This is a genomic window from Agrobacterium sp. CFBP 3001, from assembly GCF_027871605.1.
GTDB lineage: Bacteria > Pseudomonadota > Alphaproteobacteria > Rhizobiales > Rhizobiaceae > Agrobacterium > Agrobacterium leguminum.
Genome location: NZ_JAQAHD010000010.1, coordinates 1 through 57,671, shown reverse-complemented (window position 1 = coordinate 57,671; position 57,671 = coordinate 1). Strand labels below are relative to the sequence as shown.

Sequence of the window (57,671 nt, the reverse complement as noted above, 5' to 3'; positions counted from 1 at the left end):
CTCCGGGCGAATGCGCTCGCCGCTATTGCCGATGCCTTCGATATAATCGGCATTATGCAGCGTCGCATTGGTGACGACGACACCGCCGACGGTGATCGGGGTGAGACGCGCCACCGGCGTCAAGGCACCGGTGCGCCCCACCTGAATTTCGATATTCTCAACCGTGGTAAAGGCCTGCTCGGCCGGAAATTTATGGGCGGTGGCCCAGCGCGGGCTGCGCGAGCGGAAGCCCAGCCGTTCCTGCAGATCGAGCCGGTCGACCTTATAGACCACGCCATCGATATCATAATCGAGATCGGGCCGTGCGACGCCTATTTCATTATAATGCTCAAGCAATTGCGCGGCAGAGGTGAATCGCTTCATCAGCGGATTGACCGGAAATCCCCAGTCCCGGAATTTCTCCACGATGCCATATTGCGTATCGGCGATCCGCGCCGGCTGGCCGCCATTCGAAACCTCGCCCAGCGCATAGGCGAAGAACCGCAGCTTGCGTTTCGCCGTCACATTGGCGTCGAGCTGGCGCAGGGAACCGGATGCCGTGTTGCGCGGGTTCACATAGGTCTGCTTGCCTTCGGCCTCCATCTGGGCATTGAGCGCCAGAAAGTCGCTCTTGGCCATATAGACCTCACCGCGTACTTCCACCACATCGGGCGCATCGGCGGGCAGCTCGTTCGGAATCTCCTTGATGGTCCTGATATTGGCGGTGACATTCTCGCCCGTCGTGCCATCTCCGCGCGTCGCCGCCGTCTTCAGCCTGCGGTTCTCATAGCGGATCGACATGGAAAGCCCATCGATCTTCGGCTCGGCGGTGAAGGCGATGGAATCGTCCGGCAGATGCCCGAGGAAGCGATAGACGGAACTCACGAAATCCCGCAAATCCTCTTCCGAAAACGTATTGTCGAGCGAAAGCATCGGCCGCGCATGCACGATAGGTGCGAAGGTCGGAAGCGGCGCGAAGCCGACTTTTTTCGACGGGCTGTCGGCCCGCACCAGCGCTGGGAAAGCTGCTTCGATGGCATCGTTGCGCCGCTTCAGCGCATCATATTCCGCGTCCGTAATCTCCGGCGCATCCTTGCCGTGGTAGAGCGCATCGTGGCGGGCAAGCTCGGCCGCCAGAAACGCAAGCTCGGAAGAGGCTTCAAGCTCGGTGAGGTTTTCGACGGATTTCTGGTCTTTCGACATGACGGCCTCTTTTGCGAATTACCGAACGCTTTTAGCCGAAATAACAAACATTAAAAACAGTTTTGCCGCTGGACTCACAAGCCGGATCCGCTCTCGCAACGCTATCGGTAGCGGTCAGTCCTTGGCCGCTAGCAGGCGAGCCGCCGCAGCCCTCGCCTCGTCCGTCACCGATGCACCGGCAAGCATGCGGGCAATCTCTTCGGTGCGGTGCTTCGGTTCCATGGTGGCTACGCGCGTGGCGATACGCTCGCTGCCGTCGCCGGATGGGCCCTTGGAAATGAGCAGATGGGTCGCCGCCCGTGCCGCCACCTGCGGCGCATGGGTAACGGACAGAACCTGCACGGTTTTCGACAGGCGGCGCAGCCGCTGGCCGATGGCATCCGCCACCGCGCCGCCGACACCCGTATCGATTTCATCGAACACCAGCGTCGGTGCCGAACCGCGATCCGCCAGCGCCACTTTCAGCGCCAGCAGAAAGCGGGACAATTCGCCACCCGAGGCCACCTTCATGATCGGTCCCGGCCGGGTGCCAGGATTGGTCTGGACGTGGAATTCAACCGTGTCGATGCCGTCGGCCGTCGCCTGCTCGGCATCGGAGGTCACCTCGACGGTAAACCGCGCCCGCTCCAGTTTCAGCGCCGGCAGCTCTGCCATCACCGCATTGGAAAGCGCATCCGCCGCATGGCGGCGTTTTTCGGAAAGGGATTGCGCGGCACGGTCGAAATCAGCCTTCACCACGCCGAGATTGGCCTCGAGCTTGCCGAGCTTTTCTTCGCCGGCATCGAGATCGGCGAGATCGGCCACCATTTTTTCGGCGAGAGCCGGCAAGTCCGGTACGGCAACGTTATATTTACGCCCGGCAGCGCGCAGCGCGAACAGCCGCTCCTCCACCCGCTCCAGCTCACGCGGATCGAATTCGGTGCGGCGCAGCGCCGCCTCCACTTCCATCTGCGCATTGGAAAGGCTGTCGAGCGCGGCGTCCAGCAATTGCACCGTGTCTTCCAGCAAGCCCGGCGCTTCATGGCTCTTGCGCTCCAGACGCCGCATCATCGAGGCGATGACAGGCACAGGCGAAGCATTGCCATTCAGAAACTCGCTTGCCTCAGCGATATCGCCGGCAATGCGTTCGGATTTCTGCATCACCGCCCGGCGTTCGGCCAGCTCGTCCTCTTCACCGTCGCGCGGCGAGAGCGTTTCCAGTTCCTCGACGGAAGAGCGAAGGTAATCCGCCTCGCGCGCTGCCGCCTCCACCTTGGCGCGGTGCGTCTTCAGCGCACGCTCGGCATCCTTCCAGGTGCGGTAGAGGCCCTGAACGGCACGAGCCTCATCGCTCAGCCCGGCAAAGGCATCCAGCAGCCTGCGGTGTGCATCGGTATCGACAAGCGCGCGATCATCATGCTGACCATGGATTTCGACCAACAATTGCCCGAGCTGGCGCATCATCTGCACGCTGATGGCCTGATCGTTGATATAGGCCTTGGTGCGACCGTCAGAGGATTGCACCCGGCGGAAAATCAGGTCGCCATCGTCGTCGAGACCGTTTTCACGCAGGAGAAGCCGCGTCGGGTGATTGTTCGGGACTTCGAAAGTGGCGGTCACCTGCCCCTTCTCTTCCCCGTGCCGCACAAGGCCGCCATCGCCACGCCCGCCAAGCGCGAGCGAGAGACTATCGAGAAGAATGGATTTGCCCGCACCCGTCTCGCCCGTCAACACGGAAAGGCCCGCCTCAAAACCGAGGTCGAGCCTTTCGATGAGAACGATATCGCGAATCGAGAGCTGGACCAGCATGGCCTATGCCCCGTCTCAGGCGCCGATGAGCTTCTTGCCGGCGCGCGAAATCCAGGACCCCTTGTTTTCCCGCGGCTCCAGCCCGCTGCCCTTCAGCAGCTTGTAGGAATCCGAATACCATTGGCTGTCAGGATAGTTGTTGCCGAGAACGGCGGCCGCGGTCTGCGCTTCGTCCACCAGGCCCATCGCGTAATAGGCTTCCGTCAGACGTGCCAGCGCTTCCTCGATCTGGTTGGTGTTCTGATACTGCTCTACGACGATGCGGAAACGCGAAACGGCGGCGAGGTATTCCTTGCGCTCAAGATAATAACGGCCGACCTGCATTTCGCGGCCGGCGAGCTGGTCGCGGGCGAAACGGATCTTGGCCTGTGCGTCGGCGACATATTCCGAATCGGGATAGTCGTTGACGACCTTGTTCATAGCTTCAACGGTGCGCTGTGCGGCGCGCTGGTCCTGCGTGACGTCGGAAATCTGCTTCGAATAGGCAAGACCGATCATGTACTGAACGTAAGCGGCATCCTTGGAGCGCGGATATTGGCGCAGGAACCGGCTGCCGTTGGTAATGGCCACATCGTTCTTGTTGGTGCGCGTGGCAATGAAGGTCTGCATCACCAGCGCCTTCTGGCCCCATTCGGTGAAGGGGTACTGCTTGTCGATCGCCTCGAACTTGCGTGAGGCTTCCGTCATGTTACCGGCGTTCATGTTGGCAAGCCCCTGCTTGTACAGAACATCCGGCGGATCGGTCTCGACGCCGAGCTTGGTGATGTCGATATCCGGATCGGACTGGCAGGCCGTGACGGCGACACTCGCGCCGACCAACATCAACGAGACGGCGATCCCCCGCATCGTACCCTTCATTGCACCAGACCCTACATGCTTCATTCGACAGTTCCCACTTCCCGCGCAAATACATAAGCATCGGCTTTGCACTGGCGTTCTAGCCATAAAAGCATCCGCAGGGCAACGCAATGATGACGCATTAACGCATTTTTATGGCATCGACCCGTGCAATCGCATGAATATCAGGCGATATTACGCAACTTCTTGTTCCCATCACGAAAAAGCCGCCCCAAAGGGAGCGGCTTTTTCTGTCAATTGATAGCCTGCGAAGGAATTCACGCAGACCAGGGTGCGAATTCCGGCATGTTGACCGCAACGAATTCGCGGGCGCGTACCATCTGGTTGCGGGCAGCCGGCGCTTCGACGATCTCATAGGCGGTGCGGTCGCTCAAAAGCGCCTTCAGCGCATTCGCATTGACCTTGTGGCCGCCGCGATAGGAGCGGTAGCAGCCGATGAACTGCGCACCGGCAAGCGCCAGGTCGCCCACGGCGTCCAGCGTCTTGTGACGGACGAATTCGTCCTTGGCGTAACGCAGGCCTTCCATGTTGATAACGCTGTTGTCGTCGGAGATGACGACCGAATTCTCAAGCGAGGAACCGAGCGCATAACCGGCGGCCCACAGGCGCTCCACATCACGCATGAAGCCGAAGGTGCGGGCGCGCGACAGCTCGTTCTTGAAGCTCTCCGCCGTCAGGTCGCCCTTCCAGGACTGCTTGCCGATCAGCGGCGTATCGAAATCGATGTCAACCTCGAAGCGCGTACCGTCATAGGGACGGAATTCCGCCCAGGAGGCGCCCGAATCGATGCGCACCGGCTTGGTGACGCGAATATAACGGCGCTTCACGCCGAGGCTCTTGATGCCGACCGATTCGATCGCTTCGATGAAAGGTGCGGAGCTGCCATCCATGATCGGCGCTTCCGGACCGTCGACTTCAACGATGAGGTTATCGAGGCCCATGGCGTAGATGGCGGCCATGACGTGCTCGATCGTCGCAACCGACTGGGAAAGCGAACGGCCGAGCACGGTGCACAGGTCGGTATTGCCGACATTGGCCGAAACCGCCTTCAACTCGGTAACGCTGCCATTGTCATGAAGGCGATGGAAGACGATGCCCGTTCCGGCTTCTGCGGGCTGGAAGGTCATCGAAACCGGATTGCCGGAATGCACGCCAATGCCTTTGAGCTGAACAGCATTTGCGATAGTTGTCTGAAATCCGAGCAGTCCGATAGTCATGCGAATATGCCTTGTTTTTGCAAACCGCGCCGCTTGAGCGCCGTTCAAGTTTTCGAGCCGGTTTGGCAACCGGCCAAGTCCGTGTTTTCCTTTACCCAGCCTCATACATACGCACATGTAGGTGCCACGACAAATCACTGTTCGTTTCGGATTGTTACACGCGTAAACCTTTGAAAATACGAATTAATTTAGTGTTAATAACGTAAAATAAACAAAACGCCCGGATCGTGAAACCCGGGCGTTCGAAGAGGCGGATGGAATCGCCCTTAGTTGGACTGGCGGCGCAGGAAGGCCGGGATTTCCAGCTGGTCGTCGTCGTGATGGCTGGCCGATGCAGGCGTTGCGCGGCCGTGGTCGTCAAGCTGGCCACGACGCGGTGCGTAGAGGCTGGCTTCCGGCGAAAGCGGCGCGCGGCGCTGCTGCGGCGCCATGCTCGGCGCATCCATCATGTCGGACGGAACTTCTTCTTCTTCGCGACGACCAAGCGAGTTGGTGATGCGCTTCAGGAGACCCATCGGGCCACGCTCTTCCTGGGCAGCAGGAGCGGCATGGGTGCGATGTTCCATCTCGGCCTTGACGACCGGCGGGAAGTCTTCGACCTTCGGCATGCGAACCGGCTCGGGCTGGCGGGCAACCGGTGCGGATTCCTGATAGACAGGAGCCTGCGGCTGCTGCATGCGCGGCGCCGGAGCGGCAACCTGTTCCGGAGCGTGATAGACCGGTGCCGGGGCAACCGGAGCCGGAGCGGCCTGCTGAACCGGCTGGGCCGGACGGAGAGCCGCCGGCGCTTCAGCCGGAGAAGATGCGAACAGCTTGCTCTGCGGACGGAAATCCTGAGCCGGCTGCTGGTGTGCGGCGAAACCGAGTTCGCGTTCCATTTCGGCTTCTGCCGAACGGATGGTCTGGGCGATCGGGTCTACGGCCTTCTGTGCCTGCGATACTGCTGGAGCAGGCTGAACTGCGGCCGGAGCGGAAGCAACGGCCGCGGAAGGACGGATAAGCGGCTTGGCAACGGCTGCTGCGGCACGCATATCGGCAACGTTCTGTTCGCCGACGCCTGCAACGCGGTCGATGCCGGTCGCAACGACGGAGACGCGGATGAGACCTTCCAGAGCTTCATCGAAGGTTGCGCCGAGGATGATGTTCGCATCCGGATCGACTTCTTCGCGGATACGGGTTGCAGCCTCGTCGACTTCGAACAGGGTAAGGTCGCGACCGCCGGTGATGGAGATCAGCAGGCCCTGTGCGCCCTTCATCGAGGTTTCGTCGAGCAGCGGGTTGGCGATTGCCGCTTCCGCAGCCTGCATCGCACGGCCCGGACCGGAAGCTTCGCCGGTACCCATCATTGCACGGCCCATTTCACGCATGACCGAGCGAACGTCGGCGAAGTCGAGGTTGATGAGACCTTCCTTCACCATCAGGTCGGTGATGCAGGCAACGCCGGAGTAGAGAACCTGGTCGGCCATGGCGAAGGCGTCGGCGAAGGTCGTCTTGTCGTTGGCAATACGGAAGAGGTTCTGGTTCGGAATGACGATCAGCGTATCGACGGACTTCTGCAGTTCCTCGATGCCCTGTTCGGCAAGACGCATACGGCGGCCGCCTTCGAAGTGGAAAGGCTTGGTGACGACGCCGACCGTCAGGATGCCCTTGTTGCGGGCGGCCTGTGCGACGACGGGAGCAGCACCCGTGCCGGTGCCGCCGCCCATGCCGGCGGTGACGAAGCACATGTGGGTGCCGTTCAGGTGGTCGATGATCTCATCGATGCATTCTTCAGCGGCGGCGCGGCCGACTTCCGGCTGCGAACCGGCGCCGAGGCCTTCGGTGACGTTGACGCCGAGCTGAATGACCCGATCTGCCTTCGTCATGGTCAGCGCCTGCGCATCCGTGTTGGCGACGACGAAGTCGACGCCCTGAAGACCAGCCGTGATCATGTTGTTGACAGCGTTACCACCACCACCGCCGACACCGAAGACGGTGATGCGTGGCTTCAGCTCTGTGATATCAGGCTTCTGCAGCTGTATCGTCATTTTAACATTCCTTCTTTCTCTGGCCGCATCGCCCCGCTGGCCGATTCTTGAAAACTCAACTCTGAAACCTCCGGCTTACGCCACGAGGCCACTCAAAAACTCTCTTTCAGCCATTGCCCCACCCGGGCTATCCGGCTGCTACCGTTACCAAACGGCGAGAACATTCCGCCTTGCGCCGCATGAATTTCGATGTCCGCCACCTGCGGATAGATCATCAGTCCGCACGCCGTCGAAAAGGCAGGCCCCTTTGCCGCGACCGGAAGACCGGCGACCCCCATGGGGCGGCCGATACGAACGTTGCGAGCAAGAATGCGCCGTGCCGTTTCCGGCAGCCCCGTCAGCTGGCTTGCGCCGCCGGTCAGGACGACGCGCTTGCCAACAATCGGGCTGAAGCCGGACTTCTGGATGCGATCACGGATCAATTCCAGCGTCTCTTCGATACGTGCCCGTACGATACGGGTGACCAATGCTCTTGAAACTTGCGATGGTTGATCGCGATCGTCTTCGCCAATCGGCGGGATCGAAATCATGTCGCGCTCATCCGCGCCATTCAGCAAAGCCGAACCATGCACCACCTTCAGTCTCTCTGCATCTTCGATTCGTGTCGAGAGGCCTCGTGCAAGATCTGTCGTAACGTGATGGCCGCCAAGGCCGATCGCATCGGTGTGAATGAGACGGCCTTCGGCGAAAACCGAGATCGTCGTGGTGCCGCCGCCCATGTCGATGGCCGCGCAGCCGAGTTCGACTTCATCGTCCACCAGCGCTGCAAGACCGCTGGCGTAAGGCGTCGCCACCATGCCTTCGACGGACAGATGTGCACGGTTGACGCAAAGCTCGAGGTTCTTCAGCGCCGTGCGCTCGACCGTGACCACATGCATGTCGACGCCGAGAAGATCGCCATACATGGAGAGCGGATCGCGAATACCGCGCTCGCCATCCAGCGAGTAACCTGTTGGCAGCGAATGCAGGATGGCCCGGTCCTGACGCATGGATTGCTGGCTTGCCGCCACCAGAACCTTGCGCAGATCGCTTGCTTCCACTTCCTGCCCGCCGAGATCGATGCTCGCGGTATAGATATCGCTTGCCAGCCTGCCGGCCGAAACATTGACGATCAGGCTGTCGACGGTAAGCCCCGCCATGCGCTCGGCCGCATCAACGGCGAGACGGATAACGCCTTCCAGCGCATCGAGGTCGGCAATCACGCCTGACTTCACGCCACGCGAACGCTGGTGGCCGATGCCGATGATTTCGACCTTGTGGGTGCGGCCCGGCAGGATTTCGCTTTCCTGGCGCGGCGTCAGCCGGCCGATCATGCACACGACCTTGGTCGAGCCGATGTCGAGCACCGAAACGATGTGGCTGCGCTTGGAAGAAAGCGGCTTCAGGCGAGGCAGGCCGAAATGGGAAGAACCGAAAAAGCTCATGTGTTCTTCTCCGCCTTCTTGAGAGCCTTGGTGCGCGCATCAACAGCGGCCTGGCGGCGCTCCGTGGCGCCCTCGGTCAACTGGATCGTGGTGCGGTCCGCGAGCCGGAGATCGACGGCGGCGACATCGCGCGACAGCACCTTTTCCTCGAGATCGAGCCGCGCCAGCAATTGCAGCGCCTGCGGCAGGTTTTCTTCAGGCAGCTTGACGACGATGCCGTTATCGAGATGCAGATCCCAGCGACGGCCGGCAATGCGGACATAAGCGCGGACACGGTTGCGGATTTCCGGCCAGTCGGCCAGCTGCTCGACGAAACCGGCAGCACCCGTTTCCGCGTCACGGCCGACGAAGAGCGGCAGGGCGGCGAACTTATTGTCCCGCAGCGGCGCAATCACGCTGCCGCTTTTTTCGATCAGCGACAGTTCCGTTCCATGCTGCCAGATGCCGAAGGCCTGACGCTCCTTCAGCCGGACTTCCACGGTCTTGGGGTACACCTTGCGGATATCGACATCTTCCACCCAGGGAAGCTGCACCAGCTTGCGGCGCGCCGCATCGATATCGAGCGCGATCAGCGAGGTGCTGCCATCGAGGCCGAGAAGCTGAAACACTTCGATTTCGGAGGTCTGCAGATTGCCGGAAACCTTCACGTCCTCGACCGCAAAACCTGCGGCCGATGTCGTGGTCTGGGTAACGATATTGGTGTGCCCGCCGAGCGACATGCCGTAAAGCCCGGTCACCGCGTAAAAGGCGACGGCCGAAATCGTACCGGTATGGGCGGGAATGTGAATGCGTCCGGTCGCAAGGCTGACACCGAAACGCACGAAGCGACGCAGGGGACGCGGCAATACCATGCGGTCGTCGGCGCTGGCCGCCGCCGCGAATTGTTCGCGCTTTTTTGCCGTCGACTTTTTGCCGATCACCGCAAACACGAAGCGTCCTCCACCATCCAGCTGACAAGGTTACCAAAGGAGCGGCCAGCATGAGCCGCCATTTCCGGCACCAGGGAGGTCGGCGTCATGCCCGGCTGCGTATTCACTTCAAGCCAGATAACTTCGCCATCTTCTGAGAAACGGTCGTCGTAACGAAAGTCTGAACGGCTTACGCCACGGCATCCGATCGCCCGATGCGCCATAACCGCCAGTGTTTGAATTTTTTGGTAAATTTTCGGTGAAATTTCTGCGGGAATGACATGTTTCGAGCCACCAGCCGCATATTTCGCATCATAATCATAGAAATTGTGACCGAGCGGCACCACTTCGGTGACACCCAGCGCCTCGCCGTCGAGTACGCCGCAGGTCAGTTCGCGGCCGTGAATATAGCGCTCGACCATGACCTGATCGCCGTAGCGCCATTCCGAAGAGGTGAGGATCTGCGGCGGATGCGACTGGTCTTCCTTGACGATCACGACGCCGAAGCTCGAACCTTCACGCACCGGCTTCACGACGTAAGGGGGTGCAAGCGGATGTTCGCTGGTGAAATCGAAGCGGTTCATGACGCGCTCGGCAGCCACCGGGATGCCGGCAGCTGCGGCAACCTTCTTGGCCTGCGCCTTGTCCATGGCGAGCGCGGAAGCGAGGACACCGGAATGGGTATAGGGAATGGCGAGATATTCGAGAATGCCCTGAATGGTGCCGTCTTCGCCAAAGGGACCGTGCAGCGCGTTGAAGGCGACATCCGGGCGCAGCTCGGCTAGCACGGCGGCGATATCGCGCCCCACATCGACCCGCGTGACCTTGTAGCCCTCGTCTTCCAGAGCCTGCGCGCAAGCGTTGCCCGACGACAGGCTGACCGGCCGCTCCGACGAAAATCCACCCAAAAGAACAGCTACGTGCTTGCCGCTCATCGAACCCTCTGACACCAACTCTCCGTTACGAACCACGCTCCGAAACCACCGAATTTGACGAACGGTGATTCTGGCACATGACCCTTGAGATCAGTTAAACGCCATTAAGGTTAATGAATCGTTTACTTTCGTTAACCGCCGCGTCCAACGTGCCGAGTTTCGTTAAAGAATCAGCACCGATCCGGATTCCCTCCTTGGAATCAGAGAGTTGCATGGATTGCAACATGCAGGTTTTCAATGATCGGAAATAAAACGATGCTCGCGCGTCTGCCGCCAATCGATAAAGGCAAGGCCGAAACGTTAACAGACGGGATTATTCCCCAGGGAAAATTATCTGGCGTTTCAGCGTTTTAAAACCGCGGCCTGAATCAGTCTCTCAATCCCCAAAGCATCCCCGGGAGGCATAACCATACGTATCGCACTGATGGATCACATTATCTGCATTATTTCTTTTTTAGCATTCCATAAGAACAAAAATTGCGTTAACGCAGTCGTCGCCTCCCAAGGCATGACATTGCAATCATCCAAAATGGAACCAATACCATGACCGACGCGATATCTCCGGTATCGCCGACCGCTGACACTTCGAACGTTGTAAAGACAAATTCGCCTGCACGAGTTCTCACTGCCAGCCTGGTCGGCACGACCATCGAGTTTTTCGATTTCTACGTTTACGCCACGGCCGCAGTGCTCGTGTTCCCCACTTTGTTCTTCCCGAACAATGACCCGATGACGGCGCTTCTGGCGTCCTTCGCGACATTCTCCATCGCCTTTTTCGCCCGCCCGCTGGGCGCTGTGGTCTTCGGCCACTATGGCGACCGCGTCGGCCGCAAGACCACCCTTGTCGCCGCCCTGCTCACGATGGGCGTTTCCACGGTCGTGATCGGCCTCCTGCCCTCCTATGAGACCGCCGGCGTTCTGGCCCCGCTGCTGCTCGCGCTTTGCCGCTTCGGCCAGGGTTTCGGCCTTGGTGGCGAATGGGGCGGCGCCGTCCTGCTCGCCACGGAAAACGCACCTCCGGGCAAGCGCAGCTGGTACGGCATGTTCCCGCAGCTCGGTGCCCCCGTTGGCCTGTTCCTTTCGTCCGGTGTGTTCTGGATCCTGCTGCACTTCATGTCTCAGGAAGCGCTTTTGAGCTGGGGCTGGCGCATTCCCTTCGTCGCTTCGATCATCCTGATCGCTGTCGGCATGTGGGTTCGCCTGTCCATCACCGAAACGCCCGACTTCCAGAAGGCAATCGAAAAGGAAGAACGTGTGGCCGTACCGGTCGCGGAACTGTTCCGCAACCACAAGCGCAGCCTCGTGCTCGGCACCTTCGTGGCGCTGGCCACCTTCGTGCTCTTCTATATCGGCACCGCCTATCTTCTGTCCTACAACGTCAAGGTCCTGAAAATCCCGTTCCTCGACGCGCTGGAAGTGCAGATCCTCGGCTCCATCGTTTTCGGCATCTTCATTCCGATCGCCGGCAAGCTCGCCGAAAAATTCGGTCGTCGTGAAATCCTGATCCTGACGACGGTGCTGATCGGCCTGTTCTCGTTCCTCCTGCCAAGCCTGATGTCCGGTGGCGAAGGCTCGATCTTCGTCTTCGCGGCTCTTGCCATGATGCTGATGGGCATGACCTATGGCCTGATCGGAACGGCGCTCGCCGCCCCCTTCCCGACCCGCGTGCGCTACACCGGTTCGTCCATCACCTTCAACATGGCCGGCATCTTCGGCGCATCGCTGGCGCCTTACATCGCCACATGGCTGCAGGTGAATTACGGCATGGGGTATGTGGGCTACTATCTCTGCGTATCGGCGCTCATCACGCTCGCCTGCATTCTTCTGTCCCGCAAGGACGAAGTCTGATCCGAACGGATTGCCAGACATTAAAAAGCCCGCGAAACCTTCGTTTCGCGGGCTTTTGTTTGCCTGTTTTAACGCTTACGCCACGGCCTGGCGCCGCTCCACATGACCGGTCATGCAGACGCGATTGCGCCCTCCTTCCTTTGCCCGATAGAGCGCCAGATCGGCATTGTGCATGACCTTGTCGAAAATGTCGGCGTCGCCGCGAAACGCCACGCCAATCGAAATCGTCACCGTGATCCGCAAATCCTGATACTCCACCGGGGTGGTCTCGATGGCTGCGCGAACCCTTTCGCACATCTGCACAAAGGCGAGCGGGCTGGTTTCCTGCACAACGACAAATTCCTCGCCACCCAGGCGGGCGACATGCGCAGAAGAATCGAAATGCTCCCTTATCCTGCGGGCGACGTTCGAGATGACGAGATCACCGGCAAGGTGGCTGTATCTGTCATTCACCTTCTTGAAATGATCGATATCAAGAAAGGCGACGCAATAGTCGCTGCCCAGTTCAGCGCATGCAGCATAAAGGCCGAGCCGGTTGCTAAGGCCGGTCAGGGCGTCCGTATGGCTCAGATGCAGGAAGCGCTCGTGGGATTGCACGAGAATTTTCACTTCCCTGGAATTCAGCCAACAGACCAGCAATGTAATCGTAAACGCCACCGTCCCGCCGAGCGTCACACTCAACATGATGCCGTTGAAGAGATCGGTTACCAGCCCGAACCGCGCGAGAAGCGTCAGGCCGCCCATGCACATCAGGATGACAATGATCGTCACGAGACAAGCGATACGAATGGAGAATTCAAGCGGCTCGAGCCGCCTGCGGCCATCCGACGTGGCGACCGAAAAACTTATCATTTCGATCGGTTTTTTCCAAAGACCCAACATCATGCTTAAAAGCGCCTAGATCACGTAATGCCGTTGGTATTTCCTGATAAAAAGTAATTTAATAGAAGGACGAGACGCCGCTTCGCCCCGATAATATGGCAAAAACTGTTGATTGACCGTTACGATACATGAAACGGCCAGATCAACAGCAGGTTTTTCTTGCAATTGGCAGCATTCGCCGAGGCTTAAGCCCCGAGGAACGGCTCCACTTCCCGGCCCGGCATGAACAGGCCAAGGCGCTTGATTTCCCATTCCAGCCGGATGCCCGACTTCTCGAACACCCGCTTGCGGATGGTCTCACCCAGATATTCCAGATCGTAACCGGTCGCATGGCCGGTATTGATCATGAAATTGCAATGCAGCGACGACATCTGCGCGCCGCCGATGACCAGACCGCGACCGCCCGCCTCGTCGATCAGTTCCCAGGCGGAATGACCTTCGGGATTCTTGAAGGTGGAACCGCCCGTCTGCTCGCGGATTGGCTGCACGGTTTCGCGGTGGTGGCGCACGGCGTCCATATCGGCCCGGATTTTCGCCTTGTCTTCGGGATAACCCTCAAACAGCGCGCCCGTGAAGATCAGGCCCGCATCAGCGCCGGAATGGCGATAGCTGTAGCCCATATCGGCATTGGAAAGCACATGCTGGTTGCCCTGACGGTCGACCGCATAGACCTCCACGACACGCTCGCGCGTTTCGCCGCCATTGGCGCCCGCATTCATGCGCAGCGCACCGCCGATGGAGCCGGGAATGCCGTAATAGAAATGGAACCCGCCAATGCCATTATCCATGGCCATAGCGGCAATATGCTTGTCAGGGCAGATCGCGCCCGCCTTGATGCGGTTTTCACCGGCAAGCTCCACCTGGCCAAAGCCCTTGGCGGACAGACGGACGACAACGCCCGGAATGCCGCCATCGCGCACCAGAAGGTTCGAGCCGACGCCAACCACGGTCAACGGCACGTCTTCCGGCAGAATTTTCAGGAAGGCAATCAGATCGTCGGTATCGTGCGGCTGGAACATGACTTCCGCAAGACCGCCGGCTCTGAACCACGTCACGCGGTCCATGGGCGCATCCGGTGTCAGACGTCCCCGCAATTCATTTACCCCGTCGCCGAGCCTCCCCAGCAATTTAACCCCATCGACCTGTCTCATTCAGACTTTCCTGATGCTCTTCAATTCCGAAGGCAGTACTGCTGCCCATTGCGTGATATTTCCAGCCCCCAAGAGAACCACGAAATCACCCGGATTCGCAATGCCTGCAACCACTGAGGCGAGATCTTCCCGTTTCTCGAGAAAACGGGCGTCCCGGTGGCCTGCGGCCTTGATGGCAGAAACCAGCGCTTCCGAGCTTGCGCCCTCGATCGGATCTTCGCCCGCGGCATAGACCGGAGCAAGGATAATCGTGTCGGCATCGTTAAAACAATGTGCGAAATCGTCGAACAGGCTGGAAAGGCGGCTGTAGCGGTGCGGCTGGTGCACGGCGATGATACGGCCCTTGCAGGCTTCCCGCGCCGCCTTCAGCACGGCCTTGATCTCCACCGGATGGTGGCCATAGTCATCGAAAACCTGCACCCCATTGGCTTCGCCCGTCAGCGTGAAACGCCGCTTGACGCCGCCGAAGGAAGCAAGGCCCTTCTTGATGTCGGCTTCCGAAATGCCAAGCCGATTGGCAACCGCAATCGCCGCCGTCGCGTTCGAGACGTTGTGGCGGCCAGGCATCGGCAGGACGAGGTCCTTGAAGGAGAATATCTTGCCGGTGCGGCGACGGCGGATTTCCACGTCGAACACCGAGCGCGTGCCGTCGATGCGCACATTCGAAAAGCGCACATCGGCCTGCGGGTTCTCGCCATAGGTGATGACCTTGCGGTCCTCGATGCGGCCGACCAGTGCCTGCACTTCCGGATGATCGAGGCACATGACGCCGAAACCGTAGAAAGGCACATTCTCCACGAACTGGCGGAATGCGGCGCGGACGGCATCGAAATTTCCGTAGTGATCCAGATGCTCGGGATCGATATTGGTGATGACAGCCACATCGGCCGGCAGCTTCAGGAAGGTGCCGTCGGATTCGTCGGCCTCCACCACCATCCACTCGCCCTCACCCATGCGGGCATTGGTGCCGTAAGCATTGATGATGCCGCCGTTGATGACGGTCGGGTCAAGATTGCCGGCTTCCAGCAGGGTCGCGACCATGGAGGTGGTGGTGGTCTTGCCATGCGTGCCACCAATGGCGATGGCGTTACGGAAACGCATCAGCTCGGCCAGCATTTCGGCCCGGCGAACGATCGGCAGGTGCTTTTCACGCGCCGCGATGAGTTCGGGATTGTTCTTCTTGATGGCGGTGGAAACGACCACGACCTCGGCGTCGCCGATATTATCCGCCGTATGGCCGACAAAAACCTCGATGCCCTTGTCGCGCAGCCGCTGCACATTGGCGCTGTCGGCCTGATCCGACCCCTGAACGCGGTGGCCGAGATTGTGAAGCACTTCGGCAATGCCGCTCATGCCGATCCCGCCTATGCCGATGAAATGCACAAGGCCTATGGCTTTCGGCATCTTCATGCCCCAACTCCTTCATTCTTCTTCTTGAATTCCTGCACGGACCGGCCGGAGGCAATCGCCTCCACCAGATCGGCCAGCACATCCGCCGCATGCGGTTTGCCCGTCGCCTTTGCTGCCGCCGCCGTTGCCGAAAGACGATCCGGCTCCGAAAGCGCTGAGGACAGCAGGCCGGAAAGCTTCTGCGGCGACAGTTCCGCCTGCTTGATGACGCTTGCCCCGCCCGCCGCCGAAAGCGCTGCCGCATTGGCGGCCTGATCGTGATCGAGCGCATGCGGATACGGAACGAGAATAGATGGGCGGCCGATCACCGAAAGCTCCGATACGGTCGATGCGCCCGAGCGGCTGATGACCAGATCGGCATCGCCGATGCGCGACGCCATGTCGCCGAAGAAGGGCGAAACATCCGCCTTCACCCCGAGCTTCTGATAGGAGGCGATCACGCTGTCCTTGTCTTCCGGCCGCGCCTGCTGGGTGACGACGATGCGCTTGCGCTGCTCATCCTTCAGCAGGCAGATCGCCGCAGGCACCGCGCTCGAGAAAAACTGCGCACCCTGGCTGCCGCCGAAAACGACAAGCTGGAATGTCTCACCCGTCTGCGAGGGCGTATAGGGTATCTCCGACGCCGCCAGCACCGCCGGGCGCACGGGATTGCCGGTCGCCACCGTCTTGTCGGAATATTGGCCGTTGGCGGGCGGCAGGAAACCGCCGGCAATCGCTTTCACGCGGGCAGCCAGCGCCTTGTTGGCGCGGCCCATTACGGCATTCTGCTCGTGAATGATGGACGGAACGCCAAGCCCGGTGGATGCCAGAAGCGGCGGCACGGTGGGATAACCGCCGAAACCGACAACTGCGACCGGCTTCAGTTTCGCCACCAGCCGGCGCGCAGCGCGCAGACCAACCCACAGCTTCCACAGCGAACGCGCCACGGAAATCGGGTTTTTCGAGCCGATGGTAGCGGACGGCACAACATGGATTTCATCCGCCGGAAACTTGCCAGCATAACGCTCGGCGCGGCTGTCGGTAACGAGCTGCACCTGATAACCGCGCGCTTTCAGCGTGTGCGCGAGCGCCTCGGCTGGAAAGACATGGCCGCCGGTTCCCCCGGCGGCAAGAAGAACAATACCCTTGCTCATGATCGTTTACTCCGCGGGAACGCCGGAACCGACGCGGAAGAAACTCCGCTCCTGCGCCCGCTTTTCGGGTCTGTGGCGTGTCAGCGCCAGAAGGAAGCCGGCGGTCACGCAGATCGCCATCATCGACGAACCACCGTAGGAAATCAGCGGCAGCGTCATGCCCTTGGCGGGCATCAGCTCCAGATTGACGCCGATATTGATCATCGACTGCATGCCGATCTGCAGCACAAGGCCCGCCACGGCAAAGCGGCAGAAATCGTCCTTTTCCTTGAAGGCGTGCGAAAGGCCGCGCAGCACGATGAAGGCGAAGATCACGACGAGGAACATGCAGAAAACGATGCCGAATTCTTCCGCAGCCACCGAGAAGATGAAGTCGGTGTGGCTGTCGGGAATGATGCGCTTGACGATGCCCTCGCCCGGTCCGCGACCGAACCAGTCGCCGCGAATGATAGCCTCGCGCGCCGTGTCCACCTGGAACGTATCGCCTTCGCCGGTCCAGAAACGGTCGATACGACCGGCCACGTGCGGCAGCATCAGATAGGCGGAGATGATGCCGCCGACCCCGACGCCGCCGAGCATGATGATCCAGAACCACGGCACGCCGGCCATGAAGAACATGCCACCCCAGACCACCGACGTCAGGATCGTTTGGCCGAAGTCCGGCTGGGCGATCAGGAGCGCCGCCACAATGCCGAAGGTGATGATGGCGAAGAGATTGCCGGGAATTTCAGGATGGCGCGCCCGTTCGGCAAACAGCCAGGCGCAGACGATGACGAAGGCCGGCTTCATGAATTCCGACGGCTGGATCGAGAAGGTGCCGATGGAAATCCAGCGCCGCGCACCCTTGACCTCGATGCCGAAAAACAGCGCGAAGATCATCATCAGCAGCGAAACGATAAGCATGATGACCGCTACGCGCCGCACTTGACGCGGCGACAGGAAGGACAGGCCGACCATGATCGCGAGCGACGGCACCATGAACATCGCCTGACGCTCGACGAAGAAGAAACTGTTGAGGCCGATGCGCTCGGCAACCGCAGGCGAGGCCGCAAAGGACAGCATCAGGCCGATGCCCATCAGCGCGATGAACGCCGCTAGAAAGAAACGGTCGATGGTCCAGAACCACTCTGCGACCGGACCGCGATCAACTCGGCTTACCATGGCCTTCAGCCCCCTTTTCCAGAGTCAACCAGCATCGTCATGCCATCGAGCGCCGCGACCTGCGCGACGAACGAATCACCTCTGATCTCAAAGTTCTTATATTGATCGAAGCTTGCGCAAGCCGGGGATAACATCACGATATTGCCGGCCGTCGCATCTTTTTCCGCATCCGCCGCCGCATGTTGCACGGCCTTGTCCAGCGTGCCGGATATTTCATAAGGCACGGCCTCGCCAAGTGTCGCCGCAAATTCGGCTGCCGCCTCGCCGATCAGATAGGCCTTGGCGATGCGGGGAAAAAGCGGCGAGAGGCTGGTGATGCCGCCCGCTTTCGGCAGACCGCCGGCGATCCAGTAGATACGGTCGAAACTTGAAAGCGCCGGTGCTGCAGCATCGGCATTGGTGGCCTTGCTGTCGTTGACGAAGGTGACATTGCCACGTCGGCCGACCGGCTGCATACGATGCTTGAGGCCGGGAAAAGACTTCAGGCCTGCGCGAACTTCCTCTTCGGAAACCCCGACCGCAAGGCAGGCGGCGATTGCCGCCGCCGCATTCTGCGCATTGTGGCTGCCGCGCAGGGTCTGGATACCGTCGAGATCGGTGAGCAGCGAAGAAGTGCCGTCATGCGCACGGAAAATGCGGCTGCCTTCGGCATAAAGACCTTCGGAAACCACATTGCGCTTGGAAATGCGTTCCACCTTGACACCGGCGCGTTCGATACGGTCGGCAATCAGCGTCGAATGGCTGTCATCGACACCGACGATGGCCGTTTGACTGCCCGCCACCAGCCGTTCCTTGACGTCGGCATAGTGCTGCATCGTGCCGTGCCGGTCGAGATGGTCAGGCGTCAGATTGAGAAGAATGCCAGCGGTCGGATTGATCGTCGGTGCGAGATCGATCTGGTAGGACGAGCATTCGACAACATAGAAGCGTTGCGCCTTCGGCGGATCGAGGCTCAGCACCGCCGTACCGATATTGCCGCCAAGCTGCGTATCGCGGCCGGACACGTTGAGAATATGCGCGATCAGCGCCGTCGTTGTCGACTTGCCGTTGGTGCCGGTAATGGCGATGAAAGGGCAGTCCGGCGCGTGCGCACGGCGCTCGCGGATGAAAAGCTCGATATCGCCGATGATCTCGACGCCCGCCGCTTTCGCAAGGTCGACCGACCAATGCGGTTTCGGATGCGTCAGCGGCACGCCGGGCGCCAGAAGGAAGGAAGAGAAGCTCGGCCAGTCAATCGTCCGAAGATCCGCCGTCTTGATGCCTTCGGCCTCAGCCTTCGCGACACTGTCGGGATTGTCGTCGAAAGCAACGACATCAGCCCCGCCGGCCACCAGCGCCCGGGCGGTGACAAGACCCGAACCGCCAAGCCCGAAAAGCGCGACCTTCTTACCTTTGAACGACGTGACCGGGATCATCGCTCACCTCAGCTTCAGGGTGGCGAGGCCGAGCAGCGCGAGGCCAACGGAGATGATCCAGAAACGGATGACCACCTGGCTTTCCGTCCAGCCCTTTTTCTCGAAATGGTGATGGATCGGCGCCATCAGGAAGACGCGCCTGCCGGTGCGCTTGAACCAGAAGACCTGGATGATGACAGACAGTGTTTCCATGACGAACAGACCGCCGACGATGACCATGACGATCTCGTGCTTGGTCGCGACAGCGATGGAGCCGATCAGGCCTCCGAGCGCCAGCGAACCCGTATCGCCCATGAAGATGGCGGCGGGCGGCGCGTTGAACCACAGGAAGCCGAGGCCCGCGCCGATGACCGCGCCGACGATGACGGCAAGCTCACCCGTGCCGGGCACGAAGTTGATCTGCAGGTAATTGGCGAAAACCGCGTTACCGGCGAGATAGGCGATCACACCGAAAGTGGCGGCCGCGATCATCACAGGCACGATGGCGAGACCATCAAGGCCATCCGTCAGGTTCACGGCATTGCCCGCGCCGACGATGACGAAAGCACCGAAGAGCACGAAGAAGTAGCCGAGATTGATCACGAATTCCTTGAAGAAGGGAAACGCGATGGAGCTGCCGAGAGTGCCGCCATGCGGTGCGGAGGCGAGCGCCATCTTCATCATGAAGAACACGGCAATCGCCGCGATAAGGAATTCAATGCCGAGACGGGCCTTGCCGGAAAAGCCCTTGTCGCTCTGTTTCGTCACTTTCAGATAATCGTCGTAGAAGCCGATGGCTCCGAAACCGAGCGTCACCATCAAAACGGCGACGACATAGACGTTCGACAGATCGCCCCAGAGCAGCGAACCGCCGAGAATGCCGGCAAGGATCATCAGGCCGCCCATGGTCGGCGTGCCGGCCTTCTTGAAATGCGTCTGCGGACCATCCGCGCGGATGGGCTGGCCCTTGCCCTGGCGCACGCGCAGCGAATTGATGATCGCCGGTCCGAACAGGAAGACGATCAACGCAGAGGTGAACATCGCAGCACCCGCCCGGAAGGTGATGTACCGGAACAGGTTGAAGATTTGAATTTTATCCGACAGTTCGACGAGCCAGATCAGCATAATTGCCCTTTCAAAAGGCTATTTCAGACTTGGCGTTCCGTCTCGGGGAATGCCGGATACTTGTCAAGCAGCGCGGCGACAATCTTGCCGAAACCGAGGCCAAGTGACGATTTTACCATCAGCGCGTCTCCCGGTTGCACCCATTGCAGGGCGAAATCGGTCAGTTCCGCCGTCGTCGGGAACCAGATGACGGTAACGCTGTCCGGCAACGCATCACGCAGCGCCGCCATCGCCTCACCCGCCAGCCAGACATGTTCGATACCGGCCGCGAGCAGTGGGCCCACCAATTCTTCATGCAACTGCGCGGAAAACTCGCCCATCTCCAGCATGTCGCCGAGGACTGCGACGCGCCTTCCGTGACCCTGCGTCGGCGTTTCCGCCAGCACGGCGATCGCCGCGCGCATGGAGGCCGGATTGGCATTGTAGCTTTCATCGATCAGCAGGAAGGTGCCACCGTTGATTGCCAGCTGATGGCGCTGGCCGCGCCCCTTTACCGCCTCAAGCGTTCCCAGCGCCTCGAAGGCACGGTCGAGATTGGCGCCGGTGACCGCAACGGCGCCCAGCACGGCCATGGCGTTATCGGCAATGTGCCGGCCGGGAATATTGATGTGCAACTCGCTGGTTTCACCGTTCAGGATCGCCCAGATCGTCGAGCCCGTCGTCGTGCTCTCGAAATCCGCGAGGCGGAAATCCGCCTTGGCATGCTGCCCGAAGGTGAGGATATGCTCGATACCCTGTTCCTGCGCCGCTTCTTCAAGCTGTTCGAATTGGGCGTTATCGCGGTTGAGGATGACGGAACCGCCCTCTTCCAGACCCTCGAAAATCTCCGCCTTGGCGCTAGCGATCTCTTCGATGTTCTTGAAATTGCCGAGATGGGCCGGTGCGATGGTCGTGATGATCGCCACATGCGGGCGCACCAGCTTCACCAGCGGCCGGATTTCGCCGGAATGGTTCATGCCGATTTCGAACACGCCGAATTCCGTGTCCGCCGGCATGCGCGCCAGCGTCAGCGGCACGCCCCAATGATTGTTGAAGGAGGCTACCGCCGCATGCACACGGCCTGAAGGGGCGAGCGCCTGCCGCAGCATTTCCTTGGTCGTGGTCTTGCCGACCGAACCGGTTACCGCAATGATGCGCGCCGACGTTCTTTCACGCGCCGCGATGGCGAGCTTGCCGAGTGCGGCAAGCACATCTTCCACCACGATCATCGGCACGGTCAGGCGGCCGAGCGCCGGCAGCTTGGCCTCGGCAACGACCAGAAGCCCCGCCCCGTTCGCAACGGCGAAGCTGGTGTAATCATGACCGTCCACCCGGTCGCCCTTGATGGCGAAGAACGCTTCGCCCGGCTTGACCGTCCGGCTGTCGATGGAAATGCCGGTGATTCCGGTCGGCAGGTTGCCCACGGGGCGTCCTGCCGTGATGGCGATCATGTCGGCGACTGTCCATAACCAGCTCAAATCTTCGATCCTTCCAGCCCTGCCAGTGCAGCGCGCACCTGTTCATGATCGGAAAACGGCAGCGTTACCGAACCGACGATCTGCCCCTCTTCATGCCCCTTGCCTGCGACGATCAGCGTATCGCCATGCGAAAGCAGCGACACCGCATGGCGGATAGCGTCCGCCCTGTCGCCGATTTCCAAAGCGCCGGGCGCTGCCGCCATGACTTCGGAACGGATCGTTGCAGCATCTTCCGAACGCGGATTGTCGTCGGTGACGATGACGATGTCGGAAAGCCGCGTCGCAACCTCGCCCATGATCGGGCGCTTGCCCTTGTCGCGGTCGCCGCCGCAGCCGAAGACGGTGATAATTCGGCCCGAGGTGAAGGGCCGAACGGAGGTCAGCACATTTTCCAGCGCATCCGGCTTGTGGGCATAATCCACATAGGCAAGCGCGCCGTTCTTCGTCTGGCCCACGAGTTCCAGACGGCCGGCGGCGCCGATCAGCTTTTCGAGCGCCTTCAGTGCGGTTGCAGCGGGAACGCCGGTGGACATGGCAAGACCGGCCGCGACAAGAGCGTTCGCAACCTGAAAATCACCCGCCAAGGGGATGTCGACTTCATAAATCTCGCCGTCATGATGCACTTCGATCATCTGCTTGTGACGGAAGTGCTCGACACGCTTCAGGGCCAGATATTCGCCCTTGCGACCGACCGTGCGCACATCGAGACCGGCTTCGCGCGCCGCACGGATCGCCTGTTGCGACCATGGATCGTCAGCGAAGATCACGGCGGGAGCGCCCTTTTCCATCAGCGTATCGAAGAGCCGCATCTTCGCGGCCATATAGTCCTCGACGGTCGGATGATAATCCATGTGGTCGCGGCCGAGATTGGTGAAACCGGCGGCCGCCAGCCTCACTCCGTCGAGACGGCGCTGGTCAAGACCATGGCTGGACGCCTCCATCGCCGCATGCGTCACGCCTTCGGCCGCAAGTTCGGCCAGAAGCGCATGCAGCGTCACCGGATCGGGCGTGGTGAGCGCGCCGTAATCCTCGCGGCCGGGTGCAATCACACCTGTCGTGCCGATCTGTGCGGCGGCATGGCCGGCGAAAGCCCAGATTTGCCGCACGAAGGAAGCAACGGACGTCTTTCCCGCAGTGCCGGTGACGGCGACCATGGTTTCCGGCTGTTTTCCATAAAAACGGGAAGCGGCAAGGGAGAGATAAAGGCGTGGATCGGTGACCGAAAGCACCGGCACATCGGCATCCACCGCGTGTCCGGAAACGATGGCGACCGCGCCCTTGGCAACCGCGTCCTTCACATAGGCCGCGCCATCCGCCTTGGTGCCCGCAACCGCCACAAACAGGCTGCCCGGCGCAGCCTTGCGGCTGTCTGCGGTGATCCCCCCGATTTCGATCGCCCCGATCTCAGACAGGAGCAATTCTTTCAATTCCGGAAACGCATTTCCGGATATATCTCGCAAATTCATCGACTGTGTCCGTCTTGTCCCCCCGGCGCGAATCGCCGGAACATCATAAGCTAACAATCAATAAGACACGAGCAAGGCCGAGCCATCCTTGCCGAACTTCGGCTTCACGCCCAGCACCGCCGCCGTGCGGGTGATGATATCGCGCACCATCGGCGCTGCGGATGTGCCGGCGAGTGCCGCGCCATTACCCTTGTCCGTCTTCGGCTCGTCGATGAAGGACAGCACGACATATTGCGGATCGTCCATTGGGAAGGCCGAGAGGAAGGCGTTGAAGTTCTTGTCGTGCACGTAACGTCCGTTGACGACCTTGTCGGCCGTGCCGGTCTTGCCGCCGACGTTGAAACCATCGACGCGCGCGTTGCGGCCGGAACCGTTGACCCCGTTCCACTCGAACAGGAAACGCATGTCCTTGCTGGCGCCCGGTTTCAGAACCTGCTTAGCCACCTGATCGGCCTGTTCGCGGGTACGCGGCAGGAAAGTCGGCTCGATCAATTTGCCGCCATTGACGAGTGCAGCGCCGGCAACCGCCGTCTGCAACGGTGTCGTGGAAACACCGTGGCCGAAGGAAATGGTAATCGAGTTGATCTTCTTCCATTCGCGCGGCTGCGACGGCAGCGCCACTTCCGGCAGTTCGGTCTGCATGCGGGTCAAAAGGCCAAGCCGGGTGAGGAATTCCTTGTGGCCTTCCGTTCCCACCGTATCGGCAATCTTGGCAGTACCGATGTTCGACGAATACTGGAAGATTTCCGGCACCGAGAGCATCCGGCCCTTGCCGTGGAAGTCCTTGATGGTGAAACCGCCGATGCGGATCGGATAACGCGCATCGAAGGTATCGCCGAGACGGACGCGGCCCGAATCGAGACCCATGGCGATGGTGAAGGATTTGAAGGTGGACCCCATTTCGAACGTGCCGTTCGACATGCGGTTGAGCCAGCCTTCCTTGGCGCCTTCGGCCGGATTGTTCGGATCATAATCCGGCACGGAGGCCATGGCGAGGACTTCGCCGGTATGCACATCCAGAACCACCGCGCCGGCGCCGATTGCCTGGAACTTGGTGATGGCCGAGGTCACGACTTCGCGGACAATGGACTGTACGCGCAGATCGATGGAAAGCTTCACCGGCTCCAGCGGCTGGTCGCTGGTCATGCCAAGCGCGGTCAGATCGGCAAGGCCCTGGCTGTCGACGTAACGTTCCATGCCGGCAACGCCGCGATTGTCGATATTGACGTGACCGACGACATGCGCAGCGGTCGGCCCGCCGGGATAAAAGCGGCGCTTTTCCGGACGGAAGCCGACGCCTGGAATGCCGAGCGCCAGAATCTGGCTCTGCTGCTTCGGCGTCAGCTGGCGGCGCAGCCACTGGAAGCGCGAATTGGAGGAAAGCTTCTGATAGGTGCTGCGCTGGTCGAGATCCGGCAGAACCGTCCGCAGCTTCTCGATAGCCTCATCGATATCGACGATGCGATGCGGTTCGGCGAAAAGCGAGACGGTGCGAATATCGGTGGCCAGAACCTCGCCATTGCGGTCGAGAAGATCGGGGCGCGACGCCATCAAGCGGTCGGCGGGTGCGATGCTCGACACCGTTTCCTGCTCGGCCATGCCATATTGCACAAGACGCCCGCCAACGACGGCGTAAAAGGCGACGAAACCGAAAATGATCAGGCCGACGCGGCTTTTCGCCTGGGCGGCGCGCTTCTTGCGGGCGCCCTCAAAGGCCGCATGATCGGTGTAAACGCCGGTGGTGCTGGCGGAAAAATGAGCCTTGCTCTTCAAAACCATGACGCGGGAGAGAAAAGACATTAGCGGTTCACCGATCCTGTTATCGTGTCATCCATGTCGTCGGTTTCATCGCCCGCGACGGCGGAGACGGCCGGAGCCGCTGTTGGACGGGAAACACGCGCCCGGGGTGTCGGAACCGGAGTGCCGTTGACGGCAATCTGGCCCGCCGGCGGTGATTTCTTTTTGGTGGCCGCGCCAAGCGTCGCACCCGGCTTGGAACCGTTGACGGCGGCGGCAATGACATCCTCGACGCTCATGCCTTCCGGCTCGGGCGGTTGCGGCAGTTGCGAGCGCAGCATGGGCAGCTCACGCGGCTGCGCCAGCTGCGTCGGCAGCGTCGGCGAAAGGCCAAGCTCGTCCTGATAGGCATTCACGAGACGGTGCAGACGGTTCGGCTGCGTCAGGAGCGCCCAGTCGGCCCTCAAAAGATCGATCGTATCCTTCTCAAGCTTGATCTCGGCCTCCAGCTTGCGGACCTCCTCAAGCTTCAGATCGGCCTTGTGCTTGATCGAATAGGTCACGACGGCCGCGGCGACCATCACACCCATCAAGATGACATCGAAAGTGCGCAGCATATCAGCCTCCCATCTTTTCAAGGCTGGCGAGATCGGGAAGCTCGAAGATCGAATAATCCGCCGCGCGCGCCGGTGCGGTCGTGCGCAGACCGGCCCGCAGTTTGGCGGATCGGGCACGGGGATTGAGCTCCGCCTCCTCATCGCTGGCGGCGATCATCGACTTTCCGATGTTATCGAAAATGGCGGGCTTGTCCTCCACCATCGGCAGGTGACGGGAACCGGCGGCCTTGCCCGAACGGTCGGAGAAGAATTTCTTGACGATACGGTCTTCCAGCGAATGGAACGTAACAACGACCAGCCGGCCGCCGGGTTTCAAAACCTGCTCGGCGGCAAAAAGCGCCTGCGCCAGCTCGCCCAGCTCGTCATTGACGAAAACGCGCAGCGCCTGAAACACCCGCGTTGCGGGATGAATCTTGTCTTTGGCCTTACGCGGCGTGACGATTTCGATGAGGCCCGCCAGATCGCGGGTGGTGCGGAACGGCTCTTCCGCCCTCTTCTTCTCGATGGCGCGGGCGATGCGGCCCGGCTGCTTTTCTTCACCGAGAAAACCGAAGATGCGGATCAGATCGCTGACCTTCGCACGATTGACGACATCGGCCGCCGAAACGCCGGAACCCGACATGCGCATGTCGAGAGGGCCGTTTTTCTGGAAGGAAAAACCGCGTTCGGCCTCGTCGATCTGCATGGAGGAAACGCCGATATCCAGCACGACGCCATCGAGCCCGCCTTGCGGGGCATGCTTCGCGAGATCGGAGAATTGCGACTGGATGAGGCTCAACCGGCCGCCATTGGCGGCAACCATCGCCTGACCGCCGGCGATAGCGGTCGGATCGCGGTCGAGCGCGATGACGTCAGCGCCCTGATCGAGAATGGCCTGGGTGTAGCCGCCGGCGCCGAACGTGCCGTCGAGAATGATCTTGCCGGATGATGGCTCCAGCGCGGCAATGACTTCGCGAAGCAGGACCGGTATGTGACGCTGAGGTCCGCCATCGGCATCAGAAGATCGTCCGCCAGAATTCGCCGCCATTCCGTGTCCCCGTCCTAGGCGGGGCGAGCAGCCGAAAAACCGCGCCCCGCTCTTGCTTCCGCCTGCGCCGCCAAAAACGCATTCGGTTGCCAAAGCTGAAAATGATCCGCCCGTCCGACGAAGGTGACTTCGGTGGATATGCCGGTGAATTCCCGCACGAAATCCGTCACCATCAATCGACCTTCCTGGTCGAGCTTCATGAAAACGCCGCCGCCGTGAACCAGCAGCGACATCGCGTTCGCCTCCGGCGAGAAGGCATCCATCGACGCAATCTGCCGCTCGTAGCGCTCCAGCAAATCCGGACCGCCGACACTGATTGCCGGAAAGGCGAAATCCTGAAGACAATAAAGCTCCTGAATGCCGCGCCTGACCAGCACCGAACGAAACGGAGACGGAACCGAAACGCGCCCCTTGGCGTCGATCCTGTTCGTCACGTTCGATAAAAAGCGGTCCATTACTCAACTCGCCAAAACCGCATGCCGCAAAGCGATTCATCCGCTCCGCAGCCGACACCGGTACGCACGACACATCGCCAAGCGCCAGGGCGACGTGCCCTGCAGCAGCCCCTCGTAGGCTCCTCACTCGTTTCAGCGATTGCGGGTCAAAAACACGACCCAATGTGGTGTGCATTTGGGATATCATGGGACACTATGGGCGTCAATGGGAGAAGCCGGCACGATACCGACTTCGCATCGGAAATTCATAAGCCGTTAAGTTTAACGAATGGTTTACCGAGCCACGCGACGATGCGCTCTCACGGCACGGGAAGATGCGGCGAAGCCGCTGTTTTTCTGTGTTAAAACAAGGAAATGGCCGCATTATCCGGCTTCACGGGCAGATGGGTCAGGCCGTCAACGTCAGAAAATAATGGAATCGACGAGAAGCTCAGTCACGATGGCTTCCTTCGCTGCGCTCTATATCCGCATTCTCAGGGCGCAGTGCTTCCTCATCAAACTCCTGGCCTTTAGCCAGAAGACGCAGAACAACCACATCGTCCTGCTCCACCACAAAAGCGACACTGGCGCTGCGTTCAAAACCGATTATGCGGAGTCCCACACGCAGTTCGTTACGCACGGTGCCACGTTCGGGAAAGACATTCAAAGTTGAAAGAAATATGCCGATGCGATCAATGTACCGATCTGCGACAGCGGACGACCCTGATTTGCCGGCGATATTTTGATGGATATGCACCAGATCGGCCTGCGCTTCGGGTGACATGCGCACAACGTAATACTTCATTTAAAAGCGTTTCCAGCAAAAACATGCGGCAACTTGGCATTACGAATTGCATAAATATAAATAGATAAAGGGTTTCGGAGAGGTGGGAGCTATGTGCGCCCCTCACCCTTGGCAATACGCGCCCTGACCTCAGCCAAACCTTCATTGAGAGGCTTGGCCCTGCCCGGGTCTGCTTTGTGAGCATCGTATGCGGATGTCACTTCTTCCTGCAACCACCGCTCCACGGCCGCATCGCGGGCTGCCAGGGTGCGAAGGCCATCACGGATAACCTCGCTCTCCGTCGCATATTCGCCGGAAGCGACCTTTGCCTTGACCATTTCCGCCATTTCCAGGGGAAGTGTGATGCTGAAAGCTTGGGTGGTGCGCATGGTTTTCGCCTTTCATTCCCCTTGTATCACACGGTATGATTTAATCATACACATTCCTGATTATTCATGGGGGAAGCGGCATACACGAGCCGCCGCAAAGATTGAGGAAAATTTGCCAGTTGGCCTGTAAGCCGGGTTCTGTATGGCCCCGGTTTGACCCGGAACGTGGCAGCCATTCATCTGGGACGGCATTTGCATGCCGCCTCGCGCAACCCACCCGGATGACGGGCCTGGAAACCGGCTGTGAACGGGCTTTCGCCCGCCCCGTGTCATCCCTATTCGGTCTTGCTCCCGGTGGGGTTTACCTTGCCGCCGCTGTTACCAGAAGCGCGGTGGGCTCTTACCCCACCCTTTCACCCTTACCATGCGATGCATGGCGGTTTGCTCTCTGTGGCACTTTCCCTGGGGTCGCCCCCGCCGGACGTTATCCGGCACCGTATTTCCGTGGAGCCCGGACTTTCCTCACCTTACCGTCTTTCGACATTGGTAAAGCGCGGCTGCCCGGCCAACTGGCATGGGCTGCATAACCATGTTCCGAGGCGAAAGCCACCGAAAAGCGCAGGCAAGGATCAAAGAAATGCCGGCTTGAAATCCGTCGCAAAGGCGCTGTCGGCGATTTTTCCGTCCCGCAGCAGCAGAGCGCCGAGCCGTCCGATCTCATCGGAACTCTTGGCCGCCGTGCCGTTGCCGCCGGTCAGAACCGCAATCTTCGGCGAGGCGGAGAAGCCGATGGCCGGATAACCGCTTTGCGTTTTGGAGACGACGCAGGCGGCCATCGAGACACGCGAGAGATCGATGGAAGGCACCAGCGATCCGACGATCTCCGAGAGATGATCACGCACACTTTCGCGTCCGCCGGAGCGGAACCATTCCCGGATTTCCGGGTCGCTGCCGAGCCTCTTGTCGTCGGGGTCGCCGCCGATCTTCAGATAGAATTTGCCATCGGGATAACGCACCGGCGGCAGAAGATAGATATGTTTCGTCGTGTCGCGCGGCTCATAGATCAACGACGGCATGTCCGCATATTGATCCAGATCGCCCTCATCTACCTCAAAGAAAGCGACGGTGCGTGCATAGACATCGAGGGCCACCGGCTGCGGCAGCAGATCTTTCATAATCGAGAAGCCGCCGGCCGCCACCAGCACCCGGTCTGCGGTATAAACCGCGCCAGAGGCCGTCTCCACCCGTGCGCGACCATCCTCTTCCCGAGTCGAAACGACGATATCGTCGACAAGCGTAACGCCCGCCATTTCCGCCAAAATGGCCTGCGCCTTCACCAGCCCGCGCGGATTGACGTATCCGGCATTGGCCCTTTCGAACACGCCCTCGCACCCCGGCTCGAAGGAGAAATAGGGAAAGCGGCTTTCGAGGCCTTCCCCGTCCAGCAGTTCCGTCGAAACCCCGAGCCGCGCCGCCGCCTTGCGGACATCGTCGGCAAAAGGATTGTCGCCGCCCCGTTCAGGCCCCACCATCAGGCAACCGACCGGCGCATAAAATTCAACGCCGCTTCGTGCGGCAATGTCGGCGTAACGCGCTATCGAGCGGTTGGCGAGCAGCGCCCAGTCGGCATCGCCGTCGATGGTGCGGGTAATCCGCGCCTCGTCATAGTGACTGGCGAAGACGCCTCGATGCGATTTGATGTCGGCAGGTTCGCCGGGGCCAATCAGCGCGACGCCATCCACCGTTTCAGCCAGATGGCGGGCGGCAGCGGCCCCCATCATGCCGCGACCCACAACGATGTATCTGAAATGTCCCGACATGCCGCCCTCTTCACCCGCTCATTTCCGTCGTAACCTTGTAGCTGCTTCGTCCCCGAATGTCAGACGAAAACCGGCGACATTTCGGCGGCGAATTCATCCTCGGTCAACTGACCGTTCAAAAGCAGCATGGCGCCCAGCCGGCCGATTTCGTCCGAAGACTTGGCGGAGACGAAATTGCCGCCGGTCAGAACCGCGATATTGGAGGATTGCGTATAGCCAATATAGGGATAGCCGCTGCGGGTAATGGAGGCGACACAGGAGCCTGAGGTGACCGGGCAGCCGGCAAGCTCCGGCATCAAGGAGAGCGCCCGCTTTTTCAGAAACTCAACCTCACCCGGCGTGCCGTCCGAATGGAACCAGTCCACTGCGTCGGTGAGCGTTTCAAGCCTGCCCTTTTCGCTCTCGCCGCCGATCTTCAGATAGACCTTGCCATCGGGATAACGCACCGGCGGCAGGATATAGACGATGTCGTCCTCGGTCTCCGCCAGCACGATGGTGGAGGGCATCGCACCGAACAGCGCCTGCCGCGCCTCATCCAGCTCAAAAAAGACGATGGTGCGGCCCGTGGCCGCCATATCGACCGGAGAAGGCAGAAGCTCGGCCATGTTGGTGAAACCGCCGGCCGCTACGATGACCTTTTCAGCCGTATGAACCGCCCCTTCTCGAGTAGAAACCTCGACGCATTGGGAAGTATCGCGAATATGCGCCGCCGTCTGGCGCACAAGCCGCGCGCCCTGCGCGACGGCAATCGTGCATTGCGCCTTCACCAGGGCGCGCGGATTGACGTGGCCGGCATATTGCGCCTCGAAATAACCGCTGTGATCGGCCGGCAGGGAGAACATCGGAAACCGATCAGCCAGCGCATCAGTGCCGAGTGTCTCCACACCGAGACCGAGGCGGTCGGCCGAGGCAAACGCGCGCGAGACATAATCTCCCGCAAGCCCCCTGCCGTTTCCGGTGAACAGGCAGCCCGCTTCCGTGAAAAAGCGGATGCCGCTTTTGGCCTCGATCTCCGCATAACGGCGGATGGAGCGCTGCGCGAGTTCCGCCCAGACCGGATCGCCATCAAAACCGCGGGTAATGCGCGCTTCGTCGTAATGGCTCGAAAACACACCCTGATGGGTCTTGCGATCGGTGGGCTCGTCCGGGCCGATCAGCGCCACGCCATCCGTTTGCACTGAGAGATGCCGCGCCGCAGCCGCTCCCATCATCCCGGCCCCGACGACGATATATTTGAAATCCGGCATGTCATGCTCCGTATCAGATTTGCTTCTGACTACAGCATGCCGGACCGAACCGGAATCGCTTTTCGCAATTTCGCAGACGAACGATGGCGGCCTCAGCCGGCCAACAGCGCCTGCACCTTGCCGCAATAACGCTTGGAGACCGGGTTCATCCGGGTGGCGCCATGGCCTGCATTGTAACGCAGGATCGTGCTGCACACCTGGCCGCCGCCAAGCTGATGCGCCGTCGCCAGATATTGCATGCCCCAGCGAATATTGGTCTCGGGATCGTAGAGCGCCTTGGTCGTGCCGCGATAGCCCATCATCCGCGCCGTCGCCGGCTTGATCTGCATCAGCCCGACCTCGCCTGCGCTGCCGCGAGCCTTCGGATTGAACTTGCTTTCCACCGAAACCACGGCATGCGCCAGATTGGTGGGAACGCCGTAACGCTTGGCATATTTGACGATCAGATCGGAATAGTCGTTCCTGAGCGAGGAAGGCAGGCTCTTTTCGGGAATGGGATAACCGGGCTTGCGGAAGAAGGTCTCCAGCGTCACGGTTTTGGTCTTGACGTCCTCGTCTTTGGCAAAAGCAATCCCCGCCTGCGAAGCGAGCATAACAACGCCCGCCACGACAGCAACAACAACCCTGTTCATATGTAGAAAAAGTCTCCAGATCGGATGACAGAAACAATGAAGCGGCACAATTAATCTGCGCCCGGAAAGTCGATCACGACCTTCCGCTGTCCGGTCTCCTTGATTGATATTGACGGCAGGTTCCCCTGAAGAACGACACCGCATGCAGTGACGTTCTTAAACTTCCTCAATGCGGATTAACTGTGGCACGGTAAAAAAAGCGACTTGAGCAGCAAGAAAACCGGGAACGTTTTTCCAGAATCCGCCTTCAGGCGGCCGAAAATCTCGGCAGGCTGGCGATCAGCCGATGCAACGTGTCGATGGTGGAGAAATCCGCGATGCCATCCACCAGAGCGGGACGGAAATGCCGCTGGAAGGCAGCCACGGCGCCTTCGGTTTTCTCGCAATAAGCGCCTGTAATTTCAACGCCATAACCATAGATGGACAGCATCGACTGCAGCGCTTCGACCGGTTGGCCATGATCGCCGCGCTGGAAAAAACGCCCGCCACGGATCGGCGCAGGCTCCACCCAATGGCCGACACCGTGCTGCGACAGGATGTCCCACGGGAATTTTTCACCCGGATCGACCTTGCGGATCGGCGCGACATCCGAGTGCGCCAGCACCCTTTCAGGGGCGATAGACCAGCGCTGGCCGCAATCGCGACACAATTCGATGACGGCTTGCACCTGTTTCTTCGGAAATTCCGGCAGGCCGCCGGGATGGCCCTGATTGGCGATCTCGATGCCGATGGAGCGGGAATTGATGTCTTGATCCCCCGCCCAGATGCTTTTGCCCGCATGCCAGGCACGGCGGGTTTCCGGCACGAGCTGGATGACGCGCCCGTCTTCGAACACGAAATAATGGCTGGAAACCTGACTTTCCGGATTGCAGAGCCACGACAGCGCGCCGTCGGCCGTCGTCATGCCGGTATAATGCAGCAGGATAATATCGGGGCCGGCCACACCCAGCCTTTCGCCATGGTTAGGCGAAGGCGCAACGGCTGCGCCCCCGAAATCCGGGGTAAAATCCGGCAGACATTCACTCATGCGACGCGGCGTTCTTTCTCGATGGCCGCATAGGCGGCGTTGAGAGCCGCCATACGCTCATTCGCAGCCGCATGCAATTCCATGGGAACGCCGCGTGCAATGAGCTTGTCAGGATGGTGTTCGGCAACCAGCGAACGATAACGCCGGCGAATATCGGAAAAATCGTCGGAAGGCGAAACGCCGAGCACGCGATAGGGGTCGCGCCCGTCCATATGGACATGCCGCGCCATGATCGTTTCGAAGTGATCTTCGGTGATACGGAAGATTTCCGCTATCCGGCCGAGGAAGGCCAGTTCCCGCTCATGGATCAGCCCATCGGCCTTGGCGATGTGGAACAGGCCGTCGATGACGCTTTCCAGCATCTCGCAATTGGCGTGCCCGGAGCCGCAAAGACCGGCAAGCCGCTCCGCATAGGCCTCGTAACCGGCAACGTCCTGACGGGCGAGATTATAAAGACGGGCGACGTTCTTGGCTTCTTCTTCCGGAAAATCGAAGATCTGCCGGAAGGCGCACACTTCGGCATCGTTGACGACACCGTCGGCCTTCGCCATCTTGGCGGAAAGCGCGATGATGGCCACGGAAAAGGAAACCTTGCGGCGCGTCTCCGGATCACCCTCGAAAAGGGTGCGGATGGCTTCCACGACGCGCCCGAGCGCACCGCCTGCCGCGTCGCCGATTGCGCCGAGCAGCCGTTCCCACAGGGATGAAATTTGCAGACAGGCGAAATCGAACATCATGCGACAAGCATGACGGGATATTGCCGCGAATGCAATATGTCCAGCGGGCCGGCGGCATTAACTTTTATTCATCTTTGCGACAGTTTTGCTTCAGGAACAAGAGCGCGCCAGACGATGACGCCACAGTTTTCCACAGATGGCGGGAAGCCGGCCACCGGCTATGCCGATTGAAACGATTATATTCCGCCACTTTGCTCAAGCCGCTGAAAAACCGCGAGAAATCGGCGTTTTTCTTTATAAATTCACTTTACACCTACACGCGGCTGTCGCATCCATTTGCCAGACATGTCTTTGGGTATATGTGAAAAGGAGAGCCATGATGGCCAAACAGAAAGTCGCAATGCTGACCGCGGGTGGCCTTGCGCCCTGTCTCTCTTCGGCCGTGGGCGGCCTGATCGAGCGTTACAGCGACATCGCGCCCGAGATCGACATCATCGCTTACCGCTCGGGTTATCAGGGCGTGCTTCTGGGTGACCGTATCGAGATCACCAGGGATATGCGGGAAAAGGCGCATCTGCTGCACCGATACGGCGGCTCGCCGATCGGCAACAGCCGCGTCAAGCTCACCAACGCAGCCGATTGCGCCAAGCGCGGTCTGGTCAAGGAAGGCGACAATCCGCTGCGCGTCGCGGCTGACCGGCTGGCGGCTGACGGCATCACCATTCTCCACACCATCGGCGGTGACGACACCAACACGACGGCTGCGGACCTTGCCGCCTATCTCGGCGCCAACGGCTACAATCTCACCGTTGTCGGCCTGCCGAAGACGGTGGATAACGACGTTGTGCCGATCAAGCAGTCGCTCGGCGCCTGGACGGCAGCCGAAGTCGGCGCCTCCTTCTTCGACAATGTCAGCAACGAACAGAGCGCAGCGCCGAAAACCTTCGTCATTCACGAAGTCATGGGCCGCCATTGCGGCTGGCTGACGGCCGCCACCGCCCGCGCCTATATCCAGAAGACCAGCGGCAATGAATATGTCGAAGGCCTGATGATGAACACGCAGATGAAGAACATCGACGGCATCTACCTGCCGGAAATGGCCTTCGACATCGAGGCGGAAGCCGAGCGATTGAAGGAAATCATGGACAGGAACGGCTATGTCACGCTGTTCGTTTCCGAAGGTGCGGGCCTCGATTCCATCGTCGCCGAACGCGAAGCCTCCGGCGAGGCCGTCAAGCGCGACGCTTTCGGCCATGTGAAGATCGACACCATCAATGTCGGTGGCTGGTTCCAGAAGCAGTTTGCCAGCCTCATCGGTGCGGAACGCTCCATGGTGCAGAAATCAGGCTATTTCGCCCGCTCCGCCGCCGCCAATGGCGACGACCTGCGCCTCATTCAGGGCATGGTCGATCTCGCCGTAGAAAGCGCGCTCAACAAGGTCTCCGGCGTCACCGGCCATGACGAAGACCAGAATGGCAAATTGCGGACCATCGAGTTTCCGCGTATCAAGGGCGGAAAGCATTTCGACCTCTCTGCAAAATGGTTTACCGAAGTGATGGAACACGTCGGTCAGCCGTTCACAGCGGCCTGATTTTACGATAGGCTAAAATAATACGGCGACAGGGAGGGCAAGGAGGAAGAGAATGTCTGGACAGGCCTGGCTGATTTTTTGTGCAGCATGTGCCGTTGTGTTCGCACTCCCCTCTCCCCTTGTATTTTCTGTCGCCTCCTATGCCGCCATTCGCGGCAAAAAGACGGTCTTCGCCTCCGTCATCGGCGGCGCGCTCGGCATTGTCACGGCCATGACGATTTCCGCCATTCCGGTGGCCGGTCTCGCCTGGCTGCCGCAATCCTTCGTGGAAATCGTGCAATGGGCCGGCATCGGCTGGCTGATGCTGTTCCTCCTGTGGACCTTCGCCACGCCGGCCGCCCAGGCCGCCAATGCCGATAATGACAACCTGCCGGGCAAATCCTGGAGCGGTATTTTCCGCGATTGTTACGCTATTGCCGCCCTGCGCCCGCGCTACTTCGCTTTCTTTCTGGCGTTGCTGCCGCAATTCGTGTCCGCCTCCGGCAAAGCAATTGAAACGCTTGCCATGGCGCAGGCCGCCATCCTGCTTCTGGCGCTGGTGATTCTGACCGCGCAGGCGCTGTTTGCCGGGCCTACTCTGGCGATGGTGCGCCGCATGTCGGGCGATAAAAAAATCCGGCCTAAATACCGCACCCACTTCATTTCCGGCCGCGCCGTCAGCGCCGGATACAGGCGCATCGCGGCCTGAAAAACCGCCCGAAAGCCGGGGAGAAACGTCCCGGCTTGCCGCTATCCTTACAATAGGTTAATGAAGGCGCGACGGGACACTGCCTGCTTCGCTCGACGCGGGGGTATCGAAAGACAGGCATAACGAAGGCGGCAACATGCGAAATTCGGGAAAATTCCGCGGAAGAAGTGCACTTCTTCTGTCTTCCACCGTGGGTCTGGCACTGGCATTGAGCGCATGCACCAGCGTCGAATATACCGCCAAGGAAGGGCCGAACGGCCCGAAGATCGCAACAGTCAATCCCGCGACCACTCCTGCGCAGACATCGGCGCAGCCGGCAACGGCCGAAGCAGCAGCGGGCGCGACCCCGGTAGCAGCAGCAACGGTGCAGACCGCCGAAACCGCAACCCCTTCCCAGCTTGCAGCACTTCCCACCGCAGTCGCCGTCAAGGGCGGACGCGTGGCGCTGCCGCCGGCTTCCGAAATTGCTGCAGCCGCAGCCATCGCCGCCCAGATGCAGCCGCAGCAGAACGAGGTCGCCCAAGCTGGTGTGACGACATCTGCGCCGACCACGGCCACGGCGCTGGCACCGACAAGCGCCACTCCGGCGGCCGCAGCCATCGAAACGGCTGACGTGGCGGCCAAGCCGGCTGCCCATAATGCCGCCGCCGATCTGCCGCAGGTGGTTGCCGTCAAGGGCAGCTTCCCGCCCGCACCGCCGCCGCCCGGCTCGCCCTCCATCGGCACCGAACTGACGGCGGAACGCAAAGTCATTCCGCTGCCGAAGCCGGACAGCACGGTTCTAGCCTATGCCGCCGGCCCCACCAATGCCGCGCTGGCCGCCATCCGCCAGAACGAATCGATGACGGCGCCGCTCAATTCCGCGCCGGCCGGACGCGAAAAGCTGAGCGGCCTTATTACCAAATACGCCACCATGTATGATGTGCCGGAAGATCTGGTTCACCGCGTCGTGCAGCGCGAAAGCCGATATAACCCCGGCGCCTATAGCAGCGGCAATTTCGGCCTGATGCAGATCCGCCACGCCACGGCCCGCTCCATGGGCTTCGATGGCCCCGCCTCCGGCCTTTTCGATGCGGAAACCAACCTCAAATACGCCGTCAAATATCTGCGCGGCGCATGGGTTGTGGCCGGCAACGACCGCGACAACGCCGTCCGGCTTTATGCGCGTGGCTATTACTACGACGCCAAGCGCAAGGGCATGCTGCACGTTTTGCGCAAGTGATTGCCTCCGGCTCTGTTATGCGAATGCAACGGAGCGGCTTTTCTTAAGCCGCCGGGTGTTTTCATTTTATCATCCTGATTGGGCGGCGCGGGCTGGTTTTCCACCGACACCCCTATTCCCCGCCTTTGCCCACAGCCCCTGTCATCAAATTGTAGTGTCACGGCTGTAGACGCCTCTCAATCGACTGAGAGGTGAACATATGACGAGTGCGGCACCCAAGACCGGCTTCAGCAAGAACACGAAACTGAAGTCCGCATTGCTCCAGCACAAGGCACTCTCCAAAAGCGGTCTGTCCGAGCGCTTCTTCGGCGTCCTCTTTTCCGGCCTCGTCTATCCGCAGATATGGGAAGACCCGGAAATCGACATGGAAGCGATGGAGCTCGGCGAAGGTCACCGCATCGTCACCATCGGCTCGGGCGGCTGCAACATGCTGGCCTATCTCTCCCGCAATCCGGCCAGCATCGATGTCGTGGACCTCAACCCGCACCACATCGCGCTGAACAAGCTGAAGCTCGCCGCCTTCCGCCATCTGCCCGCCCATCAGGACGTGGTGCGCCACTTCGGCCGCGCCAATACGCGCAGCAACAGCCGCGGTTACGACCGCTTCATCGCCGAGCATCTCGACGCCACGACCAAGGCTTACTGGTCGAAGCGCACCCTTTCCGGCCGCCGCCGCATCGCTGTCTTCGACAGGAATATCTATCGCACCGGCCTGCTCGGCCGCTTCATCGGCGCCGGCCATCTCATGGCCCGGCTGCACGGCGTAAAGCTCACCGAAATGGCCAAGACCCGCACGCTGGACGAACAGCGCCAGTTTTTCGACAGCAAGGTGGCGCCGTTGTTCGACAAGCCGGTGGTGCGATGGCTGACGAAGCGCAAAAGCTCGCTGTTCGGCCTCGGCATTCCGCCTCGCCAATATGACGAGTTGGCCAGCCTTTCCGCAAATGGCACGGTTGCATCTGTGCTCAAGGAGCGGCTGGAAAAGCTCGCCTGCAACTTCCCGCTCAGCGACAATTATTTCGCCTGGCAGGCCTTTGCGCGCCGTTATCCCGAACCGCATGAGGGCGCGCTGCCCGCCTATCTCAAACCGGAATATTACGAGACGATCCGCAACAACACGGCCCGCGTCGCGGTTCACCACGCCACCTATACCGAGCTTCTCTCCAGAAAGCCGGCAAGCGCCGTCGACCGTTATATCCTCCTCGATGCGCAGGACTGGATGACCGACACGCAGCTCAACGAATTGTGGTCGCAGATCAGCCGCACCGCCGCGCCCAGTGCGCGCGTCATTTTCCGCACCGCGGCCGAAAAGAGCGTCATCGAAGGCCGGCTTTCGCCCGATATCCGCAACCAGTGGGTCTATCTCGAAGAGCGCTCCAATGAGCTCAACGCCATGGACCGTTCGGCTATCTACGGCGGCTTCCATATCTATCAGAGGGCTATGGCATGAAAACCATCGGCGAGAATGTGGGCCTTGCAGATAGCGCGCATGCGAGCCTGATGGACCGCATGTATCGCCACCAGCGGCATATCTACGATATCACCCGCAAATATTACCTTCTCGGCCGTGACCGGACCATTTCCGGCCTCGACGTGCCGAAGGGCGGCACGCTCCTGGAAGTCGGCTGCGGCACCGGCCGCAACCTGCTGCTGGCCAGCCGCAAGTTTCCGCAGGCGAGACTGTTCGGCCTCGACATCTCCGCCGAAATGCTGCTGACCGCAGCCGAAAATTTCGCCGGCAAGGCGGAACGCCCCATTCTGCGGGTGGCCGATGCCACTGCTTTTCGCGCCTCCGAATTCGGCCAGCCCGACGGCTTCGACCGCGTCATGATCCCCTATGCGCTGTCGATGATACCCGACTGGGAAAAGGCGATCGAACAGGCGCTCACGGCGCTGAAACCCGGCGGCTCGCTGCATATCGTCGATTTCGGCCAGCAGGAACAATTGCCGAAGTGGTTCCGCACCCTTCTGCAAGCCTGGCTTACCCGTTTCCACGTCACGCCCCGCGCCAATCTCCGCTATGTTCTGGCCAATATGGCCGGCCGTTTTGACGGTAATCTCGAATTCGAGGAAATCGCCCGTGGTTATGCCTGGCGGGCTGTCATCACGCTTCCAGTTGCCGAAGCGCATCAGCCGAAGGTTCACCGCATATTGGCCGACGCCTGATTCCCGGAAGGCTCCCTCCAAGCCGAAGCTCCGTACTAAAACCGCAAATCGCTTGAAATCCAGCGGCTTGCGAGGTGCAAAAGACACGCGCCCCCTTGCCATATCGATTTGTTTACCATGTTATGGGTAAATCGGGAGATACGGCGCGCCGTTTTGCGGCCGCGGGATGGGCAACAATAATCATCAGGGTTCCAATGCGGCTGCGTTTTTCGGCACTATTGTCGGCTTTGCTGTTGATCGGCGGCTGCACCTCCACCAGCTATGACCTGCTGGAAACCGCATCCGTTTCCAAGCCGAAATTTTCCGATACCGATCCGCAGGATTTCGGCACGAACAACCCGCACCGCCATGAGGTGCACGGCATCGACGTGTCCAAATGGAATGGCGATGTCGACTGGCCGACCGTGCGCAAATCAGGCGTGTCCTTCGTCTTCATCAAGGCGACGGAGGGATCGGACCGCATCGATCCCAAATTCGGCGACCATTGGCGCAGCGCGGCGGCGGCAGATGTTCTGCACGCGCCCTACCACTTCTATTATTTCTGTTCGACAGCAGACGCCCAGGCCGACTGGTTCATTCGCAACGTGCCGAAAGAGGCCGTCACCCTTCCCCCGGTTCTCGACGTGGAATGGAACCCGGCCTCGCCCACCTGCAAGACGCGCCCGGCACCCGGCATCGTTCGCGCCGAGATGCAGCGGTTCCTAGACCGCATCGAAGCCCACTATGGCAAGCGTCCGATCATCTATACCTCGGTCGACTTTCACCGCGACAATCTCGTCGGCCAGTTCAAGGATTACCACTTCTGGGTCCGCTCCGTCGCCGCCCATCCGGCCAAGATTTACGAAGACCGCAAATGGGCCTTCTGGCAATATACTGCAACCGGCGTCGTGCCCGGCGTGAAGGGTCCGACCGACATCAATGTCTTTGCCGGAACGGAGAAAAACTGGCGGAAATGGATTGCTTCCGCCAAATAACAGGGCCAAGAAGCAACACTTTTGAAAAATCGGCGTTGTTCTGCAACGTCAGATCATTCGGTCCGTTTTTTTGTCGCAAACATATGGGTAAAGCGGGCTAACAACCTATCGAGGAAATTCCCATGCCCACGTTCCGGTCGCGCAGCATCGTTTTTGCCGCCGCTTTGTCGCTTCTTTCCACCGGCTCCGCCCTCGCCACACCGCCAGTGGCCGCGCCTGACGATCCCAAGCAGGTTGCCTGCGGCGGCGACCTCGGTGCATTTCTCGAAGGCGTGAAAGCCGACGCACTTGCCAAGGGCATTCCGGCCGATGCGATCCAGAAGGCGCTTGCCGGCGCGCAGATCGACCCGAAGGTGCTCTCGCGTGACCGTGCACAGGGCGTCTTCCGCCAGACCTTCCTGGAATTCTCCCAGCGCACCGTCAGCCAGGCCCGTCTGGATATCGGCCGCAAGAAACTTCAGGAACTCTCCTCCACCTTCGCCCGCGCCGAAAACGAATTCGGTGTTCCGGCCGGCGTCATCGCCGCCTTCTGGGCCATGGAGACGGATTTCGGCGCCGTTCAGGGCGATTTCAACACCCGCAACGCGCTGGTGACCCTCTCGCATGATTGCCGCCGCCCGGAACTCTTCCGCCCGCAGCTGCTGGCGCTGATCGAAATGGTCCAGCACGGCGATCTCGATCCCGCCACCAATACCGGCGCATGGGCCGGTGAAATCGGTCAGGTGCAGATGCTGCCCAAGGACATCATCGCCTTCGGCGTCGACGGGGATGGCGACGGCCACATCAACGTCAAGAGCAGCGCCCCGGATGCGATCCTGACGGCTGCGAAGTTCATCCAGCATCTCGGTTTCAAGAAGGGCGAACCCTGGATTCAGGAAGTCTCGCTGCCGGAAAACCTGCCCTGGGAAAAATCCGGCCTCGGCGGTCCGCTGACCGCGGGTGACTGGTTCGCGCTGGGCGTCACCCCGCGCGACGGCAACAGAAACTTCGCCACCCTGCCCGCAGCCCTCATCATGCCGCAGGGACGCAAGGGACCGACCTTCATCACCTATCCGAACTTCAACATCTATCTCGAATGGAACCAGTCGTTCATCTACACGACCTCGGCCGCCTATTTCGCCACCCGCCTCATGGGCTCTCCCGTCTACAACAAGGGCAACCCGGAGCCCGGTTTCGATGATGCGACCATGAAGGAGCTTCAGACCAAGCTTGAAGCGCGCGGACACAATGTCGGCAAGGTGGATGGTATTCTCGGTTCCGGCACCCGCGTCGCCATCCAGAAGGAGCAGCAGCGTCTCGGACTGCCCGCCGATGGCTGGCCTTCGACCGCACTTCTGCAGGCGCTGTAAGCAATCTTAACGGCGCCTTCCGGCCCTTAATCTGTCGGACGGAATCAAGGCATAAAGCGTTAATCTCGACCTGATGACTGGGGATAACACCCCGGTCATTTACTTTTTTTAAACATATGAAGCACTGCGTGATAAGAAAATAATCTTTTATTTTCAAATAATTACAGAAATTTCTTTTTTATGCCGTTCAGAGACGTGCTGCACTGCATCACAAAAACCGCTTTTCAACTGCCACAAAACGGTCATATTATCGAACCTGTCAACAAGAGGAGGCACCCATGGGACTTACAAAATCTCTCAATGCCTTGGCAGTCGGTTTGGCGTTTTTGTTCGTAGCGATGATGCTTTTCATCTGACGAGACGTGAAGACCAAACGCAGAGAAGAACCGTAGATGACACGAGTTTAAAAAGCGCAGGCCCTGAGGGACCTGCGCTTTTTTCATGTCGGTAATCCGCTATGGTAAAATCAGGCGGCGCTGCGGCGCAGACGCTCCAGCCCGAGATTTTCAAGCACCGCATCGACCAGCGGCGCGCGGTTCATGGTGTAGAGATGGAATTCATTGACGCCACGCCGCTGCAGATCGGCGATTTGCTCGGCGGCAACCTCCGCGGCCACGCGGGCGCGACCTTCCAGATCGTCGTCATAACCTTCGAAACGCTCATCCAGAAAACCGGGAATGCTGGTGCCGCAGCGGCCGGCGAAACGCTTGAGCTGGGTGAGGTTCTGGATCGGCATGATGCCCGGAACCACCGGAATGGTGATGCCCGCAGCCGTCACCCGCTCCATATAGCGTTCGAACACGTCATTATCGAAGAAGAACTGCGTCAGCGCCCGCGTCGCGCCATTATCCGCCTTGCGCTTCAGCATATCGATATCGACCGCTTCGCTTGCGCTTTCCGGGTGTTTTTCCGGATAGGCCGACACGGAAATCTCGAAATCGGCAATTTCACGCAGTCCCTTCACCAGAGCGGCGGCGTTCTCATACCCTTCCGGATGCGGCTTGTAGGCCGTGCCGATGCCCGTGGAGGGATCGCCGCGCAGCGCCACGAAATGACGAACGCCGGCGTTGCGAAATTCTTCAATGACCTGATGCACGTCCTCACGGCTGGCATCCACGCAGGTCAGATGCGCGGCGGTCGCCAGATGGCTGTCGCCGATCATCCGGCGCACCGCATCCAGCGTCGGCGCCTTGGTGGAACCGCCGGCGCCATAGGTGACGGACACGAAATCCGGGTTCCATTTCTTCAGCTCGGCAACCGTTTCCCAGAGTTGGGTTTCCATCTCGGGATTCTTGGGCGGGAAAAACTCGAAAGACAACCGGATATCGCCATCACGGCGCGCGGTTTCCGACCTCAACATATCATGCCCTCCCGGCAGCAAGTAAAACGGCCTCTTGCACCACATCGTCTGCCATCAGCAGCCGCTGGTCACGGGCAACCCAAATCGTAACATCCAGAGCTTCGTCGGACGCTTTTTCAGAATGAAGATCGACAGCGCGCTCCAGAGAAAGTCCGGCCTTCTTCAGCCACTCTTCCATCAGCGGATGCGAGAAACCGAGCCGCACATGCGCATGCTCGTCGCGCAGATATTCGAAGGAATGCGGCGCAAGATCGATAACGATCAGCCGCCCGCCGGGGCGCAGCATGCGCGCGGCCTCGGAAAGCGCAATCTCCGGCTGGTCGAGAAAATGCAGGACCTGATGGATGACGATCAGATCGAAATCCTGGCCTTCCAGCGGCAGGTTGAGAATATCGCCATGGCGCACGGATGCATTGACCACGCCCGCCTTGTCGAGATTGGCACGCGCCACCGAGAGCATGTCACGGCTGGCATCCACACCGATTGCGCGGCGATAGATACCGCTCAGAAGCTGCAGGATGCGGCCGGTGCCCGTACCGAGGTCGAGCAGCGAATCGACCGGCGTGGTGCCCACCAGCTTCAGGAGCGCGCCTTCCACGGCCTCGTCGCTGACATGCAGGCGGCGCAGCTCGTCCCAGGCGGAGGCGTTGCGGCTGAAATAATCCTGCGCCCGCTCCGCCCGCACCCGCTTGACGGTGGCAAGCCGTTCGCTGTCACGCTGGAGAACCGCGTCAGACGGCGACGCAGCGCCAAGCAGCTGCTGGACGACGCCCGCAGGCTCACCATCCTGCCGCAAGCGGAAATAGGCCCAGGCGCCTTCCTGATAACGCTCGATCAGCCCCTCTTCCGTCAGAAGCTTGAGGTGACGGGAGATGCGCGGCTGCGACTGGCCGAGAATTTCGGTAAGATCGGTGACAGTCAGATCGCCGGCCGAAAGAAGCGCCAGCAAGCGAAAGCGCGTCGGCTCACCCGACGCCTTCAGAAGATCCACCAATTTGTCCAGACCGAACGCCACTCTGCCGCGCCTCGCAAGCTAATCAAGATATAAAGATATCTTTATGTCGATGTGGTGTTCGATGCAAGCGCAAAGTGTTCGGTGAGGCGATCGTGTCCACTTATTACACGGAAAAAGGCCCGCTTTGCGGCGGGCCTTTCTGAAGGGATCCGGAAAAGGATCAGCGCGTCAGGCGCTTGTAGCTCACGCGGCCGGGCTTGATGCTTTCCGGGCCGAGGCGGCGGACCTTGTCCTTTTCGTAGTCTTCGAAGTTGCCTTCGAACCATTCCACATGGCTGTCACCCTCGAAAGCGAGGATGTGCGTGGCCAGACGGTCGAGGAACATGCGGTCGTGGCTGATGATAACGGCGCAACCGGCAAAGGCTTCCAGCGCTTCTTCAAGTGCTGCCAGCGTTTCCGTATCAAGGTCGTTGGTCGGTTCGTCGAGCAGCAGAACGTTGCCGCCGGCCTTCAGCATCTTGGCGAGGTGCACGCGGTTACGCTGACCGCCCGAGAGATTGCCGACCTTCTGCTGCTGGTCGCCGCCCTTGAAGTTGAAGGCGCCGCAATAGGCGCGCGAGTTCACTTCGAACTTGCCGAGCTTGATGATGTCGTTGCCGCCGGAGATTTCTTCCCACACGGTCTTGTCACCCGCCAGCGCGTCACGGCTCTGGTCGACGTAACCGAGCTGAACGGTATCACCAACGGTCACGGAGCCACTATCAGGCTTTTCCTGGCCGGTAATCATCTTGAACAGCGTCGTCTTACCGGCGCCGTTCGGGCCGATGACGCCTACAATACCGCCGGGGGGCAGCTTGAAGGACAGGTTTTCGATCAGCACGCGGTCGCCATAGGACTTCGTCAGGTTGTCGGCTTCGATGACGACGCGACCGAGACGCTCGGCAACCGGGATAACGATCTGCGCATCGCCGGGACGACGGTTTTCCGCTGCTTCCACCAGCTCGTCATAGGCCTTGATACGTGCCTTGGACTTCGTCTGGCGGGCCTTGGGGCTGGAGGCGATCCATTCCTGTTCGCGGCTGATTGCCTTCTGGCGCGAGGCGTCTTCGCGGGCTTCCTGCTGCATGCGCTTGGCTTTCGCCTGCAGGTAAGCGGAGTAATTGCCTTCGTAAGGAATGCCGCGGCCACGGTCGAGCTCGAGAATCCAGCCCGTGACGTTGTCGAGGAAGTAGCGGTCGTGGGTGATCATCATCACGGCGCCGGGATAGTCGCGCAGGTGCTTTTCGAGCCATGCGATGGTTTCGGCATCCAGGTGGTTGGTCGGTTCGTCGAGCAGCAGCAGGTCCGGCTGCGACAGCAGCAGACGGCAAAGCGCCACGCGGCGACGCTCACCACCCGAAAGGCCGGTCACGGGCGAATCGCCGGGCGGGCAGCGCAGGGCGTCCATGGCCATTTCGACCTGATTTTCCAGATCCCAGAGGTTCTGGCTGTCGATCATGTCCTGAAGCTTTGCGCCCTCATCCGCCGTTTCGTCGGAATAGTTCATCATCAGTTCGTTGTAGCGGTCGACGATGGCCGTCTTGCTCGCTACACCTTCCATGACATTTTCCATCACGGTCTTGTTTTCGTCGAGCTTCGGCTCCTGCTCGAGATAACCGAGCGTCGCGCCTTCGGCGAGCCACGCCTCACCGGTATATTCCTTGTCGAGGCCGGCCATGATTTTCAGAACAGTCGACTTACCGGCGCCGTTCGGGCCGAGGATACCGATCTTGGCGTCGGGGTAGAAGGAGAGATGAACGTTCTCCAGAACCTTCTTCGCACCGTAGGCCTTGTTCAGCCCGGCCATGTGATAGATGAATTGACGTGCCATTGTAGCGAATGCTCCACATCGGATTTTTAAGAGTACGTATCGGGAAATTTGCCGCTATGTAGGGTAAATAGGACCTTGGGGCAACCTCTGGCACGATTATGACCCCATGATTATGACAAGGGATGTTATGGCAGGACAGGCGCGATCATGAATGAAACGACCGACGACTTGGCCTTCAGCCGTATTCAGAGGCTGGAAGCCCCCTCCGGCGCATCCATTGCCTTTCGCCACCAGCCCTCCGCTCTTGCCACTGTGCGCGGCGTGCTGATGATCTGCCACGGGCTGGTTGACCACGCGGGCCGTTATCGCCGGCTCGCGGATGTGATGTCGAAGCAGGGTTTCGAAGTCTACGCCCACGACCATCGCGGCCATGGCCGCACGAGAGCGGCGGACGCGCCTCTCGGCCGTTTTGGCTGGAAGGACGGCGCGAAAAAGGTCGTTGCCGATGTCATGGCGATGCGCCGGATGGCCGGCGAAAGACATCCCGGCCTGCCGGTAATCCTGTTCGGCAATTCCATGGGCGGCCTCGTGGCGCTGAACACCGCCGTCAGCCATCCGGATGCCTTCGATGGCCTCTCGATCTGGAATTCCAATCTCAATCCCGGCCTCATGGGCCGTCTCGCGCAGCTCGTGTTGCGGCTCGAAAAGATGCTGAAGGGCTCGGATGTGCCGAGCGCCATTCTGCCGAAGGCGACCTTCCGCGTGTGGAATGCGAAAATGCCGGAAAGGCGCACCCATGCCGACTGGCTGAGCCACGACAGGGCGGCTGTGGACGCGTATGTGGAGGACCCGCTCTGCCAGTTCGAGGCGAGCGTTTCCCTGTGGCAGGATGTCTTCGAACTCTCCTATCGCGCACCGAAACTCATCGAGCGCCTGCCAAAAACCTTACCGCTTCTGCTTGTTAGCGGCGATCAGGACAAAGCCACCAATGACGGCAAGGAGATCGTCTGGCTGGCGGAGCGTTTCCGCGAGGCAGGTTTCAGCCATGTTGAGCACACGATCTACAAGGGCATGCGGCACGAGACTTTGAACGAAATCGGCTGGCAGCCCGTCGCGGCGGATTTTGCCGCCTGGTGCGGCCGCGTCGTGGATGACAGTAAAACGCCCTCCCCGTCATTCCGGCCTTGAGCCGGAATCCAGCCGACGCGCGTCTGCGCGGCGAGAAGAGTCTTTTCAGCCCAATGACTTGGGCTGGCTGGATTCCGGCTCAAGGCCGGAATGACGGAATTAGGAGACTCTCAAAACACCGAATGTCGAAGCTGCCGTGTCAGCCCCAGTTTAGTGCCGTTCCAAAACGGAATAAGTCCATGAGATAAAATCACATGCGACGAGGCAAGCAGCGGTCTATAAACCGGCAGACACAAAATACCGGGGGACCGATGACCGACATGCCAAACAGGAAACCGCCGCTATCGGGCATCCGCGTCATCGAACTGGCGCGTGTTCTGGCCGGTCCCTGGGCAGGGCAGATACTGGCCGATATGGGCGCCGATGTCATCAAGGTGGAAAACCCCGAGGGCGGCGACGATACCCGCGCATGGGGACCGCCTTTCGTCGAAAGCGACGATGGAGAAAACCTCTCCGCCGCCTATTACCACGCCACCAATCGCGGCAAACGCTCCATCGTCGCCGATCTGAAAACGCCCGAGGGCTGCGAGCTGGTGCGCCGGCTGGTGCGCACCGCCGATGTCGTCATCGAGAATTTCAAGCGCGGCGGGCTTGCCAAATATGGCCTCGACTACGAGAGCCTGAAGGCGCTCAATCCGAAGCTGATCTATTGCTCCATCACTGGCTTCGGCCAGACCGGGCCTTATGCCGATCTCGCCGGATACGACTATATCGTGCAGGGCATGTCCGGCTTCATGTCGATTACCGGCGAAGCCGACGGCCAGCCGATGAAGGCGGGCGTGGCGGTTGCCGATATCTTCACCGGCATCTATTCCGTGTCAGCCATTCAGGCGGCGCTGATCCACGCCATCCGCACCGGCGAAGGCCAGCATATCGACATGGCGCTTCTCGATGTGCAATCGGCCGTGCTCGCCAACCAGAACATGAATTACCTGATTTCCGGCAAGCCGCCCGTCCGGCTCGGCAACGCCCATCCGAATATTTCCCCCTATGAGGTGGTGCCGACGGCTGACGGTTTCCTGATCCTGGCGGTCGGCAATGACGGCCAGTTCCGCCGCCTCTGCACCATTCTCGGCATCGGTGCGATTGCCGATGACGAACGTTACGCGACGAACAAGGCCCGCGTGGCCCATAAAGCGGAAGTCCGGCAGATCGTTTCCACCGAAACGCTGAAATGGCAGAAGCGCGATCTTCTGACCGCCTGCGAAAAGAACGCCGTCCCCGCCGGACCGATCAATTCCATCGAGGAAATGTTTGCCGATCCGCAGGTGAAGGCGCGCGGCCTTCGCGTCGATCTGGAGGCGGAAGACGGCACTGTCATCCCCGGGGTCCGCACACCCATTATCATGTCGCAAACGCCGCTGCGCTATGAACGCCCGAGCCCCAAGCTCGGCGAACATCAGGCGCAGGTGCTGGCCGAACTGGAAAACATCGAAAGGACCACGACGCCATGACTGCAGCCGGAATGAAAAGAACAGGCGGGCAATTGATCGTCGAAGCGCTGAAGGCCAATGGCGTCTCCCGCGTTTCCTGCGTTCCGGGCGAAAGCTATCTCGCCGTGCTGGATGCGCTTTATGAAAGCGGCATCGAAACCGTGGTCTGCCGCCAGGAAGGCGGCGCCGCCATGATGGCCGACACCTGGGGCCGGCTGACGGGTGAACCCGGCATCTGCATGGTGACCCGCGGACCGGGCGCCACCAACGCCTCGGCGGGCCTGCACATCGCAAGGCAGGATTCCATTCCAATGATCCTCTTCATCGGCCAGGTGCAGCGCGACGCCCGCGAGCGCGAGGCCTTTCAGGAAGTGGAATATCGCCGCGCCTTCACCGAATTCGCCAAATGGGTGGGTGAGATTGACGATGCGCGCCGCATCCCCGAATTCGTCACCCGCGCCTTCGCCGTCGCCACCTCCGGCCGCCCCGGCCCGGTGGTGCTGACGCTGCCGGAAGACATGCTGGTGGAAGAGGTCGAAGCGCCCGAAGCAAAGCCCTATACTCCAGTCGAAGCGCACCCCGGCCCGTCACAGATGGCCGCCTTCGCAAAAATGCTTGGCGAGGCGAAGCGCCCGGTCTTCATCATCGGCGGCACCCGCTGGTCCGAGGAAAGCGTCGCAGGCTTCAAGGCATTTGCGGAAAACAACAAGCTGCCTGTCGGCTGTTCCTTCCGCCGCCAGATGCTGTTCGATCATCTGAGCCCCTCCTATGCGGGCGATGTCGGCATCGGCATCAACCCGGCGCTGGCCAAGGAGATCAAGGAGGCCGATCTCGTGGTGCTGCTCGGCGGCCGCCTCTCCGAAATGCCGTCTTCCGGCTATACGCTGCTCGACATCCCCTACCCGTCGCAGAAACTCGTCCATATTTATCCGGAAGCCGAAGAGCTTGGCCGCGTTTACCGTCCCGATCTGGCAATCTGCGCCGCACCGGACGATTTTATCGCCGTCCTCTCCTCCATCACAGTTTCCGGCAGTGCGGCATGGGCGGATCGCACCGCCGCCATGCATGCGGCCTATCGCAGCTGGTCCACCCCGCCTCAGACCGGCCCCGGCGCGGTGCAGATGGGTCCGATCATGGACTGGATCGAGGCCAATGTGCCCCAGGATGCGATCTTCACCAATGGCGCCGGCAACTATGCCACCTGGGTCCATCGCTTCCACCGTTTCCGTCGCTACAATACGCAATCGGCCCCGACATCAGGTTCGATGGGTTACGGCCTGCCGGCGGCGGTCGCGGCCAAGCATCTGTTCCCCGAGCGTGAGGTGATCTGCTTTGCCGGCGACGGCTGTTTCATGATGCATGGGCAGGAATTCATCACCGCTGTGCGTTATGGTCTGCCGATCATCACCGTACTGGTCAATAACGGCACCTATGGCACGATCCGCATGCATCAGGAGCGGGAATATCCCGGCCGCGTCAGCGGCACCGATCTTGTCAATCCGGATTTCAACGCCTTTGCCAAAGCCTATGGCGGCCACGGCGAAACGGTGGAAAGAACGCAAGACTTCGCCGCCGCTTTCGAACGGGCGCGGGCAAGCGGCAAGCCGGCCATTATCGAGGTAAAGCTGGATGCCGAAGCGATCACGCCGACGCGTACCCTGACGCAGATCAGGACCGGAAGCTGATATGACGCATGGACACGGCTCCGGCATGGTGTAAATCCTGACTGAAACTCACAGCTTAGGAAACGACATGCCGGATGCAGCCTCTCCCGTCATCACCCCGCGCGGCGCAAAGATCGAGTCCTCGGCCGGTGCGCCTTTCGAGGCCGTGCGCGTGGCCCGGGACGTCTTGCACACTTCCCGCGCGGCAGCGCTTGCGACCCTCGATCCGGTCAGCGGTTATCCCTATACGACCGCCACCAATATCGGCATCGAGCCGGACGGCACGCCGTTTTTCTTCGCGGCGGGGCTGACGCTGCACGCCCGCAACATGGAGGCGGACGCGCGCATCTCGCTGACGCTCGCCCCCTTCGGCAAGGGAGATGCGCTGACGCTGCCGCGGCTGACAATGGTGGGCAAGGCGGAACAAATCGGCCCGGATGAAGCGCCGCTCGCCATCGCGCGCTACATTGCCCGCTACCCCAAAGCGAAACTTTATCTCTCCCTTCCCGACACGCGGCTTTACCGGTTGCGGACGGAAGGTGTGCAGATCAATGGCGGCCCGGCCCGCAATGCCAGCAACATCACCCCGGCCGATCTGCGCACCAATCTCTCAGGCGCAGACGAACTGATGGCGGCGGCGGAAAGCGAAGCGACCCGCCTCAACGCCATCAAGGGCGAAGCGTCCCGGCTCGCCGTTCTGGCCGGCGCAAAAACTGGCCGCTGGACGATAACCTCCATCGACCCGGATGGCATCGATCTCGCCTCGGCGAGCGATCTGGCCAGGCTGTGGTTTGCGGAGCGGGTGACGACGTTGAAGCAGTTTGAGAAGGCGCTTGCTTCGCCGGTGAGGTGACGGACGCAAGCGATTCAAAAACATGAAAATTACTTCTACTTGGGATTTTGTGGCCATGTCGCCACGCCGCGCCGTCACCCCGGACTAGATCCGGGGTCCAGCGCGATCAAGTCCTTGATCGCGAAAGACTCTCTTCACGGCGCAGACACGCCGTGGCTGGATGGCGGGTCAAGCCCGGCATGACGGGGAGAGTTTTTGACCCCATCCCATCAAAAAAGGCCGGGCCGCTTTCCGCGACCCGGCCTTTTCTTAAAAACTCAGACGGATGCTCAGAGAGCAGCGGTCACGATGAACTCAACCTTGTAGTCCGGCGTCGCCAATGGTGCGCCGCTGGTGGCGCGGGCCGGCGGGTTTGCCGGGTCGATCCAGCCTTCCCAGACGGCGTTCATTTCGCCGAAGGTGGACATGTCGGAGAGATAGATGATGGTCTGCAGGATCTTCGACTTGTCCGAACCGGCAGCGGCCAGCAGGCGGTCGACTTCAGCGAGAGCAGACTTGCTCTGTTCCGTAACGCTCGTGCCTTCGCCAACCTGGCCGGCCAGATAAACGGTGTTGCCGTGAACGACGGCGCCGCTCATGCGCTTGCCCGGCTCGATACGCTTGATGGTCATGGAAAACTCCTGTTGATTGGCATTTAAAATAGAACGATGCGCGGAAAATCAGCCGCGCAGGTGATGGGTCTTTTCGTAAATCGCCGTCGAGCGCGCGCCGGAACGGCAATAGCCGAGCATCGGGCGCTGCAATTCGTCCAGCGCATCCACCATGCCGGCAACGGCATCGGCATCGACGCCGTAACGGCCAACCGGCACATGCATGATGGTGAGGCCAAGCTGCTCGGCACGCTCGGCAATATCGGCGAAAAGCGGCTGGCCGTCTTCTTCGCCGTCAGGGCGGTGGCAGACGATCGACTTGAAGCCGAGCGCCTTGATCTCGTCGAGATCGGCGACGCTGATCTGTCCCGTTACCGAATATTCGTCGTCTATGCGCCTGATATCCATGTCATGCCTCCGCTGAAACCGGCGTCCGCGCCGCTGGCTGTCACCCTTGAAATCCGCATCCGATGTAAGCGGTCAAACCCCCTGCGTCAATGACAGGGCATCTTCATTCGGTACGGCTCAGAGGATGGAAAAGCGCAGGCCAAAGGAACGGCTTTCGCCCGGCTGGAGAATATTGAACTCGCCGGCCGCCTCAAGCTCGCTCCGTCCCACCCAGCGATGCGATACCGGCTCGATGCCGAGCACATTGGCCGGCGCCTGCTGGTTGCGCCACATCTGCAGATAGGGCAGTGTTTGCGTGCGAAAACGCACCGTCAGCGTTTTCCCGCCAATGGCCGCAATCGGTCCGAGCGAAAGCGACGCCCACTCGTCATCACCGGCGGGAACGCAGAAAACATTGCCCGGCTCTTCGCCGAAACGCCAGCCGTGGCCGCCACCGTCCAACATCGCGCCCTCAAGTCGCACGGCATCGTCGAACAGGCGCGCGCCGACATTCATATGATACATCAGGAACACCGGGATGGGCCGCTCGGACGTGTTGACGATCCGGTCATCGAGGCTGACCTCGCCGCTCTCCCCGTCGATAAGCCATGTCCGTTCCAGAAGGGCCGTGCCGCCATCGGCAAGCTTCACGGGAACCTCGACGCGCGCCAATGCATTGGACTCATGAACATCGAACGCAATGATCGTCACGGGATGCGAGGAAAAGGACCCATGCAGCGGATATCGACGTCCCTCACCGTCGCCATCGATCGGCTCGGGATGGCGGATATGGTCGGGGCCGCAGGTGAACAGAAAGCCTTCCAGCGAGTGGTCGATGCGCGCATCGCCATCGTCGGGAATGGCGCGGCCGGGCGCGATGTCGATGCCATCGACGACGCAGGAGCCGATATCGAAGACGGAGGTTTCATCGAGGAAAATGCGTGGCGATCTGCCAGCCTGAAACGAACGCAAGATAAACCTCCCTGTGACCCTGAAAACGCATGCTTCACGGAAACGCTACTAACCGTGACGGAAATTAAGATTGCATTAACCGCGAATTCACCTTTTTCACAATAGGGTCAAGATTGCGGTGTGTTTATCGGTGAACAAGTAAGGGATAGCAGAATCGTGAAACAGTTTCTTAACGCAGCTCTGGGTCTGACAGTCGCGCTGGCGGCAGCTATCGCCCCGCTACAGGCTGGCGCGCAGCAGCGTTATGGCGATCAGCAGACGATGCTGGTGACCCCGGACGGTCGTGTGCTCGACTTTATGCCGGAGCGCGGCGATATCGTCATCAGCCGCGATTCCATGGGACGCACGGTGTTTTACGACCAGTACGGCAATCTCCTCGCCACCGAAATGCCCTCCGGCTACCAGGAGCGGCAACAGGCACGCCAGCGCGACACCACCTATTACCCGCCCGCTCCCGGCGGCCAGTATCGTGAGCCGCAACGCGACTACGGCTATCAGGACAATGGCAGCGTGCGCGATTACCGCGAATATCGCGGCGACGGTTCCGACGAGAATTTCTATACCGGCTCCGTTCCCGCACCCGGTGCGGTGGAAAGCGGGCCGCTCGGCCAGCCGATGCCGGGCGAAAGCACCACGGCCGCCGTTCCGCAACCGGACCACCTGATCGAGCGCCATACGCCGGTAACAACGCCGGTCAATCGCTCGCGCCAAGAAATCGTCGCGCTCCAGACATTCCTCGACCGTGAAGGCATCTCGCCCGGCGTTATCGACGGCAAGATGGGCGACAACGTCAACAAGGCGATTGCCGCCTGGCAGGATATGACCGGCGAGAAGCTCGACCCCAACAATTCCGATGACATTCTGGAGCGTCTGCGCGCTTCCGGCGGCATGCCGATCGTCGACTACACCATCACCGCCGCCGACGCCGCCGGCCCCTATGTCGCCTCCATCCCGGACGACTATGCCGAGAAGTCGCAGCTGCCTGCCCTCTCCTTCACCTCGACTTCGGAAGCGCTCGCCGAACGTTTTCACATGGATGAGAACTATCTGAAGGAACTGAACCCTGGCATCGATTTTTCCGTTCCCGGCACCATCATCAAGGTCGTCAATCCGGGCGAGACGAAAAAGGGACAGGTTGCCCGCATCGTCGCTCATAAGGGCATCAAGCAGGTCTTCGCCTATGGTCAGGACGGCAATCTGATCGCCGCCTATCCGGCCACCATCGGTTCCACGGACACGCCCTCGCCAAGCGGCACGCACACGGTGGAGCGCATAGCGCTCAATCCCGGCTACACCTATAATCCGAAGATCAACTTCAAGCAGGGCCAGAACGACAAGATCCTGCAAATCCCGCCGGGTCCGAACGGCCCGGTCGGCACGGTCTGGATTGCGCTGTCGAAGCCGACCTATGGCATTCACGGCACGCCGGAACCCTCGAAGATCGGCAAGACCAACAGCCACGGCTGTATCCGCCTGACCAACTGGGATGCGACCGAACTGGCGAAAATGGTCCGCCCCGGCGTGGTGGTCGAATTCGCGGAATAGGATCGACCGAAAGAAAAAGAAAAAGCCCGGCGGTTTGGTCCACCGGGCTTTTTTCATTTAATGGCGTTTCAGTCGCGTTTTTCCGTGAGGAAATAAAGCAGGGCTGCCACCGGCAAGGCGAAGCCGATCCACGAGGCGGCTTGCCATTCGCCGACTGCATAGGCCCAGCCGCCAACGGCGGAACCGATTGCGCCGCCCATGAAGAACGTCGCCATATAGATGCCGTTCAAACGGCTGCGGAATTCTGCTCCGAGCGTGAAGATGGCACGCTGGCCAAGCACCAGATTGGTGGTGACGCCGAAATCCAGAACGATGGCGGCGACGACCAGAATGGCGAGCGCCAGATGCGAGCCTTCGGGCGCAAGATGTGTGACGGCGAAGGAGAGCGCCACCGCCACCAGGGCAAAGAAGGTGGCCGCACGCGTCCAGCCACGGTCCGCCATCCGCCCGGCAATCGGCGCGGCCACGGTGCCGGCCGCACCGGCCAGCGCGAAAAGCGCGATCTCACCCTGGCTCAGATTGAAATGCGGTCCGCTCAGATAAAGCGGCGTCGTGGTCCAGAACAGGCTGAAGGCCGCAAACAGGAAGGCGTGATAGATCGCCCGCCGCCGCAGGATCGGCGTGTGCAGCGCCAGCCGGCCCACCGAAGCCATCAATGCGCCGTAGCTCAGCCGCGCATCGGGCATACGGGCGGGCAGAAGCCGGAAAAGCACCACGGCAAGAAGCGCCATGACGGCCGCCGAGGTCAGAAACACACCGCGCCAGGAGACCACTTCAGACAGCAGGCTGGAAACCGGGCGCGCCAGCATGATGCCGGCCATCAGCCCGCTCATGACATTGCCGACCACCCGGCCGCGAATGGCATGCGGCGCCATGTGGGCGGCATAGGGAACGATGACCTGCACCGCCACGGAACTGACGCCGACCAGAAAGGCCGCAATCAGAAACGGGGCCGCATGCGGCGCAAATGCTGCCGCCACAAGGGAAAGCACCGCCATCGCAACGGCGCTGACCACCAGCTTGCGGTTTTCAACGAGATCGCCGAGCGGCACGACAAACAGCAGACCGATGCCATAACCGATCTGGGTCAGGGTCACGATCAGCCCCGTCGCACCGGCAGAAAGACCAAGTTCCGCCCCGATGATACCGGCCAGCGGCTGGCCATAATAAAGATTGGCGGCAATCAGTCCGCAGGCTGTGGCCAAGAGGAACGTCAAGGCCGGGGAAATGGATGTTGCCTCGACATCATCCCCTTCAATTACACGCGTCGTCATCATTTTCTCCAATATGGAAACAATTGTTTCCTAAATAGTCACAAAATCACTCGGCAAGCTTCATGGCAATATCCACCACGGCCACCATGTCTTTGAGGCTGCGCCCCGTCTTTCCCACCACGCGCATGCCGTACATCATGCACAGCATCGCCCGGGCGAGATCATCGGGATCGGCCTTCGAACGCACGGAACCATCCTTCTGCCCTTCAGCAACGAGGCGGGCGACAATTCGCTCCCTCGCCTTCACCGCCCGCTCGACCACGATTGCAATATCGTCATCCAGAGCCGCCAGATCGGCAGCAGCACCAACCACAAGACATCCATCGGAACCGACACCGCCATGCGACCGTTCCGCATAGAACATCAGGCCTGCCCTAATGCGCTCATAACCGGTATCGAAAACAGCTACCGCCGCCTCGAAACGCTCGGTCTGCACGATCCTGTAGCGTTCCATCGTGGCGATGAAGATGGCTTTCTTGTCCTTGAAAGCCTTGTAAAGACTACCCTGTGCCAGTTCCATCGCATCGGTAAGGTCACCGACGGAAGTGGCATGATAACCGCGTCGCGAAAAAACCCGAATCGCCCCATCGAGCGCGCGGTCGACGTCAAACTCGCGCGGCCTGCCGCGATGGCGCTGTTCCGGTGAATTGGTGTGGTTGATATTGCTCATGGCCGGAATATAGGAAACGATCATTTCCAAATCAAGCGAATAATGAAACCGGCACGGAAAAACGTCGACCGATGCCCGAACAAGCTCAACGGCCGCCAATGGTCCAAGGCATCATCATCCGTCTGCGGTGATGAAGACCGCAGAAGGATAGAAGGCCGAAATCAATGTTTCAGGCGGCCTTGCGGGTGAAAAGGCGAGCCGGTTGCGTGCCGAGCCGCAAAAGACGTTTCGGCAGCAGGCCGACAACTTCGGTGGCGAAGGCTTTCGCGTTCTCCACCGCCTTGTCGATATTGCTGACCTTGTCCTTATCGAGACAGAGGAGCGTACCACCATAATCGAAAATATCGCGATAGGCCGCTCTCTCGACAATCGGCGTATTGAGCACCGAGACGTTCTTTTCCGCCAGCAGCATTTTGACCAGCAGCAGGGAGCGCGTCGCCACCATGGCATTCACCCGTGTCAGTACGATTGAATGGGCGATAGCCTTGCCCATCTTGCGGTTCAGGAATTCGATGTGATCCAGAACTTCGGCAGCGCCGCGCGCATCCATGGCTGAACCTTGAACCGGGATCAGCACTTGATCGGAAATACCGAGCGCCATGGTCAACAGCGGGCTTTTCGCACCCGGCAGGTCGATGATGAAACAGTCGGTATTGGTTTTATTCTCGCGAATATGGCCTTCAAGCGAAGCCATCGTCACATGCGAAATCACCGAGAGATTCTCGATCTCGCCGGACAAGTCGTGCCAGCGGGAAATCCACAATTGCGGATCGGCGTCCAGAACCGTCACGCGGTGACCGCTGCGGGCCAGTTCGGTTGCCAGAAGCAGCACTGCTGTCGTTTTTCCGGCACCGCCCTTGGTATTGGCGAAAGTGATGACTGACATGACACCCCCTGTTGGTCAGAGCCGTTTCATGCTCATTCACGCACCGAAGCAATTCATGGTGCTTTCCATAACCTTAACGAACTTGGTTAAGAAAAGGCTAAGAACCGTTATGCCGCGCAACGAAAAGCCCGCGACCGGTTCGTCGCGGGCTTCATGAATTAGAGATCGTACGTGGCTCGCTCCCCGTGCAGGGCACGACGTTGCCACTCGTTTCTTCTTCCCACCGGGGAGAAGGTGGCCCGAAGGGTCGGATGAGGGGGCAACGTCAGCGAGAGACCGAGAGCTTGCCCCCTTGTAACTTGATTTCGCCGCGCTGTGCTATTGTCGCTTGTGCGGTGGCGGATGGAAGACCGATCCCCCCTGGGGACATTGATCCCGTGGATGAGCCCGGGTCTCC

50 protein-coding genes and 1 other RNA gene (1 of these 51 running past the window's edge) are annotated in these 57,671 nt (G+C 60.4%); 13 read left to right on the top strand and 38 right to left on the bottom strand.

What is annotated here, in order from left to right; translation table 11 throughout:
- From ligA to PH605_RS14140, 8 genes are all read right to left on the bottom strand, one after another.
- Nucleotides 1–1,182: the 5' portion of an NAD-dependent DNA ligase LigA gene (gene ligA / locus PH605_RS14175; RefSeq protein ID WP_142845284.1), read on the bottom strand. It extends 993 nt beyond the left edge of the window; 1,182 of the gene's 2,175 nt are visible here — the first part of the coding sequence; it begins with the start codon at nucleotides 1,180–1,182; its stop codon lies off the left edge, out of view.
- Nucleotides 1,183–1,296: 114 nt separating this feature from the next.
- Entirely contained in the window at nucleotides 1,297–2,970 is a 1,674-nt protein-coding gene (recN, locus tag PH605_RS14170; protein ID WP_142845283.1) for a DNA repair protein RecN, read from the bottom strand.
- Between the two features lie 15 nt (nucleotides 2,971–2,985).
- The gene (locus PH605_RS14165) at nucleotides 2,986–3,852 is read right to left on the bottom strand and encodes an outer membrane protein assembly factor BamD (protein WP_003522209.1); all 867 of its coding nucleotides are present in this window, start codon (nucleotides 3,850–3,852) and stop codon (nucleotides 2,986–2,988) included.
- Nucleotides 3,853–4,085: 233 nt separating this feature from the next.
- Nucleotides 4,086–5,045: a UDP-3-O-acyl-N-acetylglucosamine deacetylase gene (lpxC, locus tag PH605_RS14160; protein WP_003522208.1), complete on the bottom strand. Its 960-nt coding sequence runs from the start codon at nucleotides 5,043–5,045 to the stop codon at nucleotides 4,086–4,088.
- A gap of 266 nt (nucleotides 5,046–5,311) precedes the next feature.
- Nucleotides 5,312–7,072 carry a cell division protein FtsZ gene (ftsZ, locus tag PH605_RS14155; protein WP_142845282.1) on the bottom strand — a complete coding sequence of 587 codons (1,761 nt, stop codon included), beginning with the start codon at nucleotides 7,070–7,072 and terminating at the stop codon, nucleotides 5,312–5,314.
- 92 nt (nucleotides 7,073–7,164) lie between these two features.
- The gene (gene ftsA, locus PH605_RS14150; RefSeq protein WP_142845281.1) at nucleotides 7,165–8,496 is read right to left on the bottom strand and encodes a cell division protein FtsA; all 1,332 of its coding nucleotides are present in this window, start codon (nucleotides 8,494–8,496) and stop codon (nucleotides 7,165–7,167) included.
- A complete protein-coding gene (locus PH605_RS14145; protein ID WP_003522205.1) occupies nucleotides 8,493–9,425 on the bottom strand; it encodes a cell division protein FtsQ/DivIB in 933 nt (310 codons plus the stop codon). Before PH605_RS14145 ends, ftsA begins: the two co-directional genes overlap by 4 nt.
- A complete protein-coding gene (locus PH605_RS14140; RefSeq protein WP_059756663.1) occupies nucleotides 9,413–10,339 on the bottom strand; it encodes a D-alanine--D-alanine ligase in 927 nt (308 codons plus the stop codon). Before PH605_RS14140 ends, PH605_RS14145 begins: the two co-directional genes overlap by 13 nt.
- Nucleotides 10,340–10,882: 543 nt before the next feature.
- On the opposite strand from PH605_RS14140, the gene PH605_RS14135 reads away from it, so the two are divergent.
- A complete protein-coding gene (locus tag PH605_RS14135) occupies nucleotides 10,883–12,187 on the top strand; it encodes an MFS transporter (RefSeq protein WP_078051851.1) in 1,305 nt (434 codons plus the stop codon).
- A gap of 75 nt (nucleotides 12,188–12,262) precedes the next feature.
- Here PH605_RS14135 and PH605_RS14130 read toward each other — a convergent pair whose 3' ends face one another.
- From PH605_RS14130 to PH605_RS14030, 21 genes are all read right to left on the bottom strand, one after another.
- Nucleotides 12,263–13,072, bottom strand: a complete 810-nt coding sequence (locus PH605_RS14130) for a GGDEF domain-containing protein (RefSeq protein WP_142845280.1) — start codon at nucleotides 13,070–13,072, stop codon at nucleotides 12,263–12,265.
- A 182-nt stretch (nucleotides 13,073–13,254) separates the two neighbouring features.
- The gene (murB, locus tag PH605_RS14125; protein ID WP_065655815.1) at nucleotides 13,255–14,220 is read right to left on the bottom strand and encodes a UDP-N-acetylmuramate dehydrogenase; all 966 of its coding nucleotides are present in this window, start codon (nucleotides 14,218–14,220) and stop codon (nucleotides 13,255–13,257) included.
- The gene (gene murC / locus PH605_RS14120; protein WP_142845279.1) at nucleotides 14,221–15,630 is read right to left on the bottom strand and encodes a UDP-N-acetylmuramate--L-alanine ligase; all 1,410 of its coding nucleotides are present in this window, start codon (nucleotides 15,628–15,630) and stop codon (nucleotides 14,221–14,223) included.
- Nucleotides 15,627–16,763: an undecaprenyldiphospho-muramoylpentapeptide beta-N-acetylglucosaminyltransferase gene (murG, locus tag PH605_RS14115; RefSeq protein ID WP_142845278.1), complete on the bottom strand. Its 1,137-nt coding sequence runs from the start codon at nucleotides 16,761–16,763 to the stop codon at nucleotides 15,627–15,629. Before murG ends, murC begins: the two co-directional genes overlap by 4 nt.
- Nucleotides 16,764–16,769: 6 nt before the next feature.
- Entirely contained in the window at nucleotides 16,770–17,924 is a 1,155-nt protein-coding gene (gene ftsW / locus PH605_RS14110) for a putative lipid II flippase FtsW (protein ID WP_104679536.1), read from the bottom strand.
- 5 nt (nucleotides 17,925–17,929) lie between these two features.
- Complete coding sequence (murD, locus tag PH605_RS14105; protein ID WP_142845277.1) at nucleotides 17,930–19,339, bottom strand: UDP-N-acetylmuramoyl-L-alanine--D-glutamate ligase; 1,410 nt, start codon at nucleotides 19,337–19,339, stop codon at nucleotides 17,930–17,932.
- Between the two features lie 3 nt (nucleotides 19,340–19,342).
- Nucleotides 19,343–20,443, bottom strand: coding sequence for a phospho-N-acetylmuramoyl-pentapeptide-transferase (mraY, locus tag PH605_RS14100; RefSeq protein WP_003522196.1), 1,101 nt, complete (start codon nucleotides 20,441–20,443; stop codon nucleotides 19,343–19,345).
- A gap of 23 nt (nucleotides 20,444–20,466) precedes the next feature.
- Complete coding sequence (locus PH605_RS14095; protein WP_142845276.1) at nucleotides 20,467–21,900, bottom strand: UDP-N-acetylmuramoylalanyl-D-glutamyl-2,6-diaminopimelate--D-alanyl-D-alanine ligase; 1,434 nt, start codon at nucleotides 21,898–21,900, stop codon at nucleotides 20,467–20,469.
- Nucleotides 21,897–23,366 (bottom strand): UDP-N-acetylmuramoyl-L-alanyl-D-glutamate--2,6-diaminopimelate ligase, encoded by a 1,470-nt coding sequence (locus PH605_RS14090; protein ID WP_142845275.1) that lies wholly within the window; start codon nucleotides 23,364–23,366, stop codon nucleotides 21,897–21,899. The genes PH605_RS14095 and PH605_RS14090 overlap by 4 nt, the downstream gene beginning before the upstream one ends.
- Nucleotides 23,367–23,423: 57 nt before the next feature.
- Entirely contained in the window at nucleotides 23,424–25,166 is a 1,743-nt protein-coding gene (locus PH605_RS14085) for a peptidoglycan D,D-transpeptidase FtsI family protein (protein ID WP_003522193.1), read from the bottom strand.
- Complete coding sequence (ftsL, locus tag PH605_RS14080; protein WP_020811527.1) at nucleotides 25,166–25,720, bottom strand: cell division protein FtsL; 555 nt, start codon at nucleotides 25,718–25,720, stop codon at nucleotides 25,166–25,168. Before ftsL ends, PH605_RS14085 begins: the two co-directional genes overlap by 1 nt.
- A gap of 1 nt (nucleotide 25,721) precedes the next feature.
- The gene (gene rsmH, locus PH605_RS14075) at nucleotides 25,722–26,747 is read right to left on the bottom strand and encodes a 16S rRNA (cytosine(1402)-N(4))-methyltransferase RsmH (protein WP_125145590.1); all 1,026 of its coding nucleotides are present in this window, start codon (nucleotides 26,745–26,747) and stop codon (nucleotides 25,722–25,724) included.
- Nucleotides 26,748–26,761: 14 nt separating this feature from the next.
- The gene (gene mraZ / locus PH605_RS14070; protein ID WP_003522190.1) at nucleotides 26,762–27,202 is read right to left on the bottom strand and encodes a division/cell wall cluster transcriptional repressor MraZ; all 441 of its coding nucleotides are present in this window, start codon (nucleotides 27,200–27,202) and stop codon (nucleotides 26,762–26,764) included.
- A 430-nt stretch (nucleotides 27,203–27,632) separates the two neighbouring features.
- A complete protein-coding gene (locus PH605_RS14065; RefSeq protein ID WP_125145589.1) occupies nucleotides 27,633–27,986 on the bottom strand; it encodes a type II toxin-antitoxin system RelE/ParE family toxin in 354 nt (117 codons plus the stop codon).
- An 89-nt stretch (nucleotides 27,987–28,075) separates the two neighbouring features.
- Nucleotides 28,076–28,354 (bottom strand): type II toxin-antitoxin system ParD family antitoxin, encoded by a 279-nt coding sequence (locus PH605_RS14060; RefSeq protein ID WP_104679538.1) that lies wholly within the window; start codon nucleotides 28,352–28,354, stop codon nucleotides 28,076–28,078.
- 111 nt (nucleotides 28,355–28,465) lie between these two features.
- Nucleotides 28,466–28,867: RNase P RNA component class A (rnpB, locus tag PH605_RS14055), an RNA gene on the bottom strand.
- Nucleotides 28,868–28,923: 56 nt separating this feature from the next.
- Nucleotides 28,924–30,114 (bottom strand): NAD(P)/FAD-dependent oxidoreductase, encoded by a 1,191-nt coding sequence (locus PH605_RS14050; protein WP_142845274.1) that lies wholly within the window; start codon nucleotides 30,112–30,114, stop codon nucleotides 28,924–28,926.
- Nucleotides 30,115–30,173: 59 nt separating this feature from the next.
- Nucleotides 30,174–31,361 (bottom strand): NAD(P)/FAD-dependent oxidoreductase, encoded by a 1,188-nt coding sequence (locus PH605_RS14045; protein ID WP_142845273.1) that lies wholly within the window; start codon nucleotides 31,359–31,361, stop codon nucleotides 30,174–30,176.
- A 92-nt stretch (nucleotides 31,362–31,453) separates the two neighbouring features.
- Nucleotides 31,454–31,993, bottom strand: a complete 540-nt coding sequence (locus PH605_RS14040) for a lytic transglycosylase domain-containing protein (RefSeq protein ID WP_003522187.1) — start codon at nucleotides 31,991–31,993, stop codon at nucleotides 31,454–31,456.
- Between the two features lie 247 nt (nucleotides 31,994–32,240).
- A complete protein-coding gene (locus PH605_RS14035; protein WP_142845272.1) occupies nucleotides 32,241–33,020 on the bottom strand; it encodes an N-acetylmuramoyl-L-alanine amidase in 780 nt (259 codons plus the stop codon).
- Entirely contained in the window at nucleotides 33,017–33,757 is a 741-nt protein-coding gene (locus PH605_RS14030; RefSeq protein WP_161987904.1) for a J domain-containing protein, read from the bottom strand. Before PH605_RS14030 ends, PH605_RS14035 begins: the two co-directional genes overlap by 4 nt.
- Before the next feature lie 319 nt (nucleotides 33,758–34,076).
- Between PH605_RS14030 and PH605_RS14025 the strand changes: the two genes are divergently transcribed.
- The 7 genes from PH605_RS14025 (at nucleotide 34,077) to PH605_RS13995 (ending at nucleotide 41,687) form a co-directional block, all read left to right on the top strand.
- The gene (locus PH605_RS14025; RefSeq protein ID WP_065655955.1) at nucleotides 34,077–35,288 is read left to right on the top strand and encodes a pyrophosphate--fructose-6-phosphate 1-phosphotransferase; all 1,212 of its coding nucleotides are present in this window, start codon (nucleotides 34,077–34,079) and stop codon (nucleotides 35,286–35,288) included.
- Between the two features lie 52 nt (nucleotides 35,289–35,340).
- Nucleotides 35,341–35,976, top strand: coding sequence for a LysE family translocator (locus tag PH605_RS14020; protein ID WP_142845271.1), 636 nt, complete (start codon nucleotides 35,341–35,343; stop codon nucleotides 35,974–35,976).
- Nucleotides 35,977–36,112: 136 nt separating this feature from the next.
- Complete coding sequence (locus PH605_RS14015) at nucleotides 36,113–37,198, top strand: lytic transglycosylase domain-containing protein (protein WP_142845270.1); 1,086 nt, start codon at nucleotides 36,113–36,115, stop codon at nucleotides 37,196–37,198.
- A 199-nt stretch (nucleotides 37,199–37,397) separates the two neighbouring features.
- Nucleotides 37,398–38,648: a DUF3419 family protein gene (locus PH605_RS14010; RefSeq protein WP_142845269.1), complete on the top strand. Its 1,251-nt coding sequence runs from the start codon at nucleotides 37,398–37,400 to the stop codon at nucleotides 38,646–38,648.
- Nucleotides 38,645–39,364: a class I SAM-dependent methyltransferase gene (locus tag PH605_RS14005; RefSeq protein WP_161987903.1), complete on the top strand. Its 720-nt coding sequence runs from the start codon at nucleotides 38,645–38,647 to the stop codon at nucleotides 39,362–39,364. The genes PH605_RS14010 and PH605_RS14005 overlap by 4 nt, the downstream gene beginning before the upstream one ends.
- A gap of 194 nt (nucleotides 39,365–39,558) precedes the next feature.
- On the top strand, nucleotides 39,559–40,338 hold the full coding sequence (locus PH605_RS14000; RefSeq protein ID WP_161987902.1) for a glycoside hydrolase family 25 protein: 780 nt from the start codon (nucleotides 39,559–39,561) through the stop codon (nucleotides 40,336–40,338).
- A gap of 122 nt (nucleotides 40,339–40,460) precedes the next feature.
- Entirely contained in the window at nucleotides 40,461–41,687 is a 1,227-nt protein-coding gene (locus tag PH605_RS13995; protein ID WP_142845267.1) for a lytic murein transglycosylase, read from the top strand.
- Between the two features lie 466 nt (nucleotides 41,688–42,153).
- Here the strand turns inward: PH605_RS13995 and metF are convergent, their stop codons facing one another.
- The 3 genes from metF to ettA all read right to left on the bottom strand — a co-directional run bounded on the left by metF (nucleotide 42,154) and on the right by ettA (nucleotide 45,872).
- Nucleotides 42,154–43,047, bottom strand: a complete 894-nt coding sequence (gene metF, locus PH605_RS13990; protein ID WP_003522177.1) for a methylenetetrahydrofolate reductase [NAD(P)H] — start codon at nucleotides 43,045–43,047, stop codon at nucleotides 42,154–42,156.
- A 1-nt stretch (nucleotide 43,048) separates the two neighbouring features.
- Nucleotides 43,049–44,062 (bottom strand): ArsR/SmtB family transcription factor, encoded by a 1,014-nt coding sequence (locus PH605_RS13985; protein ID WP_142845266.1) that lies wholly within the window; start codon nucleotides 44,060–44,062, stop codon nucleotides 43,049–43,051.
- Between the two features lie 160 nt (nucleotides 44,063–44,222).
- Nucleotides 44,223–45,872 carry an energy-dependent translational throttle protein EttA gene (gene ettA / locus PH605_RS13980; RefSeq protein WP_142845265.1) on the bottom strand — a complete coding sequence of 550 codons (1,650 nt, stop codon included), beginning with the start codon at nucleotides 45,870–45,872 and terminating at the stop codon, nucleotides 44,223–44,225.
- Between the two features lie 147 nt (nucleotides 45,873–46,019).
- On the opposite strand from ettA, the gene PH605_RS13975 reads away from it, so the two are divergent.
- The 4 genes from PH605_RS13975 to PH605_RS13960 all read left to right on the top strand — a co-directional run bounded on the left by PH605_RS13975 (nucleotide 46,020) and on the right by PH605_RS13960 (nucleotide 50,950).
- Entirely contained in the window at nucleotides 46,020–47,000 is a 981-nt protein-coding gene (locus PH605_RS13975) for an alpha/beta fold hydrolase (protein ID WP_161987901.1), read from the top strand.
- Nucleotides 47,001–47,251: 251 nt separating this feature from the next.
- Complete coding sequence (locus PH605_RS13970; RefSeq protein WP_142845263.1) at nucleotides 47,252–48,454, top strand: CaiB/BaiF CoA transferase family protein; 1,203 nt, start codon at nucleotides 47,252–47,254, stop codon at nucleotides 48,452–48,454.
- Nucleotides 48,451–50,118: a thiamine pyrophosphate-binding protein gene (locus PH605_RS13965; RefSeq protein ID WP_161987900.1), complete on the top strand. Its 1,668-nt coding sequence runs from the start codon at nucleotides 48,451–48,453 to the stop codon at nucleotides 50,116–50,118. The genes PH605_RS13970 and PH605_RS13965 overlap by 4 nt, the downstream gene beginning before the upstream one ends.
- A gap of 67 nt (nucleotides 50,119–50,185) precedes the next feature.
- On the top strand, nucleotides 50,186–50,950 hold the full coding sequence (locus PH605_RS13960) for a HugZ family pyridoxamine 5'-phosphate oxidase (RefSeq protein WP_065655795.1): 765 nt from the start codon (nucleotides 50,186–50,188) through the stop codon (nucleotides 50,948–50,950).
- Between the two features lie 269 nt (nucleotides 50,951–51,219).
- Here the strand turns inward: PH605_RS13960 and PH605_RS13955 are convergent, their stop codons facing one another.
- The 3 genes from PH605_RS13955 to PH605_RS13945 all read right to left on the bottom strand — a co-directional run bounded on the left by PH605_RS13955 (nucleotide 51,220) and on the right by PH605_RS13945 (nucleotide 52,899).
- Nucleotides 51,220–51,561 (bottom strand): RidA family protein, encoded by a 342-nt coding sequence (locus PH605_RS13955; protein WP_003494829.1) that lies wholly within the window; start codon nucleotides 51,559–51,561, stop codon nucleotides 51,220–51,222.
- 48 nt (nucleotides 51,562–51,609) lie between these two features.
- Nucleotides 51,610–51,948: a TIGR01244 family sulfur transferase gene (locus PH605_RS13950; protein WP_003522797.1), complete on the bottom strand. Its 339-nt coding sequence runs from the start codon at nucleotides 51,946–51,948 to the stop codon at nucleotides 51,610–51,612.
- Nucleotides 51,949–52,065: 117 nt separating this feature from the next.
- Nucleotides 52,066–52,899, bottom strand: coding sequence for an aldose 1-epimerase family protein (locus tag PH605_RS13945; RefSeq protein ID WP_142845261.1), 834 nt, complete (start codon nucleotides 52,897–52,899; stop codon nucleotides 52,066–52,068).
- A gap of 156 nt (nucleotides 52,900–53,055) precedes the next feature.
- On the opposite strand from PH605_RS13945, the gene PH605_RS13940 reads away from it, so the two are divergent.
- Nucleotides 53,056–54,444, top strand: a complete 1,389-nt coding sequence (locus tag PH605_RS13940) for a L,D-transpeptidase family protein (protein ID WP_065655792.1) — start codon at nucleotides 53,056–53,058, stop codon at nucleotides 54,442–54,444.
- Nucleotides 54,445–54,512: 68 nt separating this feature from the next.
- Here the strand turns inward: PH605_RS13940 and PH605_RS13935 are convergent, their stop codons facing one another.
- From PH605_RS13935 to PH605_RS13925, 3 genes are all read right to left on the bottom strand, one after another.
- Entirely contained in the window at nucleotides 54,513–55,718 is a 1,206-nt protein-coding gene (locus tag PH605_RS13935) for an MFS transporter (protein ID WP_193559578.1), read from the bottom strand.
- A gap of 46 nt (nucleotides 55,719–55,764) precedes the next feature.
- Entirely contained in the window at nucleotides 55,765–56,412 is a 648-nt protein-coding gene (locus PH605_RS13930) for a TetR/AcrR family transcriptional regulator (RefSeq protein WP_142845259.1), read from the bottom strand.
- A gap of 145 nt (nucleotides 56,413–56,557) precedes the next feature.
- Nucleotides 56,558–57,274, bottom strand: a complete 717-nt coding sequence (locus tag PH605_RS13925; RefSeq protein ID WP_142845258.1) for a ParA family protein — start codon at nucleotides 57,272–57,274, stop codon at nucleotides 56,558–56,560.
- Between the last annotated feature and the right edge of the window lie 397 nt (nucleotides 57,275–57,671).

What these genes read in the sequence shown, in the direction of transcription:
- PH605_RS13965 (WP_161987900.1), top strand. Translation starts at nt 48,451, where the DNA reads ATGACTGCAGCCGGAATGAAAAGAACAGGCGGGCAATTGATCGTCGAA.
- PH605_RS13960 (WP_065655795.1), top strand. Translation starts at nt 50,186, where the DNA reads ATGCCGGATGCAGCCTCTCCCGTCATCACCCCGCGCGGCGCAAAGATC.
- PH605_RS14005 (WP_161987903.1), top strand. Translation starts at nt 38,645, where the DNA reads ATGAAAACCATCGGCGAGAATGTGGGCCTTGCAGATAGCGCGCATGCG.
- PH605_RS13995 (WP_142845267.1), top strand. Translation starts at nt 40,461, where the DNA reads ATGCCCACGTTCCGGTCGCGCAGCATCGTTTTTGCCGCCGCTTTGTCG.
- PH605_RS14045 (WP_142845273.1), bottom strand. Translation starts at nt 31,361, where the DNA reads ATGCCGGATTTCAAATATATCGTCGTCGGGGCCGGGATGATGGGAGCG.
- PH605_RS14025 (WP_065655955.1), top strand. Translation starts at nt 34,077, where the DNA reads ATGGCCAAACAGAAAGTCGCAATGCTGACCGCGGGTGGCCTTGCGCCC.
- murD (WP_142845277.1), bottom strand. Translation starts at nt 19,339, where the DNA reads ATGATCCCGGTCACGTCGTTCAAAGGTAAGAAGGTCGCGCTTTTCGGG.
- PH605_RS14140 (WP_059756663.1), bottom strand. Translation starts at nt 10,339, where the DNA reads ATGAGCGGCAAGCACGTAGCTGTTCTTTTGGGTGGATTTTCGTCGGAG.
- PH605_RS14085 (WP_003522193.1), bottom strand. Translation starts at nt 25,166, where the DNA reads ATGTCTTTTCTCTCCCGCGTCATGGTTTTGAAGAGCAAGGCTCATTTT.
- murC (WP_142845279.1), bottom strand. Translation starts at nt 15,630, where the DNA reads ATGAAGATGCCGAAAGCCATAGGCCTTGTGCATTTCATCGGCATAGGC.
- ftsL (WP_020811527.1), bottom strand. Translation starts at nt 25,720, where the DNA reads ATGCTGCGCACTTTCGATGTCATCTTGATGGGTGTGATGGTCGCCGCG.
- ftsA (WP_142845281.1), bottom strand. Translation starts at nt 8,496, where the DNA reads ATGAGCTTTTTCGGTTCTTCCCATTTCGGCCTGCCTCGCCTGAAGCCG.
- PH605_RS14015 (WP_142845270.1), top strand. Translation starts at nt 36,113, where the DNA reads ATGCGAAATTCGGGAAAATTCCGCGGAAGAAGTGCACTTCTTCTGTCT.
- PH605_RS13950 (WP_003522797.1), bottom strand. Translation starts at nt 51,948, where the DNA reads ATGGATATCAGGCGCATAGACGACGAATATTCGGTAACGGGACAGATC.
- PH605_RS14040 (WP_003522187.1), bottom strand. Translation starts at nt 31,993, where the DNA reads ATGAACAGGGTTGTTGTTGCTGTCGTGGCGGGCGTTGTTATGCTCGCT.
- ftsW (WP_104679536.1), bottom strand. Translation starts at nt 17,924, where the DNA reads ATGGTAAGCCGAGTTGATCGCGGTCCGGTCGCAGAGTGGTTCTGGACC.
- PH605_RS14130 (WP_142845280.1), bottom strand. Translation starts at nt 13,072, where the DNA reads ATGATGTTGGGTCTTTGGAAAAAACCGATCGAAATGATAAGTTTTTCG.
- PH605_RS14010 (WP_142845269.1), top strand. Translation starts at nt 37,398, where the DNA reads ATGACGAGTGCGGCACCCAAGACCGGCTTCAGCAAGAACACGAAACTG.
- PH605_RS13935 (WP_193559578.1), bottom strand. Translation starts at nt 55,718, where the DNA reads ATGACGACGCGTGTAATTGAAGGGGATGATGTCGAGGCAACATCCATT.
- PH605_RS13975 (WP_161987901.1), top strand. Translation starts at nt 46,020, where the DNA reads ATGAATGAAACGACCGACGACTTGGCCTTCAGCCGTATTCAGAGGCTG.
- PH605_RS13925 (WP_142845258.1), bottom strand. Translation starts at nt 57,274, where the DNA reads ATGTCAGTCATCACTTTCGCCAATACCAAGGGCGGTGCCGGAAAAACG.
- PH605_RS13955 (WP_003494829.1), bottom strand. Translation starts at nt 51,561, where the DNA reads ATGACCATCAAGCGTATCGAGCCGGGCAAGCGCATGAGCGGCGCCGTC.
- PH605_RS14020 (WP_142845271.1), top strand. Translation starts at nt 35,341, where the DNA reads ATGTCTGGACAGGCCTGGCTGATTTTTTGTGCAGCATGTGCCGTTGTG.
- ftsZ (WP_142845282.1), bottom strand. Translation starts at nt 7,072, where the DNA reads ATGACGATACAGCTGCAGAAGCCTGATATCACAGAGCTGAAGCCACGC.
- PH605_RS14090 (WP_142845275.1), bottom strand. Translation starts at nt 23,366, where the DNA reads ATGAATTTGCGAGATATATCCGGAAATGCGTTTCCGGAATTGAAAGAA.
- PH605_RS13930 (WP_142845259.1), bottom strand. Translation starts at nt 56,412, where the DNA reads ATGATCGTTTCCTATATTCCGGCCATGAGCAATATCAACCACACCAAT.
- lpxC (WP_003522208.1), bottom strand. Translation starts at nt 5,045, where the DNA reads ATGACTATCGGACTGCTCGGATTTCAGACAACTATCGCAAATGCTGTT.
- recN (WP_142845283.1), bottom strand. Translation starts at nt 2,970, where the DNA reads ATGCTGGTCCAGCTCTCGATTCGCGATATCGTTCTCATCGAAAGGCTC.
- PH605_RS14065 (WP_125145589.1), bottom strand. Translation starts at nt 27,986, where the DNA reads ATGAAGTATTACGTTGTGCGCATGTCACCCGAAGCGCAGGCCGATCTG.
- mraY (WP_003522196.1), bottom strand. Translation starts at nt 20,443, where the DNA reads ATGCTGATCTGGCTCGTCGAACTGTCGGATAAAATTCAAATCTTCAAC.
- murB (WP_065655815.1), bottom strand. Translation starts at nt 14,220, where the DNA reads ATGAGACAGGTCGATGGGGTTAAATTGCTGGGGAGGCTCGGCGACGGG.
- PH605_RS14060 (WP_104679538.1), bottom strand. Translation starts at nt 28,354, where the DNA reads ATGCGCACCACCCAAGCTTTCAGCATCACACTTCCCCTGGAAATGGCG.
- PH605_RS14035 (WP_142845272.1), bottom strand. Translation starts at nt 33,020, where the DNA reads ATGAGTGAATGTCTGCCGGATTTTACCCCGGATTTCGGGGGCGCAGCC.
- PH605_RS13970 (WP_142845263.1), top strand. Translation starts at nt 47,252, where the DNA reads ATGACCGACATGCCAAACAGGAAACCGCCGCTATCGGGCATCCGCGTC.
- ettA (WP_142845265.1), bottom strand. Translation starts at nt 45,872, where the DNA reads ATGGCACGTCAATTCATCTATCACATGGCCGGGCTGAACAAGGCCTAC.
- PH605_RS14050 (WP_142845274.1), bottom strand. Translation starts at nt 30,114, where the DNA reads ATGTCGGGACATTTCAGATACATCGTTGTGGGTCGCGGCATGATGGGG.
- rsmH (WP_125145590.1), bottom strand. Translation starts at nt 26,747, where the DNA reads ATGGCGGCGAATTCTGGCGGACGATCTTCTGATGCCGATGGCGGACCT.
- murG (WP_142845278.1), bottom strand. Translation starts at nt 16,763, where the DNA reads ATGAGCAAGGGTATTGTTCTTCTTGCCGCCGGGGGAACCGGCGGCCAT.
- PH605_RS14135 (WP_078051851.1), top strand. Translation starts at nt 10,883, where the DNA reads ATGACCGACGCGATATCTCCGGTATCGCCGACCGCTGACACTTCGAAC.
- mraZ (WP_003522190.1), bottom strand. Translation starts at nt 27,202, where the DNA reads ATGGACCGCTTTTTATCGAACGTGACGAACAGGATCGACGCCAAGGGG.
- PH605_RS14000 (WP_161987902.1), top strand. Translation starts at nt 39,559, where the DNA reads ATGCGGCTGCGTTTTTCGGCACTATTGTCGGCTTTGCTGTTGATCGGC.
- PH605_RS14030 (WP_161987904.1), bottom strand. Translation starts at nt 33,757, where the DNA reads ATGATGTTCGATTTCGCCTGTCTGCAAATTTCATCCCTGTGGGAACGG.
- metF (WP_003522177.1), bottom strand. Translation starts at nt 43,047, where the DNA reads ATGTTGAGGTCGGAAACCGCGCGCCGTGATGGCGATATCCGGTTGTCT.
- PH605_RS14165 (WP_003522209.1), bottom strand. Translation starts at nt 3,852, where the DNA reads ATGAAGCATGTAGGGTCTGGTGCAATGAAGGGTACGATGCGGGGGATC.